The sequence below is a fragment of the Pseudomonas entomophila genome (assembly GCF_029478665.1).
In the GTDB taxonomy this organism is placed as follows: domain Bacteria; phylum Pseudomonadota; class Gammaproteobacteria; order Pseudomonadales; family Pseudomonadaceae; genus Aquipseudomonas; species Aquipseudomonas entomophila_F.
Window position 1 is genome coordinate 114,259 of the sequence record NZ_JARPQB010000004.1, and the last position, 57,503, is coordinate 171,761.

50 protein-coding genes, 6 tRNA genes and 1 pseudogene (1 of these 57 running past the window's edge) are annotated in these 57,503 nt (G+C 63.5%); 18 read left to right on the forward strand and 39 right to left on the reverse strand.

The genetic code is table 11. From position 1 onward, the window contains the following. The 10 genes and pseudogenes from P5705_RS03170 to flgB all read right to left on the reverse strand — a co-directional run. Positions 1-1,658, reverse strand: the 5' end (the start) of a protein-coding gene (locus P5705_RS03170) for a beta strand repeat-containing protein (protein ID WP_277459533.1). 2,143 nt of this gene lie to the left of the window's left edge; only the first 1,658 of its 3,801 coding nucleotides appear in the window; its start codon is at positions 1,656-1,658; its stop codon lies off the left edge, out of view. Between the two features lie 448 nt (positions 1,659-2,106). Next, positions 2,107-2,244, reverse strand: a pseudogene (locus tag P5705_RS03175) (hypothetical protein); the annotation flags it as partial. Further along, entirely contained in the window at positions 2,214-3,440 is a 1,227-nt protein-coding gene (locus P5705_RS03180; protein WP_277459534.1) for a calcium-binding protein, read from the reverse strand. The gene P5705_RS03180 and the pseudogene P5705_RS03175, both read right to left, overlap by 31 nt. 63 nt (positions 3,441-3,503) lie before the next feature. Further along, positions 3,504-4,817 (reverse strand): HlyD family type I secretion periplasmic adaptor subunit, encoded by a 1,314-nt coding sequence (locus P5705_RS03185; protein ID WP_277459535.1) that lies wholly within the window; start codon positions 4,815-4,817, stop codon positions 3,504-3,506. Next, positions 4,814-6,526 (reverse strand): type I secretion system permease/ATPase, encoded by a 1,713-nt coding sequence (locus tag P5705_RS03190; RefSeq protein WP_277459536.1) that lies wholly within the window; start codon positions 6,524-6,526, stop codon positions 4,814-4,816. Before P5705_RS03190 ends, P5705_RS03185 begins: the two co-directional genes overlap by 4 nt. Positions 6,527-6,646: 120 nt before the next feature. Next, complete coding sequence (locus P5705_RS03195) at positions 6,647-6,832, reverse strand: hypothetical protein (RefSeq protein ID WP_277459537.1); 186 nt, start codon at positions 6,830-6,832, stop codon at positions 6,647-6,649. Positions 6,833-6,916: 84 nt separating this feature from the next. Continuing rightward, on the reverse strand, positions 6,917-8,308 hold the full coding sequence (flgE, locus tag P5705_RS03200) for a flagellar hook protein FlgE (RefSeq protein ID WP_277459538.1): 1,392 nt from the start codon (positions 8,306-8,308) through the stop codon (positions 6,917-6,919). Between the two features lie 30 nt (positions 8,309-8,338). After that, positions 8,339-9,043: a flagellar hook assembly protein FlgD gene (gene flgD / locus P5705_RS03205; protein WP_277459539.1), complete on the reverse strand. Its 705-nt coding sequence runs from the start codon at positions 9,041-9,043 to the stop codon at positions 8,339-8,341. A gap of 15 nt (positions 9,044-9,058) precedes the next feature. Beyond that, entirely contained in the window at positions 9,059-9,502 is a 444-nt protein-coding gene (gene flgC / locus P5705_RS03210) for a flagellar basal body rod protein FlgC (RefSeq protein WP_248920932.1), read from the reverse strand. 2 nt (positions 9,503-9,504) lie between these two features. Further along, positions 9,505-9,912, reverse strand: a complete 408-nt coding sequence (gene flgB, locus P5705_RS03215; protein ID WP_011534934.1) for a flagellar basal body rod protein FlgB — start codon at positions 9,910-9,912, stop codon at positions 9,505-9,507. A gap of 354 nt (positions 9,913-10,266) precedes the next feature. Between flgB and P5705_RS03220 the strand changes: the two genes are divergently transcribed. Next, a complete protein-coding gene (locus P5705_RS03220; protein WP_277459540.1) occupies positions 10,267-12,861 on the forward strand; it encodes an autotransporter outer membrane beta-barrel domain-containing protein in 2,595 nt (864 codons plus the stop codon). A 172-nt stretch (positions 12,862-13,033) separates the two neighbouring features. Here the strand turns inward: P5705_RS03220 and cheR are convergent, their stop codons facing one another. Together cheR and P5705_RS03230 are read right to left on the reverse strand one after the other, a co-directional pair. After that, positions 13,034-13,861 (reverse strand): protein-glutamate O-methyltransferase CheR, encoded by an 828-nt coding sequence (gene cheR / locus P5705_RS03225; RefSeq protein ID WP_011534936.1) that lies wholly within the window; start codon positions 13,859-13,861, stop codon positions 13,034-13,036. A gap of 51 nt (positions 13,862-13,912) precedes the next feature. Continuing rightward, a complete protein-coding gene (locus P5705_RS03230) occupies positions 13,913-14,842 on the reverse strand; it encodes a chemotaxis protein CheV (RefSeq protein WP_277459541.1) in 930 nt (309 codons plus the stop codon). Positions 14,843-14,905: 63 nt separating this feature from the next. On the opposite strand from P5705_RS03230, the gene flgA reads away from it, so the two are divergent. From flgA to P5705_RS03255, 5 genes are all read left to right on the forward strand, one after another. After that, complete coding sequence (gene flgA, locus P5705_RS03235; protein ID WP_277459542.1) at positions 14,906-15,655, forward strand: flagellar basal body P-ring formation chaperone FlgA; 750 nt, start codon at positions 14,906-14,908, stop codon at positions 15,653-15,655. A gap of 177 nt (positions 15,656-15,832) precedes the next feature. Beyond that, positions 15,833-16,147 carry a flagellar biosynthesis anti-sigma factor FlgM gene (gene flgM, locus P5705_RS03240; RefSeq protein WP_277459543.1) on the forward strand — a complete coding sequence of 105 codons (315 nt, stop codon included), beginning with the start codon at positions 15,833-15,835 and terminating at the stop codon, positions 16,145-16,147. A 47-nt stretch (positions 16,148-16,194) separates the two neighbouring features. Beyond that, positions 16,195-16,662, forward strand: coding sequence for a flagella synthesis protein FlgN (locus P5705_RS03245; RefSeq protein ID WP_277459544.1), 468 nt, complete (start codon positions 16,195-16,197; stop codon positions 16,660-16,662). An 80-nt stretch (positions 16,663-16,742) separates the two neighbouring features. Continuing rightward, positions 16,743-17,486 carry a flagellar brake protein gene (locus P5705_RS03250; RefSeq protein WP_277459545.1) on the forward strand — a complete coding sequence of 248 codons (744 nt, stop codon included), beginning with the start codon at positions 16,743-16,745 and terminating at the stop codon, positions 17,484-17,486. Positions 17,487-17,636: 150 nt separating this feature from the next. Beyond that, positions 17,637-18,194: a hypothetical protein gene (locus tag P5705_RS03255; protein WP_277459546.1), complete on the forward strand. Its 558-nt coding sequence runs from the start codon at positions 17,637-17,639 to the stop codon at positions 18,192-18,194. Positions 18,195-18,254: 60 nt separating this feature from the next. On the opposite strand, the gene P5705_RS03260 is transcribed toward P5705_RS03255, so the two are convergent. From P5705_RS03260 to bkdR, 3 genes are all read right to left on the reverse strand, one after another. Beyond that, positions 18,255-19,580 carry an MFS transporter gene (locus P5705_RS03260; RefSeq protein ID WP_277459547.1) on the reverse strand — a complete coding sequence of 442 codons (1,326 nt, stop codon included), beginning with the start codon at positions 19,578-19,580 and terminating at the stop codon, positions 18,255-18,257. 130 nt (positions 19,581-19,710) lie between these two features. After that, on the reverse strand, positions 19,711-20,952 hold the full coding sequence (locus P5705_RS03265) for a glutamine synthetase family protein (protein ID WP_277459637.1): 1,242 nt from the start codon (positions 20,950-20,952) through the stop codon (positions 19,711-19,713). A gap of 227 nt (positions 20,953-21,179) precedes the next feature. Continuing rightward, a complete protein-coding gene (gene bkdR / locus P5705_RS03270) occupies positions 21,180-21,668 on the reverse strand; it encodes a Bkd operon transcriptional regulator BkdR (RefSeq protein WP_011534944.1) in 489 nt (162 codons plus the stop codon). Positions 21,669-21,865: 197 nt separating this feature from the next. Here bkdR and P5705_RS03275 point away from each other — a divergent pair, with 197 nt between their 5' ends. From P5705_RS03275 to P5705_RS03295, 5 genes are all read left to right on the forward strand, one after another. Further along, positions 21,866-23,098: a 3-methyl-2-oxobutanoate dehydrogenase (2-methylpropanoyl-transferring) subunit alpha gene (locus P5705_RS03275; RefSeq protein ID WP_277459548.1), complete on the forward strand. Its 1,233-nt coding sequence runs from the start codon at positions 21,866-21,868 to the stop codon at positions 23,096-23,098. A 1-nt stretch (position 23,099) separates the two neighbouring features. Next, positions 23,100-24,158 (forward strand): alpha-ketoacid dehydrogenase subunit beta, encoded by a 1,059-nt coding sequence (locus tag P5705_RS03280; RefSeq protein ID WP_110738600.1) that lies wholly within the window; start codon positions 23,100-23,102, stop codon positions 24,156-24,158. Further along, positions 24,159-25,427: a dihydrolipoamide acetyltransferase family protein gene (locus P5705_RS03285; RefSeq protein ID WP_277459549.1), complete on the forward strand. Its 1,269-nt coding sequence runs from the start codon at positions 24,159-24,161 to the stop codon at positions 25,425-25,427. It begins immediately after the preceding gene. A 2-nt stretch (positions 25,428-25,429) separates the two neighbouring features. Further along, positions 25,430-26,809, forward strand: a complete 1,380-nt coding sequence (gene lpdA, locus P5705_RS03290; protein WP_277459550.1) for a dihydrolipoyl dehydrogenase — start codon at positions 25,430-25,432, stop codon at positions 26,807-26,809. 247 nt (positions 26,810-27,056) lie between these two features. Then, the gene (locus P5705_RS03295) at positions 27,057-27,626 is read left to right on the forward strand and encodes a hypothetical protein (protein ID WP_277459551.1); all 570 of its coding nucleotides are present in this window, start codon (positions 27,057-27,059) and stop codon (positions 27,624-27,626) included. Between the two features lie 39 nt (positions 27,627-27,665). Here P5705_RS03295 and P5705_RS03300 read toward each other — a convergent pair whose 3' ends face one another. Further along, on the reverse strand, positions 27,666-29,081 hold the full coding sequence (locus P5705_RS03300) for a PLP-dependent aminotransferase family protein (protein ID WP_277459552.1): 1,416 nt from the start codon (positions 29,079-29,081) through the stop codon (positions 27,666-27,668). Between the two features lie 319 nt (positions 29,082-29,400). On the opposite strand from P5705_RS03300, the gene P5705_RS03305 reads away from it, so the two are divergent. The 5 genes from P5705_RS03305 to glyA all read left to right on the forward strand — a co-directional run bounded on the left by P5705_RS03305 (position 29,401) and on the right by glyA (position 34,815). Then, positions 29,401-30,606, forward strand: coding sequence for a benzoate/H(+) symporter BenE family transporter (locus tag P5705_RS03305; RefSeq protein WP_277459553.1), 1,206 nt, complete (start codon positions 29,401-29,403; stop codon positions 30,604-30,606). Next, positions 30,603-31,775: an NAD(P)/FAD-dependent oxidoreductase gene (locus P5705_RS03310; RefSeq protein ID WP_277459555.1), complete on the forward strand. Its 1,173-nt coding sequence runs from the start codon at positions 30,603-30,605 to the stop codon at positions 31,773-31,775. Before P5705_RS03305 ends, P5705_RS03310 begins: the two co-directional genes overlap by 4 nt. A 43-nt stretch (positions 31,776-31,818) precedes the next feature. Next, positions 31,819-32,256 carry a Rid family detoxifying hydrolase gene (locus P5705_RS03315; protein ID WP_277459556.1) on the forward strand — a complete coding sequence of 146 codons (438 nt, stop codon included), beginning with the start codon at positions 31,819-31,821 and terminating at the stop codon, positions 32,254-32,256. A 71-nt stretch (positions 32,257-32,327) separates the two neighbouring features. Continuing rightward, positions 32,328-33,572, forward strand: a complete 1,245-nt coding sequence (gene thrC, locus P5705_RS03320; protein WP_277459557.1) for a threonine synthase — start codon at positions 32,328-32,330, stop codon at positions 33,570-33,572. A gap of 10 nt (positions 33,573-33,582) precedes the next feature. Next, a complete protein-coding gene (gene glyA, locus P5705_RS03325) occupies positions 33,583-34,815 on the forward strand; it encodes a serine hydroxymethyltransferase (RefSeq protein ID WP_277459558.1) in 1,233 nt (410 codons plus the stop codon). An 82-nt stretch (positions 34,816-34,897) separates the two neighbouring features. Here glyA and P5705_RS03330 read toward each other — a convergent pair. Both P5705_RS03330 and phnN read right to left on the reverse strand, forming a co-directional pair. Beyond that, positions 34,898-34,974 (reverse strand) — tRNA-Arg (locus P5705_RS03330). Between the two features lie 74 nt (positions 34,975-35,048). Then, positions 35,049-35,672, reverse strand: a complete 624-nt coding sequence (phnN, locus tag P5705_RS03335; RefSeq protein WP_277459559.1) for a phosphonate metabolism protein/1,5-bisphosphokinase (PRPP-forming) PhnN — start codon at positions 35,670-35,672, stop codon at positions 35,049-35,051. Between the two features lie 346 nt (positions 35,673-36,018). Here phnN and P5705_RS03340 point away from each other — a divergent pair, with 346 nt between their 5' ends. After that, the gene (locus P5705_RS03340; RefSeq protein ID WP_003254499.1) at positions 36,019-36,345 is read left to right on the forward strand and encodes an Arc family DNA-binding protein; all 327 of its coding nucleotides are present in this window, start codon (positions 36,019-36,021) and stop codon (positions 36,343-36,345) included. A 172-nt stretch (positions 36,346-36,517) separates the two neighbouring features. Here P5705_RS03340 and mgtE read toward each other — a convergent pair whose 3' ends face one another. From mgtE to alaS, 9 genes are all read right to left on the reverse strand, one after another. Beyond that, positions 36,518-37,960: a magnesium transporter gene (gene mgtE / locus P5705_RS03345; RefSeq protein ID WP_277459560.1), complete on the reverse strand. Its 1,443-nt coding sequence runs from the start codon at positions 37,958-37,960 to the stop codon at positions 36,518-36,520. A 491-nt stretch (positions 37,961-38,451) separates the two neighbouring features. Beyond that, positions 38,452-38,528 (reverse strand) — tRNA-Arg (locus tag P5705_RS03350). A 70-nt stretch (positions 38,529-38,598) separates the two neighbouring features. After that, positions 38,599-38,675: transfer RNA gene (locus tag P5705_RS03355), tRNA-Arg, on the reverse strand. 70 nt (positions 38,676-38,745) lie between these two features. Further along, positions 38,746-38,822 (reverse strand) — tRNA-Arg (locus tag P5705_RS03360). Between the two features lie 70 nt (positions 38,823-38,892). Beyond that, a tRNA-Arg gene (locus P5705_RS03365) sits at positions 38,893-38,969 on the reverse strand. Between the two features lie 66 nt (positions 38,970-39,035). Next, positions 39,036-39,126 (reverse strand) — tRNA-Ser (locus P5705_RS03370). A 72-nt stretch (positions 39,127-39,198) separates the two neighbouring features. Then, positions 39,199-39,387, reverse strand: coding sequence for a carbon storage regulator CsrA (gene csrA, locus P5705_RS03375; RefSeq protein WP_003254503.1), 189 nt, complete (start codon positions 39,385-39,387; stop codon positions 39,199-39,201). 168 nt (positions 39,388-39,555) lie between these two features. Next, the gene (locus P5705_RS03380) at positions 39,556-40,791 is read right to left on the reverse strand and encodes an aspartate kinase (RefSeq protein ID WP_011534958.1); all 1,236 of its coding nucleotides are present in this window, start codon (positions 40,789-40,791) and stop codon (positions 39,556-39,558) included. A gap of 83 nt (positions 40,792-40,874) precedes the next feature. Beyond that, positions 40,875-43,499 (reverse strand): alanine--tRNA ligase, encoded by a 2,625-nt coding sequence (gene alaS / locus P5705_RS03385; protein ID WP_277459561.1) that lies wholly within the window; start codon positions 43,497-43,499, stop codon positions 40,875-40,877. 239 nt (positions 43,500-43,738) lie between these two features. Between alaS and P5705_RS03390 the strand changes: the two genes are divergently transcribed. Then, complete coding sequence (locus tag P5705_RS03390) at positions 43,739-44,914, forward strand: M91 family zinc metallopeptidase (protein WP_277459562.1); 1,176 nt, start codon at positions 43,739-43,741, stop codon at positions 44,912-44,914. A 15-nt stretch (positions 44,915-44,929) separates the two neighbouring features. Here P5705_RS03390 and astE read toward each other — a convergent pair whose 3' ends face one another. From astE to P5705_RS03450, 12 genes are all read right to left on the reverse strand, one after another. Further along, on the reverse strand, positions 44,930-45,937 hold the full coding sequence (astE, locus tag P5705_RS03395) for a succinylglutamate desuccinylase (protein WP_277459563.1): 1,008 nt from the start codon (positions 45,935-45,937) through the stop codon (positions 44,930-44,932). Between the two features lie 10 nt (positions 45,938-45,947). Beyond that, the gene (locus P5705_RS03400; RefSeq protein WP_011534960.1) at positions 45,948-46,238 is read right to left on the reverse strand and encodes a hypothetical protein; all 291 of its coding nucleotides are present in this window, start codon (positions 46,236-46,238) and stop codon (positions 45,948-45,950) included. Positions 46,239-46,253: 15 nt separating this feature from the next. Further along, on the reverse strand, positions 46,254-47,603 hold the full coding sequence (gene astB, locus P5705_RS03405; protein WP_277459564.1) for an N-succinylarginine dihydrolase: 1,350 nt from the start codon (positions 47,601-47,603) through the stop codon (positions 46,254-46,256). Between the two features lie 23 nt (positions 47,604-47,626). Further along, a complete protein-coding gene (gene astD, locus P5705_RS03410) occupies positions 47,627-49,090 on the reverse strand; it encodes a succinylglutamate-semialdehyde dehydrogenase (protein WP_277459565.1) in 1,464 nt (487 codons plus the stop codon). Next, entirely contained in the window at positions 49,091-50,119 is a 1,029-nt protein-coding gene (astA, locus tag P5705_RS03415) for an arginine N-succinyltransferase (protein ID WP_240064333.1), read from the reverse strand. A gap of 55 nt (positions 50,120-50,174) precedes the next feature. Next, positions 50,175-51,194 (reverse strand): arginine/ornithine succinyltransferase subunit alpha, encoded by a 1,020-nt coding sequence (aruF, locus tag P5705_RS03420; protein ID WP_277459566.1) that lies wholly within the window; start codon positions 51,192-51,194, stop codon positions 50,175-50,177. 141 nt (positions 51,195-51,335) lie between these two features. Then, positions 51,336-52,556 (reverse strand): aspartate aminotransferase family protein, encoded by a 1,221-nt coding sequence (locus P5705_RS03425; protein WP_277459567.1) that lies wholly within the window; start codon positions 52,554-52,556, stop codon positions 51,336-51,338. Between the two features lie 461 nt (positions 52,557-53,017). Further along, positions 53,018-53,998 carry a transcriptional regulator ArgR gene (gene argR / locus P5705_RS03430; protein WP_277459568.1) on the reverse strand — a complete coding sequence of 327 codons (981 nt, stop codon included), beginning with the start codon at positions 53,996-53,998 and terminating at the stop codon, positions 53,018-53,020. 103 nt (positions 53,999-54,101) lie between these two features. Continuing rightward, complete coding sequence (locus P5705_RS03435) at positions 54,102-54,866, reverse strand: ABC transporter ATP-binding protein (protein ID WP_011534967.1); 765 nt, start codon at positions 54,864-54,866, stop codon at positions 54,102-54,104. Between the two features lie 22 nt (positions 54,867-54,888). Next, positions 54,889-55,587: an ABC transporter permease gene (locus P5705_RS03440; protein ID WP_277459570.1), complete on the reverse strand. Its 699-nt coding sequence runs from the start codon at positions 55,585-55,587 to the stop codon at positions 54,889-54,891. Further along, on the reverse strand, positions 55,584-56,273 hold the full coding sequence (locus P5705_RS03445) for an ABC transporter permease (protein ID WP_277459571.1): 690 nt from the start codon (positions 56,271-56,273) through the stop codon (positions 55,584-55,586). The genes P5705_RS03440 and P5705_RS03445 overlap by 4 nt, the downstream gene beginning before the upstream one ends. Positions 56,274-56,363: 90 nt before the next feature. Beyond that, positions 56,364-57,149 carry an ABC transporter substrate-binding protein gene (locus tag P5705_RS03450; protein WP_277459572.1) on the reverse strand — a complete coding sequence of 262 codons (786 nt, stop codon included), beginning with the start codon at positions 57,147-57,149 and terminating at the stop codon, positions 56,364-56,366. Between the last annotated feature and the right edge of the window lie 354 nt (positions 57,150-57,503).

Here is a 57,503-nt window from a genome sequence, read left to right on the forward strand (position 1 = left end):
ACACCGGTACCGCGCCCGGCATTGTCGACCGTGATGGCAATGGCCTGGCCGGAGCCCGAGTAATCCAGCGTGTCAGCACCGCCGCCACCCTCGAAGGTGTGAGCAGTGGCGTCACTGATGAAGGTGTCGGCAGCGGCCGAGCCACGGAACACCTCGATCCCCTCGAAGGTGTCCCCCGTGGCGATCCCAGTGTGCTGGCCGGTCTTGAAATCGAGGGTGATGCCTGTGCTGCTATCGGCATAGGACACCGTGTCGACACCCGCCCCACCGATGAAGCGATCGCCACCGGCGCCACCGAACAGCAAGTCGTTGCCCACGCCACCGGTGATCACGTTGGCGCTGGCATTGCCGTAGCCGGTGAAGCTGCCACTGCCGATGTAGGTCAGCGCCTCGACCTCGTTGGTCAGGCGATAGTTGGCCAAGGTCGTGCGCACCTCATCGTAGCCACCGCCGACCTGTTCGAGCACGCTCGCATTGCCATGCACGATGTACACATCATCACCGGCGCCACCTTGCAGGTAGGACGAGGTCGACGTAGTGAAGGTGTCGTTCTGCGACGACCCCATCACCGTGGTGATGCCGGTGAACACATCACCCTGGGCGTCACCGCCCACGCCCGTGCCGCGATTGGTGTTGTCGATGGTGATGTTGACCGCCTGCGCGGAGCCCGAATAGTCCAGCACATCGGCGCCGCCGCCACCTTCGAAGGTGTGCGCCGTGGCATCGCTGACGAAACGGTCGGCCACGGCCGTGCCACGGAACACCTCGATGCCCTCGAAGGTGTCACCCGCCGCGAACCCGGTGTGCACGCCAGTCTTGAAGTCGAGGGTGATGCCCGTGCTGCTGTCGGCATAGGACACGGTGTCGACACCCGCGCCACCGACGAAGCGGTCGCCACCGTCGCCACCGAGCAGCAGGTCGTTGCCGGCACCGCCAGTGATCACGTTGGCGCTGGCATTGCCGTAGCCGGTGAAGTTGCCGGTACCAACGAAAGTCAGCGCCTCGACTTCATTGGTCAGGCGATAGTTGGCCAGCGTGGTGCGCACTTCGTCATAGCCGTTACCGGCCAGCTCGTACACGCCGGCGCCGCCATGCACGTAGTAGACATCGTCGCCCGCGCCACCCTGCAGGGTGAGCGAAGCCGTCGAGGTCAGGGTGTCATTCTGCGCCGACCCGATCACCGTGGTGATGCCGGTGAACACGTCGCCCTGGGCATCGCCGCCCACGCCCGTGCCACGGCCGAGGTTGTCGATGGTGATGTTGACCGCCTGCGCGGAGCCCGAATAGTCCAGCACATCGACGCCGCCGCCACCTTCGAAGGTGTGCGCCGTGGCATCGCTGACGAAACGGTCGCCCACGGCCGTGCCACGGAACACCTCGATGCCCTCGAAGGTGTCACCCGCCGCAATCCCGGTGTGCTGGCCGGTCTTGAAGTCGAGGGTGATGCCCGTACTGCTGTCGGCATAGGAGACGGTATCGACTCCCGCGCCACCGACGAAGCGGTCGCCACCGGCACCGCCGAACAGCAGGTCGTTGCCGGCGCCACCGGTGATCACGTTGGCGCTGGCATTGCCGTAGCCGGTGAAGTTGCCGGTACCAACGAAAGTCAGCGCCTCGACTTCGTTGGTCAGGCGATAGGTGGCCAGGTTGGTGCGCACTTCGTCGTAGCCACCACCGGCCAGCTCGTACGCGGCCGCGCCGCCCGCCACCCTGCAGGGTGAGCGAGGCCGTCGAGGTCAGGGTGTCGTTCTGCGCCGACCCGATCACCGTGGTGATGCCGGTGAACACGTCTCCCTGGGCATCGCCGCCCACGCCCGTGCCACGGCCGAGGTTGTCGATGGTGATGTTGACCGCCTGCGCGGAGCCCGAATAGTCCAGCACATCGACGCCGCCGCCACCTTCGAAGGTGTGCGCCGTGGCATCGCTGACGAAACGGTCGCCCACGGCCGTGCCACGGAACACCTCGATGCCCTCGAAGGTGTCACCCGCCGCAATCCCGGTGTGCTGGCCGGTCTTGAAGTCGAGGGTGATGCCCGTGCTGCTGTCGGCATAGGACACGGTGTCGACACCCGCGCCACCGACGAAGCGGTCGCCACCGGCACCGCCGAACAGCAGGTCGTTGCCGGCACCGCCGGTGATCACGTTGGCGCTGGCATTGCCGTAGCCGGTGAAGTTGCCGGTACCAATGAAAGTCAGCGCCTCGACTTCGTTGGTCAGGCGATAGGTGGCCAGGTTGGTGCGCACNCACCGGCCAGCTCGTACGCGGCCGCGCCGCCATAGATGTAGTACACATCGTCGCCCGCGCCACCCTGCAGGGTGAGCGAGGCCGTCGAGGTGAACGTGTCGTTGAGCGCCGAACCGATCACCATGGAGATACCGGTGAACACGTCGCCCTGGGCATCGCCGCCCACGCCCGTGCCACGGCCGAGGTTGTCGATGGTGATGTTGACCGCCTGCGCGGAGCCCGAGTAGTCCAGCACATCGACGCCGCCGCCACCCTCGAAGGTGTGCGCCGTGGCATCGCTGACGAAACGGTCGCCCACGGCCGTGCCACGGAACACCTCGATGCCCTCGAAGGTGTCACCCGCCGCAATCCCGGTGTGCTGGCCGGTCTTGAAGTCGAGGGTGATGCCCGTGCTGCTGTCGGCATAGGACACGGTGTCGACACCCGCGCCACCGACGAAGCGGTCGCCACCGGCACCGCCGAACAGCAGGTCGTTGCCGGCGCCACCGGTGATCACGTTGGCGCTGGCATTGCCGTAGCCGGTGAAGTTGCCGGTACCAATGAAAGTCAGCGCCTCGACTTCGTTGGTCAGGCGATAGGTGGCCAGGTTGGTGCGCACTTCGTCGTAGCCACCACCGGCCAGCTCGTACGCGGCCGCGCCGCCATATATGTAGTACACATCGTCACCCGCGCCACCCTGCAGGGTAAGCGAGGCCGACGAGGTGAACGTGTCGTTGAGCACCGAACCCATCACCATGGAGATACCGGTGAACACGTCGCCCTGGGCATCGCCACCCACGCCCGTGCCACGACCGGTGTTGTCGATGGTGATATTGACCGCCTGCGCGGAGCCCGAATAGTCCAGCACATCGACGCCGCCGCCACCTTCGAAGGTGTGCGCCGTGGCATCGCTGACGAAACGGTCGCCCACGGCCGTGCCACGGAAGATCTCGATGCCTTCGAAGGTATCGCCTGCGGCGAACCCGGTATGCGCCCCCGTCTTGAAATCAAGCGTGATGCCGGTGGTCGAGTCGGCGTAGGACACCGTGTCGATGCCCGCGCCACCGATCAGGCGGTCGGCGCCATCCCCACCGAACAGCGTATCGTTGCCCGCGCCACCATCGATCACATCGTTGCCGGCGCGCCCATAGATCTGGTCATCCGCGGCGGTGCCAACCAGGTTGTCGGCCCCTGCGGTTCCTTGAATAACAGCCATCGCAACTCCTTCCTTGCTCCAATGTTGAACGTCCCTGTGCTGACGCCAATCCTTCGATGGCGCTCACCCTTCCCTGAATGCTCGTTGCGCGTGGTCGCCTACTGGCTTGAGCAGATAGGACAGCACGGTGCGACGACCCGTCTGGATCATCGACTCCACCGGCATGCCCGGCACCAGCGTGAGGCCGTCGAGCTTGCGCTGCTCGGCCTTGTCGATATGAATACCGGCGCGGTAGTAGCCGAGCCCGGTCTGCGGGTCGCTCACCAGGTCGGCGGAAAGCCGCACCACCCGCCCCATGACTTCCGGCGTGGTGGCGCGATTGAAGGCACTGAAGCGCAGCAAGGCGTCCTGGCCGAGCATGACCTGGTCGATGTCCTGCGGGCTGACCCGCGCCTCGACCAGCAGCTCGTCATCAATCGGCACGATCTGCATCAGGGTTTCGGCCGGCGAGATCACGCCACCCACGGTATGCACGGCCAGTTGCTGGACGCGCCCGGCACTGGGCGCCAGCACATCGACGCGCTTGAGCTGGTCGGCGGCGGCAACCTCGCGCTCCACCCACTCCCCTTGCCGGGCCATGAGGTCGCGCAGCTCTTCGGAAACCTGCTCGCGGAAACGCTGATCGACCTGCAGCAACTCCAGCTGAGTCTCGGCAATGCGTGCGCGAGCTTCGGCAATCGAGGCGATCAGTTGGCCGCGCTCACCCTGCAGGCGGGCGATGCCACGTGCCAGGGCATTGACCCGATCGAGGGTCATCAGGCCCTTCTTCTGCAACGTCTTGACCGCCTGGTATTCCTCGTCGATCAGGCGGATCTCCTCCGCCTTGGTACGCTGCTGCAGATCGTGACCGCCGATGGTCTGCTTGAGCTGCTCGATACGCTCGCGCAGTTGCGATTTCTGACCCTCGCGGGACTGCCGGCGATCGGCAAACAATTGCCGCTCGCTGGCCATGACCGCCTGCACTTGTTCATCCGCCTGGCGCGACACCAGGCGCGCAGGCATCTCCACCTGCGCCTTGCCGTCACGCTCGGCCTCCAGCCTGGCCTGGCGCGCCAACGCCTGATCCAGCGCCTTGGCAACGATGGCATGGCTGGCCTCCTGCACGGTGGCGTCCAGGCGCACCAGCACCTCGCCCGCCTGCACCGCCTGCCCCTCGCTTACCAGCAACTGCGCGACCACACCGCCATTGGGGTGCTGCACCTTCTTCACACTGTCCTGCACGGCGACGGTGCCCGGCGCGATGACCGCCCCGGCCAGCTCGGTGACGGCCGACCAAGCCAGAGAACCACCCAGCAGTACCACGACCACTGCGGCGCCCACCCACAGGTGATTGCGCAACGACCCCAGCAGTTGCTTTTCGTTATCGACAGTCTTCATGCCTGCGCCCCTCCCTTCACGGCCACCGGCCGCGCCAGCACCGCGTCCCGTGGGCCAAACGCGGCCTGGGCACCCTGCTCCAGCACCAGCACCTGGTCCATCACCGACAGCAACCCCGAGCGATGGGCGATGGCGATGACCACGCCGCCCCGCGCCTTCACGCCCTGGATCGCCCGGGCCAACGCCCGTTCTCCCTCGGCGTCGAGGTTGGCGTTGGGCTCGTCGAGCACCACCAGGAAGGGATCGCCATACAACGCCCGGGCCAGGCCGACACGTTGGCGCTGCCCAGCGGAAAGATTGGCGCCACCGGCGCCGATCGGCGTGTCGTAGCCTTGCGGCAGTTGCAGGATCATTTCGTGCACACCCGCCTGGCGCGCCGCCGAGACAATGGCCGCAGCGTCGGCATCAGGGTCCAGGCGCGCAATGTTCTGCGCGACAGTCGCCTCGAACAGGTCGACGCTCTGCGGCAGGTAGCCCGTCTGCGCCGCCCGCGTCGCATCCGGCCACAAGGTCAGCGCCGCGCCGTCCAGGCAGACCTGGCCACGCGCCGCCAGCCAGGCGCCCACCAGCGCACGCGCCAGCGACGACTTGCCCGAAGCGCTTGGCCCGACCACCGCCATGGCACTACCCGCGGCCAGCGTGAAGTTGACATTGTTCAACACCAGGCGTTGCCCACCAGGTGGCGCGACGCACAAGCCATCCACCTGCAGTTGATGCCTTGCCATCGGCAGCGCGGTCTTTTCAGTGGGCTCAGGGAAGATCGCCAACACCTCTTGCAGTTGCTGCCAGGCCAGCCGTGCCGACACCAGGCTGCGCCAGGTGCCGATGATCTGCTCGGCCGGCGCCAGCGTGCGGGCGACGATAATCGAAGCAGCGACAATGGCACCGCCACTGAGGTCGCCCTGGATCACCAGCCAGGCCCCCACGCCCAGCGACGCCGACTGCACCAGCTGGCGCAAGGCCTTGGTGATGCCGCCGTAGAAACCACTGACATCGGCGCTGCGCCGCTGCAGGGTGGCGTAGTGCGCCTGCAAGCCCTGCCAGCGCTCGGTGGCGCGCCCGGTCATGCCCATCGCGGCGAGCACTTCGGCACCGCCGTGAGCCTGCTGGCCCAAACGATTGCGCTGGCTCGCAAGCTCCGCAGCATCACGCATGTCCTGGCGGGTACCGCGATCGGTGAGCCAGGTCAGCAGCACCATCAGCACGATCATGCCCAGCGCCACCAACCCCAGGGAGGGATGGATATAGAAGCTGACCGCCAGGTACACCGGCATCCAGGGCAAATCGAAGAATGCCATGAGGCCAGGGCCTGCGATGAAAGCGCGGATCTGCTCCAGCTCATGGGCGGGCTTGAGCGGGTCATGGCGCATGACGATCTTCAGCGGCGCCCCGGCGATGGCCCGGAACACTTGCATGGACAATGCACTGTCGATCGCCGCCGCGACCCGCGACATGACCCGGGCACGGATGATGTCAACCAGCGCGAACACCACGTAGATACCCAGCACCAGCAACCCCAGCGCCACCAGCGTGGGCAGGCTGCGGCTGGGGATGACCCGGTCGTAGACTTCGAGCATGAACAAGGGGCCGACCAACGCCAACAGGTTGATCACACCCGAGAACAGGGCCGCACCGATCAAGCCTTTTTTCAGGGCCACGGACAGCTGTTCCGGCAGCACGCGTGCGCCAGCATCCTTACTGCTTTTCAAGTGTTCCGATCCTTGGAAGAGAAGCGTTGCGAGACACGCAAACGAATGGGGGATGTCGCGGATCATACCCGAAGGAAATGCCGCAATCGATGGCCTCAAGCCATCAATTTTTGCCTTGCGTCAAAGCTCTCGGCAGGCGGCATTGTCGAAGGGGCCGGCAAAGCGTTTCCAGCCATCGCCCGGTGACCATTGCGAGCAGACCAGGCGCCCATCGGCCTGGCTTTCCCAGCGCCACCAGGGCGCCATGGCGGCTTGGGCCTGGAGCAGACAGAACGCCGCGGCGACAGCGACGATCAGTGTTTTCATGAGCCAACCCTCGAAGACGACGAACCCCTTCGCGAGAAAGGGGTTCGTGTGGTTACGCGTAGCGCGGCGACCTGCCAGCGACCATCAGGTCATCTGGATGATGGTCTGCATGATGGTGCTTTCGGTGGAGATGGTCTTGGCGTTGGCCTGGTAGTTGCTCTGCGCCTTGATCAGCTCGACCAGCTCCTGGGTCAGGTTGACGTTGGAGGCTTCCAGCGAGTTGGATTCGACGCTGCCCAGGGTGCCGGTCTTCGGTGCATCGATGCCCGGGATGCCCGAAGCGAACGACTCTTTCCAGCGGGTGCCGCCGATCTGCTGCAGGCCCTGCGGGTTGGCGAAGCTGGCGATGGCGACCTGGCCGATGGCGCGGGACTGCTGGTTGCTGAAGCTGGCGAACATCACGCCGGTGGAGTCGATCGACAGGTTCGACAGGATACCGGTGGCGTAGCCGTCCTGGGACTGCGACATACGCGCTGTCGCGGTGTTGTAGGAGGTGGTGCTGTTCATCGACAGACGCATGCCGTCGGCGTTGCCGACCGCGCCATTCGACGCCCAGTTGCCGGCGGAGTCCTTGGCGGCAGGCACCCAGCCTTTCATGCTGAAGATGTTGTTGGTGACGCTCCAGTCGAACTGGCCAACCGGCGTGGTCGGCACGCCCGTGGCGGCGGTCGTCATGTTCTTCACGCTGCCATCGGGGTTGAAGTTGATGGTGCCGGTCAGCGGAGTGGTACCCGCTGGGGCGGCAGCACCTGGCGTGAAGGGGTTGCGCCCATCGACCAGGGTATACATGGTCCACTGGTTGGTGCCGGTCTTGCGGTAGAACTGCTCCATGACATGCTCGTTACCCTGGCTGTCGTACACCTTGGTCGGGAACGAGTCGGAGTAGGTGCTCCGGTCAGTTGGATCGAACGGCTTGTTCGGCACCATCGCCGGTGGCGTCGCGGTGGCGTCCCATACCTGCAGCGGGATATCGAGGGCCGACGAGTTCAGGTTGATACCCTGATCGATCAGGGTGGTGGACTTGGGCGCCAGCGCCGAGGTGTCGATCTTCAGGTCGGTCAGCACGCCCTTCTGGATCTTGCCGTTGGCATCGGCGGCATAGCCCTGCAGGCGCATGCCGTCGGAGGTGACGACAAAGTTGTCCTTGTTGGTCTGGAACGCACCGGCACGGGAGTAGCTCAGCGAGCCGTTGTCGGACAGGACGAAGAAGCCCTGGCCCTGGATACCCATGTCCAGCACGTTGCCGGTGTTGTTCACGTCACCCTGGCCGAACTGCTGGGATACGTTGGCCAGGCGCACGCCGTTGCCGACCTGGTTCTTGCCCACGCCCAGGCGGTTGGCGCCGGCGTAGACGTCGGCGAACTCGGCGCGCGACGACTTGAAACCGTTGGTGTTGACGTTGGCGATGTTGTTGCCGGTGACGTCCAGTTGCTTGTTGGCTGCGTAAAGACCGCTAAGGCCGATATTGAAAGACATGTGTTCGCTCCTTCTGCCGTTCTAGCGGCCTTAGATTCCGATGGTTTGTACTTTGGAGATGCCCAGCTTGCCGATGCCAGCAAGGTTGAGCATCATCTCGCCGCCGTTCTGGAAGCTGACGCTGTTCACCGTGGCCGGCAGCAGCGTGTACATGGTCGCCGCCTTGCCATCGACCGTGGTGGTGGCGGTAAAGGTGTAGTTGCCCGGGCTGAGCTTCTCGTTCTTGTCGTTGGTACCGTCCCAGATGAAGTCGGCGTTGCCCTTCTTCTGCTCGCCCAACTGGATGGTCTTGACCACGTTGCCATCCTTGTCCTTGATGGTGACCTTGCCATCGGTGATGTTCTGCGGCACGACCACCTGGCCGGTGAAGCTCTTGGTGGTGTCGACCATGGCCTTCTCGCTCTGCACGATCACCGAGCGCCCGACCAGGGACGAGGCCTGCAGCGCCTGGGACGAGCCCATGCCGGTGATGATCGAGCTGACCGAGCTGTTGAGGGTCTGGATACCCTCCAGGCTGCTGAACTGCGCCAGCTGGGCCACGAACTCGCCGTTGTCCTGGGGATCCAGCGGGTTCTGGTGCTGCATCTGGGTGACCAGCAACTGCAGGAACGCATCCTTGCCCAGGGCGTTCTTGTCGGTCTTCTCGGTGGTGGGCTTCTTGGTCGTGCCGTCGCTGACGCCCGAGTTCTTCAGGACATCATTGAGGTTCACGCCAGTAGTGCTTTCGACTGCCATGGTCCGGGTTCCTTATCACTGACCCAGGGTCAGCACTTTCTGCATCATGGTCTTGGCGGTGTTCATCAGCTCGGCGTTGGTCTGGAACGCACGGCTGGCGGAGATCATGTCGGCCATCTCCTCGACCACGTTGACATTGGGGTAGTAGACGTAGCCATCCTTGTTCGCCGCCGGGTGGTTCGGCTCGTAGCGCGCCTCGAGGTTGCTCTGGTCCTCGATGATGCCCTTGACCTGCACACCCTGCCCCGCCTCGCCCTGGTCCTCGAACAGCGACTGGCCGACGCCGCCCTGGGCCTGCTGGAAGGTGGTGGCGAATACCGGGTGGCGGGCACGGTAGGTCTGGTCGATGCTCGACGAGACGGTCTCGGCGTTGGCGATGTTCGAGGCAACGGTGTTCAGGCGCGTGTTCTGCGCGCTCATGCCGCTACCGGCGATATTGAAGACACTGGCAAGGGACATGGTCACTCTCCGCGCAGGGCTGCGACCAGCCCTTTGAATTTACTGTTGAGCAGGGTGAAGCTGGCCTGGAAGCCAACGGCGTTCTCGGCGTAGTTCGACTGCTCCATCTGGGCGTCCACGGTGTTCTGGTCGATCGACGGCTGCATCGGCGTGCGGTACTGCAGCGTGTCATCGGCCATCGCCAGGCCTTCGGCCTCGATGTGACGGCTGTTGGTACGGTCGAGGGCGATACGTCCCTTCTGCTGCTTGTCCGCCTCGGCGGCGAGCACCGACGAGAAGTCCATGTCACGCGCCTTGTAGTTGGGCGTGTCAGCGTTGGCGATGTTGTTGGCCAGCACCTCGGCGCGCTGGGCGCGGAAGCCCAATGCCTTTTCGTGGATGCCGAGCGCTTTGTCGAAGCTGATGCTCATGTCGGGGAAACCTTCGAAGGTTGACCAGAATTTCGTTGGCAAAGCTTTAGCAAGGGTTGTGCCAACCAGCAAACCCCTCATGAATGCTGGCTTCTCGCCCACCACTACCCTCCCAGGCTGCCAGAAAAGCGGCAAAGTGCTTCCGCCTCGCGGCGCGCAAGCGGCAAATAGCAGGCGGCAAAAGCGGCAAACCAAAAAATTGACGTCAAACAAAAGTGTCAATGTGCCACTACCTGGGATAGCATGCGCTCCCCGCGCAGAGGCGTGCTGAAAGCCCCTCCCCGAGAAACGCAAGGTTTCACGCCACGCCTGGATGCGCGCCGCTCTTCAAGACGATTTCCAAGGAACGAAAACGTGCCTGCGCCCACCTTCCGCAAGACCCTGCTGGCCCTGGCCATCACCACCGGCCCGCTGCCAGCCCTGGCTGTACCCGCGCCACAGACCATCACCCTGACGGACGCCGGCTACAGCAGCCAGCACCAGACTTACGGCGACGACCTCAAGTTCACCGGGAGCTTCAGCGACATCGGCCGCACCGCCATCGACCTGGCCAACGCCAAGGTGCTGGGCGACCTGGTCGTCGACAGCGCGATCAACGCCACCAAGGGCAATACCTACAGCCTGACGACCAGGGTCGACGGCATCCGCATTGCCGACAGCGCGCTCGCCGGTTACTTCTATAACCGCGGCATTGTGAAGACCACCAGCGCGGGCGGCTCCGCCCTGAAGATCAGCGCGACCACGCTCGACGGCGACCTGGTCAACGAAGGGCTGCTCCAGGCGGGAGGCGACTTGTCCTACGCGCTGGTCGACGCCCCCAAGTTCGGCATCGACCTGGCCTCTCGCAACGGCGGCCGCACGGTCATCAATGGCGACCTGATCAATGCCAACGGCGCACGCATCGCCAGCAATGGCACGCAATCGCGCGGCATCAACCTCGCCGGCGCGAGCCTCGAAGGCCGGGTCATCAACCATGGCGAAATCCACGTCGTCGGCCCCAGCGCAATTGGCATCGATGCCACCACCGGCAGCGTCCTGGCCGGGGTGACCAACAATGGTCTGCTCTACATCGGCGCGCAGGAGTCGATCGGCATCAATCTCGACGGCACCACCCTGGTCGGCAGCCTTGACAGCCATGTGGTCAACACCGGGAAGATCACCGCCGGCAACATCGCGATCAAGGTCGGTAACGTCGCCTACGACGGCCCGGGCCTGCAGCCGCAGTACAAAGCCAACGGCGACCTGAACATCTTCAACAGCGGCACGATCTGGTCCCAGGTGGCCGTCGACGCCACCACCAGCAACCGCCCGGTGGAGCTGATCATGCGCGAGGGCAGCAACATCCTGGGCGACCTCAATGGCCTGGCCAACATCGAAGTCGAGGGCAATGCCAGCTTTGGCGCGAACTACCCCGACCAAGGCAACATCCGCTTGCGCAATGGCGGCTGGCTCGAGATCGGCAGCGCCGACGAGCCGCCGATCACCTTCAGCCTGAGCAGCCTGCACACCAATCTGGTCGGCAACCTGCGAGTTGCCGACCACTCTTCGCTGGGCATGGAGCTTGGCGACGAGACCAACCCGGCCACGCCCGTGCTCAAGGTCAGCGGCATTGCCGAGTTCGGCCAGGATGCGCGGATCGCGCTGGCACCCGATGACGAAGACTACCTGCCTGCGGGCGGGCGCTACCTGCTGCTCGAAGCTGGGCAGGTGCAGGTGCTCGACGCCAACGGCCAGGCAGTCGACCCCAACGGCAAGCCCAAGGTGGTCAGCACATCGGCACTGCTGAACGTGCGTAGCAGCACCCTGGAAGGCAACAAGGTCTATGTCGAGGTCAACACCAAGTCAGAGGAAGCCATCGACCAGATGGTCCAGGAGCAAGGCGGCGACAGCAACGCCCAACATGCCCTGAACGGGCTGGCCGGCTCCGGCCTGCTGGCGTTCCTGGGCAAGGACGATCCACTGCTGCGAATCGCCTCGCAGGCCGATGAAGCACAGCTGACCCGATTGGCCGAGCAACTGGCACCCGATGTCAGCGACGGCGCCCGCCAGGCCGCCAGTGCCAGCCAGCGCCTGATCACCAACATCACCCTCAACCGCACCAGCGGCCTGCGCGGGGTCGCCTCGGGCGATACGCTCAAGGACACCGGCGTGTGGGTGCAGACCCTGTACAGCGACGCCACCCAGCAACACCGCGACGGCATCGCCGGCTACAACGCCTACAGCCGCGGCATCGCCGTCGGCGCCGATGGCAAGCTCGACGACCAGCTGACCCTGGGCCTGGCGTACAGCTTCATCAATACCGACGTCAACGGCCGCAGCGGCAGCAAGACCGAGGTCGAGGGCCATGCCTTCACCCTGTATGGCGGCTATGAACTGGGCAACTACTTCATCGACGGCAACCTCACCTACGGCTTCAACGACAACGAAGGCAAGCGCGACATCGCCGGTACCCGCGCCAAGTCCGACTACGACAGCAAGCAACTGGGCCTGAACCTGATCGCCGGCTACACCTGGCAGGCCAGCTCGCAATGGCTGGTCGAGCCGCGCCTGGCCGCGCGCTACAACCGCGTCGACATCGATGGCTACAAGGAGAAAGGCTCGTCCGCCGCGCTGAAGCTCGAAGACCAGCGCTACGAAGCCATCGAACTGGGCGCCGGCGTGCGCCTGGCAGGTAGCTACGCCCTCGGCGCCGGCACCCTGGAGCCGCAGTTCAAGCTGATGACCTATCACGACTTCGCCGCCGACAAGGTGCAGAACACCTCGACCTTCCTGGTGGGCGGCACACCGTTCGTGACCAACGGCGCCAGCACCGCGCGCAACAGCTACGAGGCCGGCGTGGGCGCCGACTACAAGCTGGGCGCGGTCACCGTCGGCCTGAACTACGACTACGTCGGCAAGTCGGGCTTCGATGCCGACGTGTTCTCGGCCAAGGTGCGCTACGACTTCTGACCCCATTGATGCACCGCCCCTCCTGTAGGAGCGGCTTCAGCCGCGATCACCCGCGAAGCGGGTGCCAGACACCGCATCGCGGCTAAAGCCGCTCCTACAGGCCAACCACCCGATTGGCCAGCAAAAAAGGCCGGTATCTCGCGATACCGGCCTTTTTTTGCCTCATCCAGCCTTACTTGGCCTGGTAGATGATGCCCGGGCTGCACTGGACCATCTGGTAATGGTCCGGCAACCCGTTGAGCGCCTCGGAGGCCCCAAGGAACAAGTAACCACCGGGCTTCAGCGTGCTGTGAATACGCATCAGGATGTCCTTCTTGACCTGGGCCGAGAAGTAGATCAGCACGTTGCGACAGAACACGATGTCGAACTTGCCCAGCGGCGCGTAGCTGTCGAGCAGGTTGTACGAGCGAAACTCGACGCGGCTGCGGATCGGCGGCTTGATCGCCCAGCGCCCAGGGCCCTTGGTGTCGAAGTAGCGCTGCAGGCGCTCCTGGGACAAGCCACGGGCAATGGCCAGGCTGTCGTACTCGCCGGTCTTGCAGTTGTTGAGCATGGCACCGGACAGGTCGGTGGCGACGATCTGCGCGCCCATCTTCAACTGGCCGAGGTTGGTGCGCTCGAACTCGTCGATCGACATCGAGATCGAGTAAGGCTCCTGCCCCGACGAACAGGCCGCCGACCAGATGCGCAGGCGCTGGCCCGGGTTGTTCTTGATGAACTCCGGGATCACCTTGTTCTTGAGCACCTCGAACGGATAGGTGTCGCGGAACCACAACGTCTCGTTGGTGGTCATGGCATCGACCACCTGTTCACGCAGGCCGCCCCGTGGTTGCGCCTGGATGCGCTGCACCAGTTCACCAAGGGACTTGATGCCCTGCTGCTCCATCAGCTTGTTGAGACGGCTGGAGACCAGGTACTGCTTATTCTCGCCCAGCAGGATGCCACAGGCTTTCTCCAGGAATACCCGGAACTGTTCGAAATCCAAATTACCCGTAGACAATGCTGCCGCCTCTTTCTAAATCGCTAGCGCCGGGGACGGGCCCCGGCCGTTTCAATGGGACGCCTTGATCCGGTCGACCACGCGCTGGGCGAGATCGTCCGGCCTGAACTTGGCCAGGAAGTCATCGGCACCGACCTTCTTGACCATCGCCTGGTTGAACACCCCGGACAACGAAGTATGCAGGCAGATGTGCAGCTTTTGCATGCGCGGATCGCTGCGAATCTCAGCGGTCAGGGTATAGCCGTCCATCTCTGGCATTTCAATATCCGAGATCATCATGAGGAACTCGTCCTCCGGACGCTTGCCCTCGTCCACCAGCTTGCGCAGGTAGTCCAGGGCCTGACGACCGTCGTTGAGCGCCACCACCTCGACCCCGACGGTCTGCAGGCAACGGCTGACCTGCTTGCGCGCCACCGACGAGTCGTCGACGGTCAGCACCCGCAGCATCACCGCCTTGTCCTGCACCTCGGCATCCACCACCCCCGCCGACACCGATTCGGACGAAGGCGCCACTTCCGCCAGCACCTTCTCCACATCGATGATCTCGACCATGCGGTTGTCGACCCGGGTCACCGCGGTGAGGTAGTGATCGCGCCCGGTGCCCTTGGGTGGCGGGTGGATCTCTTCCCAGTTCATGTTGACGATGCGTTCGACCGAGTGCACCAGGAAACCCTGGGTCTTGGTGTTGTACTCGGTGATGATCACGAAACTTTTGCGCGTCTCTTCCTGCAGCCCCGGCAACCCGGTCGCCATCGACAGGTCCAGGATCGGGATGGTCGCCCCGCGAATGTTGGCCACGCCACGCACCACCGGATGGGACCTGGGCAGCAGCGTCAGTTCCGGGCACTGCAGCACCTCCCGGACCTTGAACACATTGATGCCGTAGAGCTGGTCGCCATTGAGGCGGAACAACAGCAGCTCCAGGCGATTCTGCCCCACCAGTTGCGTGCGCTGGTTGACCGAATCCATCACTCCAGCCATGCCAGTCTCCTTCAACGATTGCCTGTTTACCAAGTCGGCACGGGCTTTGCTTTTTTGAGCGTCATGTACACGAAAACGACATTTTTCCGACGACTGACGCACCTGCTGACCGGCTCGCTCGCCGCGATGTGCCTGCTGGCACCCGGCGTTCGCCCGCTGGCGGATGCGTTTACCTTGCCTGAACAGCTTATCGGTGTCACCCAGGGGTTTCTTGAATTCACCGTAGAGGATTATCTGGCGACCACCCAGACCCAGGGCCGTTACGAGATTCAGGTCAACACCCTCGACCCGCGCCTGCGCATGCCGTTGTGCAGCCAGCAACTGGACGCCTCGCTGGAAAGCTCGACGCCGCTGGGGCGGGTCACGGTCAAGGTGCGTTGCGACGGCAGCGCGCCCTGGACGGTATTCGTGCCGGCCCAGGTACGCCTGCTGCGCGAGGTCGTGGTGATGACCCGCCCGCTCAAGCGTGAAAGCGTGATCGACCAGGGCGATGTCGCCCTGCGCGAGCGCGACGTGGGCACCCTGACGCAAGGCTACCTCACCCAGCTTGAACAGGCCGTGGGCATGAAGCTGGTGCGCCCCACCGTGCTCGACCAGGTGCTCACCCAGCAACACATGGAGCAGGCCGACGTGATCCGCAAGGGCGACCAGGTGGTGATCGTCGCACGCAGCGGCGGCCTCAGCGTGCGCATGCCCGGCGAAGCGCTGGACAGAGGCGGCATGGAAGCGCAGATCCGGGTGCGCAACCTGAACTCCAAGCGCGTAGTCAAGGCGCGGGTTACCGGCCCCGGCCAGGTCGAGGTGGCCATGTAGGGGAAAAGGGCGACAGGATGACGACAGAAAGCTGGCGGTGCGTAGGCACTACCCCTAAACTGTGTCGGAAATTGGGTTACGCAAGCCAACTGACCGGCGGTGATGCATTCCTGCCTAAAGTTTCTTTCGGGTTGGCCGAAAACCAGGCATGCGTCCAAATACCCAGAGGTTCTGATCATGGTCATCGACTTCAGTCGTTTGAATAATTCTCCGTCCGTCACGGGCGGCGTGCGCGGCAATGCCGCGGCCGGCCAGGCTGACAAAGCCGGCGCCACGAACGCCGCGCCCAAGCAGGCCAACGCCAGCGGAGAAGCGGTACACCTCAGCCAAGAGGCACAGCAGTTGCAGAAGATCAGCGACAAGCTGCGCGATCAGCCGGCAGTCAACAGCGCCCGCGTGGCCGAGTTGAAGCAGGCTATCGCCGACGGCAGCTACAAGGTCGATGCCGGCCGGGTCGCCAGCAAACTGCTCGATTTCGAAGCCCAGCGCTGACCTCCAGGCGCGCTGACTTCAAGGACGCAACAAGCCAAGAGTTAGCCATGCACGACATCACTCTGCTGCAATTGATCGAAGACGACATCGCACCCACGCAGGAACTGCTCGACCTTCTACAAAAGGAAGCGGTGGCCCTGCATGGCCGGGAAATGGGAATGCTGGAACAGATCCTGGCCCGCAAGCAGTCCTTGATCGTGTTGCTCGAGCAGCAGGGCCTGCGGCGCAACCAGTTGCTCGCCAGCCTCGGCCTCACTGCCGACCGCGCCGGTGTGCAAGCGGTGGCCGCGCAGTCGCCCAACGGCGAGATCATCCTGCAACAACTCGATGTGCTCACCCAGTTGATGGATGCCTGCCAGAAGGTCAACGAGACCAATGGTCGGATCATCCAGGTACAGCAGTACGCCACGGCCAACCAGATCAGAATCCTCATGGGTGGCGATTCTCCGTCGCTCTACGACAGCCGTGGCGCCACTTCGCCGATGGACAGGCCCCAGGCGCTTGGTCAGGTGTGATTAGTTCTATCACGGCACGGAACATACTGGCAAAATGCCGTTACTTGCGTGTGTCGTTTTTGCCTGGAGATTGATAACCCGTGTTCAATGAATCCGATGCTCCCCAGCCGCCAAAGGTGCTCACCACGCCTCTGGAGATTGCGGCCAACCTGCGCCAGCTGCTGGAGAGCCACGACCCGCTGATCATCAGCTTCCACGAGCGCAGCCAGCGGTTCCAGAGCTACGTGGTGCACGTCGACCGGGACAGCAACGCCCTGGCGCTGGACGAGATGATCCCGCGCGACGGCGAAAAATACATCGAGAACGGCGAACCGTTCCGCGTCGAAGGCTTCCATGACGGTGTGCGCATCGCCTGGGAATGCACCACGCCACTGACCATCAGCGCAATCGACGGTCACCGCTGCTACCGCGGCCCGCTGCCTGAAGAAGTCACCTACCACCAGCGCCGCAGCGCCTTCCGCGCCGCCCTGAAGCTGTCGCAACTGGTCGACATCGTCCTCGACGGCACCCACCTCAAGGGCAATGGCGCCTTGCGCGGCAAGCTGCTGGACATCTCCGCCACCGGTTGCAAGCTGCGCTTCGAAGGCAACGTCGAGGACCGCCTGCAACTGGGCCAGGTCTATGAGCGCTTCAAGGCCGGCAACCCGTTGGGCCTGAGTGACACCATGGTCGAGCTGCGCCACCTGCATTTCGAGGAGCGTATCAACACCACGTTCGCCGGTGTGCGCTTCCACAACCTCAATGGCCAGGCACAGCGCAAGATCGAGAGTTTTGTATACCAGCTGCAGCGCGAGGCGCGGCGCTTCGATAAAGACGATTACTGATCGACCGCACAATGCACGAACGCCACCCATCGGGTGGCGTTCGTGCATTGTGCCTATGCTAGAAACGTTTCCAGCGTCCAATGCGCAGACAAACTAAATAATGTGGCCGGTGCTACGCCCAACCTGGGCGCCTCAACAACCGGAGACATCATGATTCGTTCCAATTTCACTGCTGAACTGCATTGCCAGCATGGCCAGGTGGTGGTCGTGGATACAGCCTTTGCAGATCACCTATTCACCAGCGCTGACGAGGACGGCTGGCTAAGCACTGAGAGGGCAAAGCCAACCGGGTTCAAACGCGTCGACTTCAGCTTCCAGTTCATCAAACATGAGGGAGACCGCACTCATTACTTCATTACCTGCGCGCAATCCTGGGACTATGCAGGCGCAAGGCTTGAGCAGAACAAAAATGGCTGGCTGGGGCTGTATGGCACCCATGTGATAGGGCGGATCATTGATGCGATCAACCCCAGCAACCTACTGCGCCCTACGGACTTCTGGAAAATCGAAACGCTTCAGCCATGGGACGGTGATGTGCAGAGCGCGCAGAACATCGAGTTCTATCTGCGTGACAAATACGGCCACAGGGTTTCGCAAGCCCTCCCCTCCAGCGAAACCATCACGCTGAGCCATGATACTTTCCTGAATGCCGGGAAGCATAAAGGTGAAATACTGAAGTTCAAGCTGCGCAATATCCAGCTTGCATGATCCGATGCCGCCAGGCTCTAGCCACCTCCTGGCGAGTACTCACCAGGAGGTAGTCTCCACTCACACCAACCTGTCTGCCTCGGCTTCAGGCTTGACGGCCTGCTCTTCTTCGGTATCTTCCGCCGCTACTGGCGCCTGCATCACATCCTGCACCGTCTGCTCATCGACTCGCGGATCGAGCGCCGCCGACAACGGCGAACCCGCCGCCGGCATGGCCACGTGCCCCAGCGGCGCGTCCTGGACCTGGTGCAACCCAGTGACCGCCTTGGGCCGGATGCGCCAGACCAACACCAGGGCGAAGAACAGGAAGAAGGCATAGAGCATCTGCGGCCCCAGCAGTTTCATCAGCACGCCGGCCGCCAAAGGCCCGATACAGGCCCCCACGCCGTAGGTCACCAGCAGCATGGCCGTGAGCGACACCCTGCGCTCGCTCTCCACATGGTCGTTGGAGAAGGCCACCGCCAGCGGGTACAGGCAAAACTGCAGCAGCGAAATGACGAAACCGATGGCAAACAACAGCTCCAGCGGCACGCCTGGCAGGATCGCCAAGGGCGCCGAGGCGAGCGCCAGGCCAATGGCCGCGCCACGGATCAGCACCGCGCGGTCATAACGGTCGGACAACCAGCCCAACGGCCACTGCACCACCAGCCCGGCAAAGATGCAGCTACCCATGAACAAACCGATCTGCTCGGTGGTCAGTCCCTGGGTGGCTGCATACAACGGAGCCAGGCCGTAGAAGGAGCCGACGATCAGCCCCGATCCCAGCACCGTGGACAGCGATTGCGGCACCCGCTTGATGAAGAATTTCGGTTCCATCGGTGCCGGGCGCAAGGGGGCGGGGTGGATGCGCCGAGTCATCGCCACCGGCACCAGGCACAGGGCGAAACACATGGCCACCAGCATCAGCAGTTCCGGCCCCAGTTGCGGGTGCACGACGAGGATCAGCTGACCGAGCACCAGCCCCAGATACGAGGCGATCATGTAGCCGCTGAACACCGCGCCACGATGCTTGGCATCAGCCTGCTCGTTGAGCCAGCTCTCGATGACCATGTACTGGCACATCATCCCCAGGCCAACGATCATCCGCAACCCAACCCAGGCCGGCAGCCAGTTGGTCAGGCCATGCCCGAGCACCGCCGCACCGACGATGCCGGCACAGGTGGCATAGGCGCGGATATGCCCGACCCGGCCGATCAGCCGGTGCCCCACCTTGCCGCCTACCGCCAGGCCGAAATAGTTGGCCGCCATCAGCGCGCCGACCCACAGGCTGTCGACATGATCCGCGGCCAGGCGCAGCGCCAGGTAAGTGCTGAGCAGGCCCGAGCCGATCAGCATCATCAGGGCGGCGAAGTACAGCGACTGAAACGGCTTCCAGATGTTTCGCATACGTCCCTTCAAGCTCCTTGACCAGGTGGCGTTGGGTTGCAGGCAAGCATAAGGGCAAATCCGTCGCGACGCAGGCCCCCGGCGGTGAAAGTGGCTGCCGAGGGCGCAACCAGAGGGGGTCGTGTCGCGCTCAGGCCTGCGCCGCCAGCACGCGACGCTCCCAGGGTGTGATCTCATCGAAGAAGTCGGTGAGCTCCAGGGTCTTGGTGGCGATGTAGCCTTCGATGAACTCGCGTCCGAACAGCTCCCGCGCCAGCTCGCTGCGCTTGAGGCGCTCCAGCGCCGCATGCAAGGTACAGGGCAGGCTCAGGTGCTCCGGCACCTCGAACTCACCCTGGATCGCCGGCGCCGGGGCGATCTGCCGCTCGATGCCATGCAAGCCCGCAGCCAGGCTGGCGGCGATGGCCAGGTAAGGGTTGGCGTCAGCACCCGGCAAACGGTTCTCGACCCGTCGCGCCACCGGCGAACTGGCCGGAATGCGCAACCCGGCCGCACGGTTGTCCTCGGACCAGCAGGCATTGTTGGGCGATGCGTAGGGGTGGCACAGGCGCTGGTAGGCGTTGACGTTGGGCGCGAACAGCACGGTGAAGTCGGCCAGGCACGCCTGCAGGCCGCCGATGAAATGGTGGAAGGTGTCAGTCGCCCTGCCCTGCCCGTCGCTGAACACATTGCGCCCGGTGGCGATGTCCACCAGGCTCTGGTGTATGTGCATCGAACTGCCGGGGGTGTGCGCCAGCGGCTTGGCCATGCACACCACGGTCAGCCCGTGACGCAGCGCCACTTCCTTGAGCAGGTGCTTGAACAGGAAGGTCTGGTCAGCCAGCAACAGCGGGTCGCCGTGCAGCAGGTTGATCTCGAACTGGCTGACACCCATCTCGTGCATGAAGGTGTCACGCGGCAGGCCCAACGCCGCCATGCAGCGATAGACCTCGTTGAAGAAGGGCCGCAGGCCATTGTTGGAACTGACACTGAAGGCCGAGTGGCCCATTTCCCGACGGCCGTCTTTGCCCAGCGGCGGCTGGAACGGTTGGCCGGGGTCGTTGTTCGGCGCGAAGACGAAGAACTCCAGTTCGGTGGCGACCACGGGCGCCAATCCATGTTCGGCGTAACGGGCAATCACCGCCTTGAGCTGGCCCCGGCTGGACAGCCCCGACGGCGTGCCATCGAGTTCCACCGCGTCGCAGATGGCCAAGGCGCGAGGCTCATCGCTCCAGGGCAGGCGATGAATCTGCTCGGGATCAGCCACCAGCGCCAGGTCACCGTCATCACTGCCATAGAACCGCGCCGGTGGATATCCACCCATGATGCACTGCAGCAGCACACCGCGCGCCATCTGCAGGCGGCGGCCTTCAAGAAAGCCCTCGGCGGTCATCACCTTGCCGCGTGGAACGCCATTGAGGTCCGGGGTGACACATTCGATCTCGTCGATGCCCTTCAGGTGCTCTGCCTGGTTGCGCGGGCCTTCGGTCGTCATGACGCTGTCCTTCTTGTTGTTTTCGCATGCCGGGAATGGCGACGAACACAACATAGGCCTGGGGTGTTTAAAATATCAAGCACCTGCCCTTTACCTGTAGGACCCGGCTTGCCGGCGAACCCCCTTCACTGCTCGCGCAAGGTCATACCATTGGCCGGCAGCGGCAACGCGGTCTTGTAACGCACCTGTTTCAAGGCAAAGCTGGAACGAATGTTCGCCACCCCCGGCAACCGCGTCAGGTAATCGAGAAACCGCTCCAGCGCCTGGATGCTCGGCAGCAACACCCGCAGCAGGTAGTCCGGGTCACCCGTCATCAGGTAGCACTCCATCACCTCCGGCCGCTCGGCGATCTCTTCCTCGAAACGGTGCAGCGACTGCTCCACCTGCTTCTCCAGGCTGACATGGATGAACACATTCACATCCAGCCCCAGCACCTCGGGCGCCAGCAACGTCACCTGCTGGCGAATCACCCCCAGCTCCTCCATGGCCTTGACCCGGTTGAAACAGGGCGTGGGCGAGAGATTGACCGAACGCGCCAGCTCCGCGTTGGTGATCCGCGCGTTTTCCTGAAGGCTGTTGAGGATGCCGATATCGGTGCGATCCAGTTTGCGCATGAGACAAATTCACCTGGTTTTTGTGTTTGTACGGAATGTTTATCTGCGCCGCCAAACAAACGCAACGAACTTGAGAGAAAAATTCTCCCGCCGTCCCCCTATGATGTAAAAGACGCTGACTTGCCAGTCACAAGCCGGTACTCAGCGGCGGCCGCTTCAAAGCTCACAAAAACAACATTCGAGCGAGCGTAAAAAGCATGAACGAGTACGCCCCCCTGCGTCTGCATGTGCCCGAGCCTACAGGCCGGCCAGGCTGCCAGACCGATTTCTCCTACCTGCGCCTGAACGACGCGGGTCAAGTCCGTAAACCCCCGATCGATGTCGAACCCGCCGATACCGCCGACCTGTCCGGCAGCCTCGTGCGCGTGCTCGACGAGCACGGCAACGCCGTCGGCCCCTGGGCCGAAGGCATCGCCCCCGAGGTGCTGCGCCAAGGCATGCGCGCCATGCTCAAGACGCGCATCTTCGACAGCCGCATGGTGGTCGCCCAGCGCCAGAAGAAAATGTCCTTCTACATGCAGAGCCTGGGCGAGGAAGCCATCGGCAGCGGCCAGGCCCTGGCCCTGAACCGCAGCGACATGTGCTTCCCCACCTACCGCCAGCAGAGCATCCTGATGGCCCGTGACGTGTCGCTGGTGGAGATGATCTGCCAGCTGCTGTCCAACACCCGTGACCCGCTCAAGGGCCGCCAGCTGCCGATCATGTACTCGGTGCGCGAGGCCGGCTTCTTCACCATCAGCGGCAACCTGGCCACCCAGTTCGTCCAGGCGGTCGGCTGGGCCATGGCCTCGGCGATCAAGGGCGATACGAAAATCGCCTCGGCCTGGATCGGCGACGGCGCCACCGCCGAGTCCGACTTCCACACCGCCCTGACCTTCGCCCACGTCTACCGCGCCCCGGTGATCCTCAACGTGGTCAACAACCAGTGGGCGATCTCCACCTTCCAGGCCATCGCCGGGGGCGAGTCGACCACCTTCGCCGGCCGTGGCGTGGGCTGTGGCATCGCCTCGCTGCGGGTCGACGGCAACGACTTCATCGCGGTCTACGCCGCCTCGCGCTGGGCCGCCGAGCGCGCCCGCCGCGGTCTGGGCCCGACACTGATCGAATGGGTCACCTACCGCGCCGGCCCGCACTCGACGTCGGATGACCCATCGAAGTACCGCCCAGCCGACGACTGGAGCCACTTCCCGCTGGGCGACCCGATCGCGCGCCTGAAGCAGCACCTGATCAAGGCCGGCCACTGGTCCGAGGAAGAGCACCAGGCCGTCAGCGCGGAGCTCGAGGCCGAGGTGATCAAGGCACAGAAGGACGCCGAGCAGTTCGGCACCCTGAGCAATGGCCATATCCCCAGCGCCGCCTCGATGTTCGAGGACGTGTACAAGGAAATGCCCGACCACCTGCGCCGTCAGCGCCAGGAACTGGGGGTCTGAGATGAACGATCACAACAACAGCATCCATCTGGAAAACGCCATGTCCACCACCACCATGACCATGATCCAGGCCCTGCGCTCGGCCATGGATGTCATGCTCGAGCGCGATGACAACGTGGTGGTCTATGGCCAGGACGTTGGCTACTTCGGCGGCGTGTTCCGCTGCACCGAAGGCCTGCAGACCAAGTACGGCAAGTCCCGCGTGTTCGATGCGCCGATCTCCGAAAGCGGTATCGTCGGCACCGCCGTGGGCATGGGCGCCTACGGCCTGCGCCCGGTGGTCGAGATCCAGTTCGCCGACTACTTCTACCCCGCCTCCGACCAGATCGTCTCGGAGATGGCCCGCCTGCGCTATCGCTCGGCCGGCGAGTTCATCTCCCCGCTCACGCTACGCATGCCCTGCGGTGGCGGCATCTACGGCGGCCAGACCCACAGCCAGAGCCCCGAGGCGATGTTCACCCAGGTCTGCGGCCTGCGCACCGTGATGCCCTCCAACCCCTACGACGCCAAGGGCCTGCTGATCGCCTCGATCGAATGCGACGACCCGGTGATCTTCCTCGAGCCCAAGCGCCTGTACAACGGCCCGTTCGACGGCCACCACGACCGCCCGGTAACGCCGTGGTCCAAGCACCCGCACAGCGCCGTGCCCGATGGCTACTACAGCGTGCCGCTGGACAAGGCGGCGATCACCCGCCCCGGCAACGACGTCACCGTGCTGACCTACGGCACCACCGTGTATGTCTCGCAGGTGGCCGCTGAAGAGTCCGGCGTCGACGCCGAGGTCATCGACCTGCGCAGCCTTTGGCCGCTGGACCTGGAGACCATCGTCGCGTCGGTGAAGAAGACCGGCCGCTGCGTGATCGTGCACGAGGCCACCCGCACCTGCGGCTTCGGCGCTGAACTGGTGTCGCTGGTCCAGGAGCACTGCTTCCATCACCTCGAGGCGCCGATCGAGCGCGTCACCGGCTGGGACACCCCCTACCCCCACGCACAGGAATGGGCCTACTTCCCCGGCCCTTCGCGGGTAGGCGCGGCATTGAAACGGGTCATGGAGGTCTGAATGGGCACGCACGTCATCAAGATGCCGGACATTGGCGAAGGCATCGCGCAGGTCGAGTTGGTGGAATGGTTCGTCAAGGTCGGCGATGTGATCGCCGAGGACCAGGTGGTGGCCGATGTCATGACCGACAAGGCCACCGTGGAAATCCCTTCGCCGGTCAGCGGCAAGGTGCTGGCCCTGGGCGGCCAGCCAGGTGAAGTGATGGCGGTCGGCAGCGAGCTGATCCGCATCGAAGTCGAAGGCAGCGGCAACCATGTCGACACGCCTCAAGCCAAGCCGGTCGAGCCGGTACCCGCGCCGGTCAAGGCCGAGGCCAAGCCCGAGGCGCGCCTTGAACCGCAGCCCTCGGCAAGCGCGAATCACACCGCCGCGCCCATCGTGCCGCGCGAGGCCCACGACAAACCGCTGGCCTCCCCTGCCGTGCGCAAGCGCGCCCTGGATGCCGGCATTGAACTGCGCTACGTGCATGGCAGCGGCCCGGCCGGGCGCATCCTGCACGAAGACCTCGACGCCTTCATCAGCAAGCCGCAGAGCAGCGCCGGCCTGGCGCCAGGCGGTTACGGCAAGCGCACCGACAGCGAGCAGGTGCCGGTGATCGGCCTGCGCCGCAAGATCGCCCAGCGCATGCAGGACGCCAAGCGCCGCGTCGCCCACTTCAGCTACGTCGAGGAAATCGACGTCACCAACCTGGAGGCCCTGCGCCAGCAGCTCAACGCCAAGCATGGCGACAGCCGCGGCAAGCTGACCCTGCTGCCGTTCCTGGTCCGCGCGATGGTCGTCGCCCTGCGCGACTTCCCGCAGATCAACGCCACCTACGATGACGAAGCCCAGGTCATCACCCGCCACGGCGCGGTGCATGTGGGCATTGCCACGCAAGGTGACAACGGCCTGATGGTGCCGGTGCTGCGCCACGCCGAAGCCGGCAACCTGTGGAGCAACGCCAGCGAGATCGCCCGCGTCGCCCATGCCGCGCGCAACAACAAGGCCACCCGTGAAGAGCTGTCCGGTTCGACCATCACCCTGACCAGCCTCGGCGCATTGGGTGGCATCGTCAGCACGCCGGTGGTCAACACCCCGGAAGTGGCGATCGTGGGAGTCAACCGCATGGTCGAACGGCCGGTGGTGATCGACGGCCAGATCGTCGTGCGCAAGATGATGAACCTGTCCAGCTCGTTCGACCATCGCGTGGTCGACGGCATGGATGCCGCCCTGTTCATCCAGGCCGTGCGCGGCCTGCTGGAACAACCTGCCTGCCTGTTCGTGGAGTGATCATGCAACCGATTATCAACACCACCCTGCTGATCATCGGCGGCGGCCCCGGCGGCTACGTGGCCGCCATCCGCGCCGGGCAACTGGGCATCCCCACGGTGCTGGTCGAAGGCCAGGCGCTGGGCGGCACCTGCCTGAACATCGGCTGCATCCCCTCCAAGGCGCTGATCCATGTGGCCGAACAGTTCCACCAGGCCAACCGCTTCACCGAACCGTCGCCGCTGGGTATCAGCGTGGCCTCGCCACGCCTGGACATCACCCGCAGCGTTGAGTGGAAGGACGGCATCGTCGACCGCCTCACCAGCGGTGTCGCCGCCCTGTTGAAGAAACACGGTGTGAAGGTGATCCATGGCTGGGCGAAGATCCTCGACGGCAAGAGCGTCGAAGTCGATGGCCAGCGCATCCAGTGCGAACACCTGCTGCTGGCCACAGGTTCCAGCAGCGTCGAACTGCCGATGCTGCCGATCGGCGGGCCGATCATCTCGTCCACCGAGGCCCTGGCCCCCAAGGCACTGCCCCAGCATCTGGTGGTGGTCGGCGGCGGCTACATCGGCCTGGAGCTGGGCATCGCCTACCGCAAGCTCGGCGCCAAGGTCAGCGTGGTGGAGGCGCGCGAGCGCATCCTGCCGACCTACGACGCCGAACTCACCGCGCCGGTGGCAGACTCGATCAAGAAGCTTGGTATTGCGCTGTACCTGGGGCACAGCGTCGAGGGGTATACCGATGGCTGCCTGCTGGCCAGCGATGGCCAGGGCGGGCAACTGCGCCTGGAGGCCGACCAGGTCCTGGTGGCCGTGGGCCGCCGCCCACGCACCAAAGGCTTCGGCCTGGAAGGCCTGGACCTGAAGATGAACGGCGCCGCCATCGCCATCGACGAGCGCTGCCAGACCAGCATGCGCAACGTCTGGGCCATCGGCGACGTGGCCGGCGAACCGATGCTGGCGCACCGGGCCATGGCCCAGGGCGAGATGGTCGCCGAGATCATTGCCGGCAAGACGCGGCGTTTCGAACCCAGCGCCATCGCTGCCGTGTGCTTCACCGATCCGGAAGTGGTGGTGGTCGGCCAGACTCCGGAGCAAGCCAGCCAGCAGGGTGTGGACTGCCTCGTCGCGCAATTCCCCTTCGCCGCCAACGGCCGGGCCATGAGCCTGGAGTCGAAAAGCGGTTTCGTGCGCGTGGTGGCCCGCCGTGACAACCACTTGATCCTGGGTTGGCAAGCTGTGGGCGTGGCAGTTTCGGAGCTGTCCACTGCCTTTGCCCAATCGCTGGAAATGGGCGCGCGCCTGGAAGATATCGCCGGCACCATCCACGCCCACCCAACCCTGGGCGAAGCCGTGCAAGAGGCCGCGCTGCGCGCCCTCGGCCACGCCCTGCACATCTAGACACTGAAGCGGCCCTGGCCGATTTGGCCCGCCGCGCCGTCAGGCGCCGCGGGCATTTTTTTTTCGGCGATCCTGCCCCCATCACCGATGGTTGCCGCTCACGGCAATCCTGTGCCCCTGAAAGGCAAGCCTGTTCCCAGCGGCCGACTGACGGAGCGGCCCAGACGGCCTATTTGACTCACCCGCACGCACTGGCACAGCTTTTGCCACTTTCGGCGTGCAGTTTCGAACAATCCAAGGAGGAGACATGCTGATCACCCCAACCGGGCTGGGCTGGCAGCCCGCCGTGCAACCCCAGAACCGCACCGGCAGCGAACAGGCGCCGGTCGCCTTCATGCCATCGCTTCAGGTCGCGGCAACCGGCAACACCACGGCGCAACAGAACAGCCAAGGCAGTGCCTCGCAGCAGAACGCCGAGGACAACCGCAAGGAAGCCTTCGCCAAGCTCATGGTCATGCTGCAGAACCCGGAGCGTGCCGGGCGTCAGCAGGCCAGTGTCGGCAAGCAGGAGGAATCCACCGCCGTGCAGGACTTCCGCGACTACATGGCCAAGTCGCCAGCGGAGAAGATCAAGGAGAAGTTCCTCCAGGAGATGGGCCTGACGGAGGATGAATACAACGCGCTGCCCCCGGAACAGAAGGCGAGGATCGATGAACAGATCGCCCGACGCATCCAGGACGACGTGAAAGAGAAAGCCCAGGCCAAGCTCGAGCAGCAGGCGCTTCGGGCCCAGGTTACGGGCAACCTGAACGGCGAACTGGCCGCTACCCCACCCCGCGCACGGGATGATGAGAAGCTGAAAACAGCCGAACTCTGAGTGCCCGATCATGGCCCGTCGACAGGCGGGCCACATCGTTCAATAGAAGCGCTTCGGGTCGCCCGACTCGAGCAAGCTGGCCAGCTGTGTCAGGGCAAAGCGCAATTCCTCCTGGCTGGTGGGCGACATCAGCACCACCCTCACCCCTCGCGGATCCCCGCTGCGCTCCACCTGGAACTGGCTGCCGCTCATGACGATCACGCCATTGGCCCGGGCCAACAAGGCGAACTCGTCGCTGCGCCACTGCTCCGGCAGGTTCAGCCAGACGTGGTAGCCATGGGGTTGGCTGCGCAGCACGCCCGCACCGAACACCTCGCTGGCAATCGCCTGGCGTGCGGCCGCTTCTGCCCGGTGCATGCGGATCAACTGGCTGTCGAGGCCTTCGCCGATGACATGGCTGGCGAGCTGCGCAGTCAGCGGAGAAGGCATCCATACCGTGCTGCGCACCATGGACGTCAAGCGCGACAGCAGCTTCGGCGGGCTGTACAGGTAGCCGATGCGCAGGGCTGGCAGCACCGACTTGGACAGGCTGGTGAGGTAGATCGAGCGATCCGGGGCGAAGGTGCTCAGCGGCCGGGTGTCGGCGTCAGTGGCCAGGAACCCGTAGATGTCATCGTCGAGCAGCAGGAAGTCGAACTCCTCGGCCAGCGCGGCGATCTGCGCCCGCCGGGCGTTGGACATGATCGCGGTGGTGGGGTTCTGGCAGGTCGCCACACAGACCAGCATCGCCGGTTTCTCGCGCTGGCAGATCTCGCGCAGGGCCTCGGGGATGATGCCCTGTTCGTCCATGGGAACACCACGCAAGCGCCGGCCAAGCCCATGGGCGACCGAGATGATGCCCGGATAGCACAGTGACTCGCACAGCACCAGGTCGCCGGCTTCGGTCAGGGCGCTGATTGCCACCATCAGGCCGTGCTGGGCGCCACTGGTAATGACCACCTGCTGCCACTGCGCACCCGGCAGCCAGTGTCGCAGCCACTGGGCGCCGGCTTCACGGTGCAGGGGATGGCCGCCATCGGGGGTGTAGTCAAGGGCCTGGTCGAGGTGGCTGGCATTGGCCAGTTCGACCAACGCGTTGCGCAACCAGTACTGCAAGGTCTCGCCGTAGGGCTTGATGATCGACAGGTCGAGTTCTTCGGCTCGTGGCGAACTTGCCGTGGTGAACAAGGGCCGCTGCACGGGCTTGGCGGCGGAACGCTCGTCGGCCTTGTCGCTGATCCGGTCGAGCACGTAGGTGCCACGGCCCACTTCGCCTTGCGCCAGCCCCCGGCGCGAGGCCTCGATGTAGGCACGGCTGATGGTGCCGGGGGTCACATCCAGGGCGGCGGCCAGCTCACGCAGGGTTGGCAGGCGCTCCCCACGCTTGAGCGTCCCGCTGGCAATGTCCCGGGCCAGCGCATCGGCGATGGACAGGTACATTGGCTGGTTGCTTTCGCTGATCTGAGGAACCCACATGAGACGGCTACCGAGTGGTAAATGATTGTATTTTGATCATATCACATGACTTGAGTCGATCCATTAAGCGATTCAAATTGTATCCAACGTGTGTGAAGCGGCTCACAAGAGCACATTTAAAGCCTGCTCAACGCTCAAATTTAGCCAAGCAATTTCAATGAGTTAACGTGATTCAGGGCCAATCCTGTCCGGCGGTTCGGCATTTTGTGTAGCGATTTTCACATTGAACCTATTGAAACAAATCAATGCATCGATATAGAGTCAATCGCATTCGACTCAATCGAATCAATCATCCCTGACCCATCAATCCGGACGCACCATGGACACCATCAGAAAGGACTTTTCACTCTCAGCGCTGGTCGCCGGCCTCATCGCGGTGATCATCTCCTACGCCGGCCCCTTGATCATCGTGTTCCAGGCCGCCCACCAGGCGCAGTTGAGCAACGAGGTCACCGCTTCGTGGATCTGGGCGATTTCCATCGGCAGCGGCCTGACCGGCCTGCTGCTGAGCTGGAAACTGCGGGTACCGGTGATCACCGCCTGGTCGACCCCGGGTGCCGCCCTGCTGGTGTCGATGCTGCCGACCGTGTCCCTGGCACAGGCAGTCGGCGCCTATATCGTCACTTCGCTGCTGATTACCGTGGTCGCGTTGAGCGGCGCCTTCGACCGCCTGATGAACCGCCTGCCCAAGGCCATCGCCGCCGCCATGCTGGCCGGTATCCTGTTCCGCTTCGGCGCCGAGTTGTTCAGCTCGATTCGCGTCCAGCCGCTGCTGGTACTGTCGATGCTGGTGGCCTATCTGGTGTTCAAGCGCCTTTCGCCACGCTACGCGATCCTGTCGGTGCTGATCGTCGGCTGTGCGCTGGCCGCCGGGCTGGGCCAACTGAACACCCAGGCGCTGGTGCTGGAAATGACCGTGCCGGTCTGGACAGCTCCGGAGTGGAACTGGCACGCCATCGTCAACATCGGGCTGCCGCTGGCCCTGGTGTCGCTTACCGGCCAGTCGGTACCCGGGATTGCCGTGCTGCGCACCTCCGGCTACCAGACCCCGGCCCGGCCGATCGTCTCGGTCACCGCCATTGGCTCGTTGCTGATGGCGCCCTTCGCTTGCCATGGCGTCAACCTGGCAGCGATCACCGCGGCCATCTGCACCGGCCGTGAAGCCCACGAAAACCCGGACAAGCGCTATATCGCCGGGATCGCCTGCGGCGCCTTCTACCTGCTGATGGGCACCTTCGGCGCAACCCTGGCCTCGGTGTTCTCCGCGCTGCCCAAGGAGCTGATCGCCGCCCTCGCCGGCCTCGCCCTGTTCGGCGCCATCGCCACCGGCCTCGCCGGTGCAATGGCCGACGAGAAACAGCGCGAACCGGCCCTGATCACCTTCCTGGTCACCGCATCGGGGATGAGCTTCCTCGGCCTCGCCGCCGCCTTCTGGGGGCTGATCTTCGGCCTCGTCGCCCACTTCGCCCTGGGCTATAGCCGCCCGAGCAAGGCCAGCCAACACCAGGAGGCGCGCGCATCATGAGCCAGAGCTTCGATTTCGTTGTCATCGGGGGTGGTATCGCCGGTGTCTCGGTAGCCTACCAACTGGCCGAACATGGCCGTGTCTGCCTGCTCGAACGTGAACGCCAACTGGCCTACCACACCACCGGGCGATCGGCGGCCATCTCCATGGAAAGCTACGGTAATCAGCACATCCGTGCGCTGACCTGCGCTTCCCGAGGTTTCTTCGAGGCACCACCGGCCGGACTGGCGAGCACACCGTTGTGGTCACCTCGCGGCGCACTGATCGTCGCCACCCACGAGCGCGAGGCGCAGTTGCGCCATCGCTTCGAGGCGGTACGCCAGCATGTGCCCGACGCACGCTGGGCGGATGCCGAGCAAGTGATGGCACTGGCACCTTATCTGGCCCCTGGGCGCTGGAGCGCCGGCATCCACGAACCCGGTGCCTTCGACCTCGATGTACACGCCATCCATGGCGCCTACCTGACCGGCCTGCGCCAGCGTGGCGGCGAGGTCCGCCGTGACTGCGAGCTGTTCGGTGCCCAGCACCGGGATGGGGTCTGGCGCCTGCTCTGCGCTGATGGCAGCACCTTGCACAGTCGGCTGATCGTCAATGCCGCCGGCAGTTGGGCGGACACCTGCGCCGAACGCTGCGAAGTGCCAGCGATCGGCCTGCAGGCCCTGCGCCGCACCGTGCTGGTCGTCGACCCCCATTGCGAGGTGCACAACACCCCTTACCTGGGCACCCTCGACGAAGACATCTTCATCAAACCCGAGGCCGGCCGCCTGATCGTCTCCCCCTGTGACGAGACGCCCTCCGCGCCCTGCGACGCGCAGCCCGAGGAACTGGACCTGGCCATCACCCTTGATCGCCTGGAACAAGCCACCCAATTGCGCCCCAAGCGCATCGTCAACCGCTGGGCCGGCTTGCGCAATTTCGTCGCCGACCGCACCCCCGTGGTCGGTGCCGACCCGCAACAACCCGCATTTGTCTGGCTCGCCGCCCTCGGCGGCTATGGCATCCAGACCGCACCGGCGCTGTCGCGCCTGTGCTGCCACAGCGCGCTGGGCCTGCCGATGCCGGCAGACCTCGCCGCACGCGGCCTCGACTACGCGCCGTTGTCCCCCGAGCGCTGCCGCACCCCGACCTTCGCCACGCGCCGCGTGACCGAGGTCGCCCAATTGCACTGATCCACCCGCACAAAAACAAATGCCATCACAAGGAGTGAACACCATGCAAAGCACCGCCCACGCCAAGGCCAGCCAAACCCAGCCGTTCCTCACCGACGACAACGTCATCTATACCGACCAGGCGCCCTTCCCCCTGGGCACCTACTCCCAGGCCATCCGCGTCGGCGACACCGTGTACCTCTCAGCGCAGACACCGGTCGAGCCCAGCTCCAACGAAGTACTGGCCAAGGACTTCGAAGGCCAGCTGCGCCAGACCCTGGACAATCTCAAGGCCATGACCGAGGCCAGCGGCGGCAGCCTGGCCAATGTGGTCAAGGTCACCGCCTTCATCACCGACCTCAGCGAGTTCCCCACCCTCAACCGGGTGATGGAAGCCTACTTCAGCAAGCCCTACCCGGCCCGCACCACCGCCGGTGCCAGCGCCCTGGCCCGCGGCACCCTGGTGGCGATCGACGCAATCATGGCACTGCCACCGCGCTGACCTGCGCCTGCGGCGCCGTCATGTTGGCGGCGCCGCCTCCTCCTTCTCATTTTTCTGCGCGAGGACACGCAATGGACCGTCTTTGCAGGCCCTTCGTTTTGCAATGCATCACCTGCGGCACCCGCTACGCACCCTACCAGGTCGAATACTTCTGCCCTCATTGCCGCACCGATGGTGCCCTCGACACCCTCTACGACTACGCCACTGTGCGCCGGGAGTGCGACCGCGACGGGCTGGCCGCCCAGGCCGGGCTGGGCATGTGGCGTTACCGCGCGCTGCTGCCACTGGGCAGCGAGCGCTATGTGCCACGGTTGCTGGTCGGCAGCACCCCGCTGTACGAACGGCCCGGTCTGCTCGAGACCGACTCGCGCATGAAAGTCTGGGTCAAGGACGAATCACGCCAGCCCACCGGCTCGCTGAAGGACCGCGCCAGCGCCCTGGCAGTAGCCCTGGCCCTGGAAAGCGGTGCCAGCACCGTGGCGGTGGCGAGCACTGGCAACGCCGCGTCCGCCCTCGCCGGCATGAGCGCTGAGCGCGGCCTGCGCAATGTGATCTTCATCCCCCGCACCACCCCGCGGGAAAAACTGGCCCAGATGATCGGCTATGGCGCCGAGGTGATCCTGGTCGACGGCGCCTACGACGAAGCCTTCGAACAATGCCGCAACGCCTGCGAAAGCAATGGCTGGTACAACCGCACCACCGGCATCAACTCGTACATGACCGAGGGCAAGAAGACTGTCGCCTTCGAAATTTGCGAGCAACTGGGCTGGCAAGTGCCCGACCTGGTCTTCGTACCGGTCGGCAACGGCTGCATCCTCGGCGCGGTGCACAAAGGCTTCCTGGATCTGCTCAAGCTTGGCTGGATCGAACGCATGCCGAGGCTGATGGGGGTGCAAGCCCGGGACAGCAGCTTCATGTACCGCGCCTGGTCCAGCGGCACCCCCCTCGACCAGGTAGAGAAACGCCCACCGACAAGCCTGGCGAGCAGCATCAACGTCGCCTTCCCCCGCGACCGCCTCAAGGCATTGCGCGCGGTACACGACAGCGAAGGTGCATTCCTCTGTGTCGACGACAGCGCAATCGTCCAGGCCGCCTCTCGCCTGGCGGCACGCACCGGGATCTTCCCCGAGGCCGGCGCCGCCAGTAGTTATGCCGGCCTGCTGCAGTACGCCGAACAACACCCCGGCAGCCGCGAAAGCGCCGTGCTGCTGATTACCGGCAGCGGCCTGAAGGACACCTCGATCTACCTACCCTCCACCCATACCGCCTCCTCTGCGGCTGCCCGGCAGGCGCCGGCAACCGCCATTGCCTCCTGAAGGGAACGCCATGAACCTGGAAACCTGTGACGCCAACATTGCCCGACTGATTTCCCGCGAACGCTTCCGCCAGGAAATCCACATCGAGCTGATCGCCTCGGAAAACTACGTAAGCCGCGCAGTACTCGAGGCCCAAGGCTCGGTGCTGACCAACAAATATGCCGAAGGCTATCCCGGCCGGCGCTACTACGGCGGCTGCCAGGTGGTCGACGAGATCGAGTCGCTGGCCATCGAGCGTGCCTGCGCGCTGTTCGGCGCCGAGTACGCCAACGTCCAACCCCACTCAGGCTCGCAGGCCAACCAGGCGGCGATGCTGGCACTGCTGCAACCGGGAGACACCCTGCTCGGCATGGCCCTGGCCGACGGCGGCCACCTCACCCATGGGGCCAAGGTGAACTTCTCCGGCAAGTGGTTCAACGCCGTGACCTACGGCGTCAACCCCGAGAGCGAAACCCTCGACTACGAACAACTCGAGCGCCTTGCCCGCACGCACCGTCCGAAATTGATCATCGCCGGCGCGTCGGCCTATGCGCGACATATCGACTTTGCTCGCTTCCGCGCCCTGTGTGACGAAGTCGGTGCCTACCTGATGGTCGACATGGCCCACTACGCCGGCCTGGTCGCCGCCGGGCTCTACCCTTCGCCAGTGCCCTACGCCGACATCGTCACCTCCACCACCCACAAGACCCTGCGCGGCCCCCGTGGCGGGTTGATCCTGGCCCGCCAGGCGCATGCCGCCGCGCTCGACAAGGCGATCTTCCCGATGTACCAGGGTGGCCCGCTGATGCATGCGATCGCCGCCAAGGCCGTGGCTTTCCATGAAGCCGATACGGAAGACTTCCGCCGCTATCAGGCACAAGTGATCGAGAATGCCAGGGGCATGGCACAAGTGCTCACCGAGCGTGGCCTGCGTATCGTCTCCGGCGGTACCGACAGCCATATGTTCCTGGTCGACCTGCAACCCCTGGGGCTCAACGGCAAGGCCACCGAGGCACTGCTGGAAAGTGCGCGCATCACCCTCAACAAGAACGCCATCCCCAACGACCCACAGCCGCCGACGATCACCAGCGGCATCCGCATCGGCACCCCGGCGATCACCACCCGAGGCATGGGGCTCGAACAGGCCAGGTTGCTTGCACAACTGATCGCCGACCTGCTGCATGCGCCGGACGACACCGAAGTGCACAGCGAGGTATGCCGTCAGGTGGACCGGCTGTGCGAGGCGTATCCCGTGTATCGCTGAAATCCGACGGCAGCCGACTCCGCGCCGTGGCACAAACGGCCAGGGGTCGGTTGTATCGTTGAAGAGGTATGGATGAATCGGATGGTGTCCCAGGCAGGATTTGAACCTGCAACCTTCCCCTTAGGAGGGGGATGCTCTATCCAATTGAGCTACTGAGACCCTGAAGCCGGCAACGGACGCTGCGCGGCAGAGACGGCGAGCATGTTAACCAGCATGTCGCCATTTGTCATGCCTCAATCGGGCAATTTGCACGTCAGATTTTTCTCAGGCAATTGGCCGAGCGCGCCGTGTTCCTCCAGCAACCTCAGCAACGCGTCGACGGCACTGGATAAAGAAGCCGAATTGTCCAGCACATGGACTGAAGCATCATACGCCTGCATACCCGCGCTGCGTGCCAACCGCTGTTCGATCTCCTCGTGGCTTTCCCGGCCACGGGCCAGGAGCCGCTCACGCAGTACCTGCGGCGAAACAGCCAGCCCCACCGCCAGCAAGTCGGGATAACGCTCACGCGCTTGCACCAGGTAACCCCGCGAGCCATTGACCAACACCGACAGCCCCTGGTCAAGCCAGTCATCCACCTGGATCGGAATGCCATAAGAAAGCCCATTGGCCTGCCACGACAGGGCAAATTCACCGGCCTCGCGCATCGTTTCAAAGCGTTCCGCGCTCACACCGACAGCGGCCTCACCTTTCGCCTCGGCCGAGCGGGTTATGACACGCCGGGCAATTTCTACACCTTGCGTAAGCAGTTGCTCGCGTGCCGCATCGATCAGGGAATCTTTCCCAGAGCCGGACGGTCCTATCAGGAAGATCAAGCGCCCCCTTGAGGGCAGTGTACCGCTTGCGTCATATTGCATAGCCACTATGCTCAATGTGAGGGGAACCCGCGCATTCTAGGCTTTTTCCCTGACCTTTGTTGCCAGTTACCAGATTTTGACGACAAAGGTCTGACACCTTGGCGATTCGATGGATGTAAAACTTTTCAAACCAGTGCTCATTTCTGATAATTGGTACTGGCAAAAAGCCTTTATCCGGATCACTATTTGTCACAGAATTGACGCCAAGGAAACGGCGACCATGAGGCAAGATGAAGACCCAAAATCACATCACGGTTGAACATTTTGTCGTCGCCGCGGTCGTACTTCCACCGTGCGGCCAATTTGAGAACCGCTTCCCCTGAACCAGAACAACCGGTCAATTTATATGCGCCCAATGAAACAGGCTATCTATTCGAGCCGCACCGCTGACAAGTTCGTCGTCCGCCTGCCAGACGGTATGCGTGAGCGCATTGCCGAGGTAGCGCGCAACCACCACCGCAGCATGAACTCCGAAATCATCGCACGCCTGGAGCAGAGCCTTATCCAGGAAGGTGCGCTGGGTGACGAGCTGAGCATGCGCCTGGACAGCCCAGAGCTCAGCCTGCACGAACGCGAACTGCTGCAGCGCTTCCGCCAACTTTCTCATCGCCAGCAAAACGCGCTGGTCGCCCTCATCGCTCACGATGTGGAAATGGCCGCCGACGCGTCCTGACAGCGATCTTCCAGCCGCACACAAAAAAGCCAGCGCAAGCTGGCTTTTTTGTGTGCGGTGCAATCCATGCCCCATTGATTTGGCGCGATCTCTGTAGGAGCGGCTTCAGCCGCGATCACCCGCAAAGCGGGTGGCAGACACCGCGGCACCTGCATCGCGGCTAAAGCCGCCCCTACAGCAGGAACAGCGTCGCCAACCCCAGGAAGATGAAGAACCCACCACTGTCGGTCACGGCGGTGATCATCACGCTCGACCCCATGGCCGGGTCACGCCCCAGACGTGTCAGGGTCATCGGGATCAGCACGCCCATCAAGGCCGCAAGCAGCAGGTTCAGGGTCATGGCGGCCGTCATCACCAAGCCCAGCGACCAACTGCCATACAGCCAGAAGGCCACGATACCGATCACCCCACCCCAGATCAGGCCATTGAGCAGCGAAACCGCGAGCTCCTTGCGCATCAGGCGGCTGGTATTGCCCGGCGAAACCTGGTCGAGCGCCATCGCCCGCACGATCATGGTGATGGTCTGGTTACCCGAGTTGCCGCCGATACCGGCAACGATCGGCATCAACGCCGCCAGTGCCACGAGTTTTTCGATCGAACCCTCGAACAGCCCGATCACCCGCGAGGCCACGAATGCCGTGATCAGGTTGATGGCCAACCAGGCCCAGCGGTTACGCAGCGAACGCCAGACGGACGCGAAGATATCTTCCTCTTCGCGCAGACCCGCCATGTTGAGCACTTCGCTCTCGCTTTCTTCACGGATCAGGTCAACCATCTCGTCGATGGTCAGACGACCGATCAGTCGCTCGCTTTTGTCCACCACCGGAGCGGAAACCAGGTCATAACGCTCGAAAGCCAGGGCGGCGTCGTAGGCATCTTCCTCAGGGTGGAAGACCACAGGGTCATTGGCCATGACCTCCGCGACTTTCTTGTCCGGGTCGTTGACCAGCAGCCGCTTGATCGGCAGCACACCCTTGAGCTTGCCGTCATAATCCACCACGAACAGTTTGTCGGTGTGCCCCGGCAGCTCCTTGAGCCGACGCAAGTAGCGCAGCACCACTTCGAGGCTGACATCTTCGCGGATGGTGACCATCTCGAAGTCCATCAACGCACCGACCTGCTCCTCGTCGTAGCTCAGGGCCGAACGCACGCGCTCGCGCTGCTGGGCATCGAGGCTTTCCATCAGCTCGTGAACGACGTCACGTGGCAGCTCGGGCGCAAGGTCAGCCAGCTCGTCGGCGTCCATCTCCTTGGCGGCGGCCAGCAGCTCGTGATCGTCCATGTCGGCAATCAGGGTCTGGCGAACGGCATCGGATACTTCGAGGAGGATGTCGCCGTCACGGTCGGAGCGCACCAACTGCCAGACCGTCAGGCGATCTTCCAGCGGTAGCGCTTCGAGAATGTAGGCAATGTCGGCGGGGTGCAGGTCATCGAGCTTGCGCTGCAATTCGACGAGGTTCTGGCGGTGGACGAGGTTTTCCACCAGGTCGTGGTGGTGACCTTCCTGACGGTGCGTCAGGTCCTCGACCACCCGCTGGCGCTGCAGCAGTTCGATCACCTGGGCCAGGCGGTCCTGCAGGCTCTCTTGGGCTTTCTTTACTTCGACTTCGGTCATAGGCGAACTCCACTCCCAGCAGCGGAGCACGCCGGGAGAATCAATCGATCAGATCTTTCTGTATGAATCTTGTTAGCGAGTAACTACTGGGTAAGTCCATGGTGGGATTCCACAAGCCCCGGCGGGGCTGACGGGCGCAATCATACACTGTGTAAGCTGTCGGATCGCTTAAATTTTTGGCCAGAACAATCGTTTGCGAGCCAAAGCTGTGACAACGCTCGAAGCCAACAGTGCGACGGTGGGTCGGACGGAAAAAGCACATCGCATTCAGTGCCCCGAACAATTCGCGACTGACCTCGACCTGTAGGAGCCAGCCTTGCTGGCGAACCAGGCGACACGATGGCTGGGCACCGGCTGCGCCGGTGTTCGCCGGCAAGGCCGGCTCCTACGCAGATCGCGAGACCCACTGAAAAGCGTAGATGCACATCAGCGACAATTCAGTGCGCCAGAAAAACAAAAAGCCCGCTCGAATGAGCGGGCTTCTTGATGTATGGCGGACTCAGGAGGATTCGAACCTCCGACCGCTCGGTTCGTAGCCGAGTACTCTATCCAGCTGAGCTATGAGTCCGTGGGGTAGTTTTAGACCAGGTTACCACTGGTGGGTTGAAACAGCCTTGCAAGCAAAGCCACTTCAAAAGTGGCGGACTCAGGAGGATTCGAACCTCCGACCGCTCGGTTCGTAGCCGAGTACTCTATCCAGCTGAGCTATGAGTCCGTGGGGTAGTTTTAGACCAGGTTACCACTGGTGGATTGAAGCAGCCTTGCAAGCAAAGCCATTTCAAAAATGGCGGACTCAGGAGGATTCGAACCTCCGACCGCTCGGTTCGTAGCCGAGTACTCTATCCAGCTGAGCTATGAGTCCGTGGGGTAGTTTTAGACCAGGTTACCACTGGTTGATTGAAGCAGCCTTGTAAGCAAAGCCACTTCAAAAGTGGCGGACTCAGGAGGATTCGAACCTCCGACCGCTCGGTTCGTAGCCGAGTACTCTATCCAGCTGAGCTATGAGTCCGTGTCTTGCTGCGCATTTCAGGTCGCTTAAACATTTACATCCGTTTAAAGCGCCCCGAGCGAATAATGGCGGTGAAGGGGGGATTCGAACCCCCGATACCCTTATGAGGTATACTCCCTTAGCAGGGGAGCGCCTTCGGCCACTCGGCCACCTCACCGCAACACGAGGCGAATATTAAACACACCCTTCCTCGTTTGCAACCCTTTTTTTGAAAAAAACTTCAAAAAAATTAAAGGCTTGGCTCCTCGTCCTTCTCTTTCTTGATCCGCAGGTAGATTTCCTCGCGGTGAACAGCCACTTCTTTAGGCGCGCTAACGCCAATACGCACCTGGTTGCCTTTGACACCCAGGACCGTCACGGTGATCTCACCGTCACCAATGATCAGGCTCTCGGCGCACCGACGAGTCAGAATCAGCATAGTTTTCTCCTCACTTGAATCTTCAGGGACAACAGTCTTTGTTTACAGGGCCTGGCCGGGGACGACGGCGTGGGGCCCGGGACAACTGCCAGCAGCGCCTGGACAGGGACACCACCAGCGGGCAGAAACGCGAAGGGCGCGGCAAGCCGCGCCCCTCCAGGCAGCGCCTTACTCGCCCTGTCGGGCAGGAGCGTCGAGTTCGAACGCCGTGTGCAGCGCGCGAACAGCCAGCTCCAGGTACTTCTCTTCGATCACCACCGAGACCTTGATCTCGGAGGTGGAGATCATCTGGATATTGATGCTCTCCTTGGCCAGGGCCTCGAACATGCGGCTGGCAACGCCCGCGTGGGAGCGCATGCCGACACCGACGATCGACACCTTGGCAATCTTGGTGTCGCCGATCACTTCACGCGCACCGATTTCACGGGCGGTGTTCTCCAGCACGGCCAGCGCCTTCTCGTACTCGTTGCGGTGCACGGTGAAGGTGAAGTCGGTGGTGTTATCGTGCGAGACGTTCTGCACGATCATGTCCACTTCGATGTTCGCGGCGCTGATCGGGCCGAGGATCTTGAAGGCGACGCCCGGCGTGTCCGGGACGCCACGAATGGTCAGCTTGGCCTCATCACGGTTGAAGGCGATACCGGAAATGATCGGCTGTTCCATGGATTCCTCTTCATCGATGGTAATGAGGGTACCCGGACCCTCCTTGAAGCTGTGCAGCACGCGCAGCGGGACGTTGTACTTGCCGGCGAACTCCACCGAGCGGATCTGCAGCACCTTGGAGCCGAGGCTGGCCATTTCCAGCATCTCCTCGAAGGTGATCTTCTCCAGGCGCTGGGCCTGGGGCACGACACGCGGGTCGGTGGTGTAGACACCATCGACATCGGTGTAGATCTGGCATTCGTCGGCCTTCAGGGCCGCCGCCAGCGCCACGCCGGTGGTGTCGGAACCGCCACGGCCGAGGGTGGTGATGTTGCCGTGCTCATCGACGCCCTGGAAACCAGCAACCACCACGACACGCCCGGCCTTGAGGTCGGCGCGGATCTTCTGGTCGTCGATCTGCAGGATACGCGCCTTGTTGTGCGCGCTGTCGGTGAGGATGCGCACCTGGTTGCCGGTGTAGGACACCGCCGGCACGCCGCGCTTCATCAGGGCCATCGACAACAGGGCGATGGTGACCTGCTCGCCGGTCGAGACAATCACGTCCAGCTCGCGCGGCTCCGGCTGATCGGTGATCTGCTTGGCCAGGTCGATCAGGCGATTGGTTTCACCGCTCATGGCCGACAGCACAACCACCAGGTCGGTGCCTTGCTCACGGAATTTCTTGACCTTGTCGGCAACCTGCTCGATCCGCTCGATGGAACCGACAGAGGTACCGCCAAATTTCTGTACGATCAACGCCATTTCAAAGGTGCCTCAGCCCTCAAGGGCCCCAAAAAACAATCCAACATGAAGAGGCCGGTGACTAGACCACCGGCCCCCTCATCTCAAAGTCCCTGCTCGGCGAACGGCACGGCGAGGGCCAGGGCCTGGTCCAGCGCGGCGACGTCGACGCCACCACCCTGGGCCATGTCCGGGCGACCACCACCCTTGCCACCTACCACCGCGGCAGCTTGTTTCATCAGGTCGCCAGCCTTGAGTTGGCCGGAGAGGTCCTTGGTCACGCCAGCCACCAGCACGACCTTGCCCTCATGCTCGCTGCCCAGCAGGATCACTGCGTGGCCGAGCTTGTTCTTCAGTTGATCGACGAGCGCCAGCAGGGCCTTGCCGTCCTGCCCATCCAGGCGGGCGGCGAGAACCTTGGCACCCTTGACCTCAACAGCCGCATTGGAGAGATCGTCCCCGGCGGCGCTGGCGGCCTTGGCCTGCAGCTGCTCGAGCTGCTTTTCCAGCTGGCGGTTGCGCTCAAGCACAGCCGACAGCTTGTCGATCAGGTTGTCGCGATTGCCCTTGACCAGCTGCGCGGCTTCCTTGACCTGCTCTTCGGCAGCGTTCAGGTAGGCCAGCGCGGCGGCGCCGGTGATCGCTTCGATACGGCGCACGCCAGAGGCCACGCCGCCTTCGCTGATGATCTTGAACAGGCTGATGTCGCCGGTGCGCTTGGCATGGATGCCACCGCACAGCTCGACGGAGAAGTCACCGCCCATGCTCAGCACACGCACGGTGTCGCCATACTTCTCACCGAACAACGCCATAGCGCCCTTGGCCTTGGCGGTTTCGATATCGGTCAGCTCGGTCTTCACCTCGGTGTTGCGACGCACTTCGCGGTTGACGATGTCTTCCAGGGCCTTGATCTGCTCTGGCTTGACCGCCTCGAAGTGACTGAAGTCGAAACGCAGGCGCTGGCTGTCGACCAGCGAGCCTTTCTGCTGCACATGCTCGCCCAGCACCTGACGCAGCGCTTCGTGCAGCAGGTGGGTGGCGGAGTGGTTCAGCGAGGTGGCGTGCTGCACGTCTGCATCGACGCGGGCATCAACCGTGGCGCCGACAGTCAGCATGCCGCTGGCGATCACGCCGTGGTGCAGGAATGCGCCACCGGTCTTGGTGGTGTCACGCACATCGAAGCGCGCGGCGCCAGCCTGCAGGTAGCCGGAGTCACCCACCTGGCCGCCGGACTCGGCGTAGAACGGGGTGCGATCAAGAACAACCACGCCCTCCTCGCCTTCTGCCAGTTGCTCGACGGCCTGGCCGCCCTTGTACAGGGCGATGACCTTGCCCTGGCCTTCGGTAGCGTCATAGCCGAGGAAGTCGGTGGCGGTGTCGACCTTGACCAGGCTGTTGTAGTCCATGCCGAAGGCGCTGGCGGAGCGAGCACGCTCACGCTGGGCTTCCATTTCGCGCTCGAAGCCGGCTTCGTCGATGGTCAGCTCGCGCTCGCGGGCGATGTCGGCGGTCAGGTCCATGGGGAAGCCATAGGTGTCGTACAACTTGAACACCACGTCGCCCGGCACGACCTTGCCCTGGAGCTGGGCCAGGTCTTGCTCGAGGATGCGCAGGCCTTGCTCGAGTGTCTTGGCGAACTGCTCTTCTTCAGTCTTGAGTACACGCTCGATGTGCGCCTGCTGGCCTTTCAGCTCAGGGAAGGCTTCGCCCATCTCCGTGACCAGCGCGGCGACGATCTTGTGGAAGAAGCTGCCCTTGGCACCCAGTTTGTTGCCATGACGGCAGGCGCGGCGAATGATGCGACGCAGCACATAGCCACGGCCTTCGTTCGAGGGCAGCACGCCGTCGGCGATCAGGAAGCCGCAGGAACGGATGTGGTCGGCAACCACTTTCAGGGATGGCTGTTCGTCGTTGCTGCAACCGATGGCTTGGGCGGCGGCGGCCAGCAGGCTCTGGAACAGGTCGATCTCGTAGTTCGAGTGCACGTGCTGCATCACCGCACTGATGCGCTCCAGGCCCATGCCGGTGTCCACCGACGGCGCAGGCAGCGGGTGCAGGACGCCGTCGGCGGTGCGGTTGAACTGCATGAAGACGTTGTTCCAGATCTCGATGTAGCGGTCACCGTCTTCTTCCGGCGAGCCGGGTGGGCCGCCCCAGATGTCGGCGCCGTGGTCGTAGAAGATCTCGGTGCATGGGCCACATGGGCCGGTGTCGCCCATGGTCCAGAAATTGTCGGAGGCGTACGGGGCGCCCTTGTTGTCACCGATGCGCACCATGCGCTCGGCCGGCACGCCGACTTCCTGGGTCCAGATGTCGTAGGCTTCGTCGTCGCTGGCATAGACGGTGACCCACAGCTTCTCTTTCGGCAGGTTCAGCCACTTCTCGGAAGTGAGGAAGGTCCAGGCAAAGGTGATGGCGTCGCGCTTGAAATAGTCGCCGAAGCTGAAGTTGCCCAGCATCTCGAAGAAGGTGTGGTGACGGGCGGTGTAGCCGACGTTTTCCAGATCGTTGTGCTTGCCACCGGCACGCACGCACTTCTGGCTGCTCACGGCGCGGGTGTAGCCGCGCTTTTCCTGGCCGAGGAAGCAGTCCTTGAACTGGTTCATGCCGGCGTTGGTGAACAACAAGGTCGGGTCATTGCCCGGAATCAGGGAGCTGGAGGCGACACGAGTATGCCCCTGCTCTTCGAAGAAGCGGAGGAAGGCTTCACGGATTTCTGCGCTTTTCATAGGTTCTTCCACGGAAACGGCGGCCACACGTCGAATCGACGAAACGACGGCAAAGGGCGCCATTATATCCAGCCTGAGCGACGGATGCAGTGGGTTTATAAGAGGAAACCATCAATCCGGGATGAAATGACCTTCATTTCCGGTGTCCGTGCCCTCGCGCGGGATAGATTTATGTAGTGTCTGTGCACGCGCCTGCGCTCCGAGAATGGCCACACCATTTAACTGAAGATGGAGCACACATGCCCAGCACTGACAGAATCAAGATCGGCACGGCTGCTGATGCCATTCACACCACCCGCGCCATTCCCTATGAGGACGCGATCCTCAGCGTGGAAACACTGCCATCGCCACCGATCGCGGCCAGCCCGTGCGTATTGATTACGCTCAAGGCGTCCAGCGTCAAGCTGAACATTCATCGCGGTGTGGACGGTGTATCCCTGAGCATGCCGGCCGCCTACTACTTCATTACCCTGGACAAGCGGGAGGACGTGCAGGTGCGCACGGGTGACGGCGATGACACACTAGAGCTCAGCGCGGAAAGCGACAGCGTAATCGCGATACAAACCGGTGCTGGCAACGATGTAATTCACGGCAATACAGGCACAAATGGCAATATTGTCGTCGATGCTGGTGCGGGCAACGACTACATGGAAGTGTCAGGCTCCGGTATCGCAACACTGTACGGCGGCAGCGGTAACGACGTGATGCGGGCCAACACCTCTCAAGCCAGCCTGTTCGCAGGCGAAGGGGATGACATCCTCGAAAGCCACGGCGCCTCGATCATCAGCGCGCCGAGCGGCAGAAACCGCATCACCTGCAAGGTGGGTGGCGACCAGGTCTACAGCAACGCGGATTCCCAGATCATCGCAATCAGTGGTGGCGTCGCCTTTCCCACTGCGGGCGCGCATGCCGGCTACCAGGCGATCAGTATCGATGGCGATATCACCTATCACAACCGCGTGAGCGATCTACTCGCGCTGCTGGCCACAACCAAGGCCGGCAACAGGCTACTGACGAGCCTCGATGTCAGCGGCGCCCAAATCACCATCAAGGAGATCGGTTCGCTGGACAATGCCTACTATGAGCCCTACGACGTCCACCTCGTCCCCTCCGTTCGCGGCATCGCTCAAGCAGGTGACAGGCAACAGGCCGGCAGCATCGGCTTCAACCCCCTCACGCAAAAATCCAACACACCCGCTGCAGTAATCCTGTTTCACGAACTCTGCCACGCCTGGAACCATGCCAATGGCACGGTCTTGCCAGACCATGAAAACCAGGTCACAGGATTACCAACGGCGGATAGCTTCGATTTCGATGGCGATCCCAATACCCCGCCGACCAATACCAACCCCGATCCCTTCAACGAAAACGCTTTGCGCCACGAGCTCGGCCTGCCACGGCGCAATACCTACTGACGGGCCATCGATCACTCACACCAGCTGACGCCCATCATTGGGCACCACCAGAATCCCCGCCCTAAGGCCATTCTTGACCTTGGGGTTGGGGAAAATGATCCGCGCCCCCTCCTCCTCGACCACCCAGCGCGTCTCGGCCAGGTCTTCGGCGAGCAGATAGCCCTTGCTCAACTCGGAGAAGTTTTCGATGTCCGCCGGCAGGTGCAGGTGGAAGCTGTCGCTGTGCTTGATGATCTCGCGCGCGACGCTGAACAGTTTGAGCCCATCCAGGGACTGCTCGGTGTTCGGCTCGGAATCTTCGATCAGCTGGATCAGACGGTTCTCGAGCTTGTCGAGATTGACCTCGTCGTTCTGCCCGAACGGACGAGCTTTGCCCAGCTCCAGAGTGAAGGCTTCGGCATCCAGCTGCTCGTAGGTGAAAGCACTGAAGGTGATCGACGACTTGCTCTGCAGCAATACCGCCTCCATTCCGGCCGCAGCCAGGCGAGCCAACTCGCGGCGGGAGTGCTTGCGACCTTCCTTGTACGGATAAAGCGCGAACTGCTCGATCCTCGACCCGCGAATGGCGGTATGCAGGTCGTAGTGCAGGCGGGTGCGCTCGGGCTTGCTGAAGAATACCCGGGCGAACTGTTCGAGCTCCGCGGCGCGCAATGCCTCGAAGCCACTGGAGAGTTCGTGGCGACCATTGAACAGGCGATTGATGTCCTGCTCGATGAAGCGCTCGCCCTTGCGGATCGCCGCCGGGTTGCCGAACAGGAACAGCACCCGCGCACGGGGCTCGATCTTGCCGTTGGCAATACCGTGCAGCAACCGCTCGAGCAGTTCGATCGGCGCCGTCTCATTGCCATGGATACCCGCCGACAGCAGCAGGTCGCGCTCGCAATCATCCTTTTCGGGCGGGCGCACTTCCAGCGCGCCCTCCCCCAGCCAGCGCAGACGCACGCCCCCGGTGGTCACTTGGGTCTTCTCGGCCGGTTCGTGACCGGTCAGGGTCAGCTCAAGCAGTTTGCCAAGGGCAAGCATAGGCGCTTCCTTAGTGGTGGTGGCCGCAGTCCGGGCCATGGACATGGTCGTCGTCACCGGCAACGTCGGCCGGCTCCATTTCCAGCTGCAGGCTGACCAGGTTGGTGGCCATCGGGCGCAGCAGCAGGTTGGCGTACTCGGTATCGTCTTCCTCGACATCGACGCCAATCAGCAGTTGGCCGCGACCATCCTGCTGGATCCACACTTCCTTGCCTTGCCAGACCACGGCAAAGCGGGTGCAGGAGGTTTCCAGCTGGGTGCCGTCTTCATCTTCCAGGATCAGGCGCAGGGCGTCGGACATTGCAATTTCTCTCTATCAAGGTTGGCGTTGGAACGGATAGACCGAGCCCAGCTTGAGAATCTGGGTCAGCTCATCCAGGGCTGCGCGGCATTCCACCAGCAACTGCGGGTCAGCCAGGTCCGCTTCGCCGAGGCGATCGCGGTAGTGCTTGTCGACCCACTGCACCAGGGTGTCGTACAGCGAGGCGGTCATGATAACGCCTGGATTGACCGCTGCCAGTTCGTTTTCCTTCAATGCCACACGCAGGCGCAGGCAAGCCGGGCCGCCGCCGTTCTGCATGCTCTGCTTGAGGTCGAACACCTTGACCTCCTTGACCGGGCCGCCCTGGCTGGTCAGCTGGCCCAGGTAGGCCCAGACACGCTCGTTGTTGCGGCACTCTTCTGGCACCACCAGCAGCATCGAACCGTCTTCGCGACTGAGCAGCTGGCTGTTGAACAGGTAGGAACGAACTGCGTCCTCCACCGTCACCGCTGCGCGTGGCACGCAGATGCCCTGGAAGTTGCCGCCTTTGCTGGCCAGTTTAGCCTGCAACTGGCCGAGCACCGCGTCGGTCTCGAGGAAGGCGTCCTCGTGGTAGAACAGCACCTCGCCGTTGCCCACCGAGATCACATCGTTGTGGAACACGCCCTGGTCGATCACCGCCGGGTTCTGTTGAGCGTAGACCACACCACCATCGCTCAGCCCGTGCAGGCGAGCGACAGCCTGCGAGGCTTCCAGGGTCTGGCGCGCCGGATATTTCTGCGGCGCGGGATAGCGGCTGTCGAAGGCACTGCGGCCATAGACGAAGAATTCGACGCCGGCCTCGCCGTAGGCGCGGCAGAAGCGGGTGTGGTTGGCCGCGCCTTCGTCACCGAACTGCGCCACGGCTGGCAGCGCTTCATGGTGGGCGAAGACCTTGTCATCGCTGAACATGGCACCGAGCACGCGGCTGGTGGTCGGGTGCTCGATGCTGCGATGGTACTTGCAGTTGAGGTTGGCGGCGGTGAAATGCACACGACCGTCGGCCGTGTCGGCACTCGGGCTGACGGTGGCGGCGTTGGCCACCCACATGCTCGACGCCGAGCAACTGGCAACCAGCAGCGGCATGGCCTCTTTCGCGGCACGCTGGATCACTTCGGCATCGCTGCCGGTGAAACCCAGGCGACGCAACGCAGCGACATCCGGGCGCTCCTGCGGGGCCAGCACGCCCTGCTTGAAGCCCATTTCCATCAGCGCCTTCATCTTCGCCAGACCCTGACGCGCGGCTTCGCGCGGGTTCGACCCCTGCTGGCTGTTGCTCTGCGAGGCCACGTTGCCGTACGACAGGCCGCCGTAGTTGTGGGTCGGCCCCACCAGGCCATCAAAATTCACTTCAAAGGATTTCATCGGCAAGGCTCCGAGACCTGTTGTTATAGGGTGACGCCCGGCGTCAGGGTCGCCGGCAGTGCAAGGCTCGCGGTCTCCAGCGAAGCCACGGGGTAGGCGCAGTAGTCCGCCGCGTAGTAGGCGCTGGCGCGGTGGTTGCCACTGGCGCCGACGCCACCGAACGGCGCGCTGCTGGCGGCACCGGTCAGCTGTTTGTTCCAGTTGACGATGCCGGCGCGGCTGCGCAACCAGAAGTGCTGATAGCGGGCGTTGGAGTCCGACAGCAGGCCGGCGGCCAGGCCGTACTGGGTGTTGTTGGCTTCCTCGATCGCCGCGTCGAAGTCGGCGTAGCGAATCACCTGCAGCAACGGGCCGAAGAATTCTTCGTCAGGGCGCCCAGCCACAGTGGTGACATCGATGATGCCTGGCGTGAGCAAGGCGGCCCCGGCTTGCGGCTGGGTCATTTCCAGCAGCGCCACGGCACCCTGGCTGATCAGCTGGGCCTGGGCGGCCAAAAGCGCTTGGGCAGCTTGCAGCGAGATCACCGAGCCCATGAACGGCGCGGGCTGCTGGTCGAATGCACCGACACTGATGCCGCGGCTGACGTCAACCAGGCGTTGGATGAGCGCATCACCCCACGCGCCCTGCGGCACCAGCAAGCGGCGGGCACAGGTGCAGCGCTGGCCGGCGGAGATGAAGGCCGACTGGATGATGGTGTAGACCGCGGCGTCCAGGTCCTTGACCTCGTCGACCACCAGCGGATTGTTACCGCCCATTTCCAGGGCGAGGATCTTGTCCGGACGACCGGCGAACTGCTGGTGCAGCAGGTTGCCGGTGCGGCTGGAGCCGGTGAAGAACAAGCCATCGATGCCTGGGTTGGCGGCCAACGCCACGCCGGTTTCGCGGGCGCCTTGAACCAGATTGAGCACACCGGCCGGCAGGCCGGCTTCGACCCAGCACTTGACCGTCAGCTCAGCGACCTTTGGTGTCAGCTCGCTAGGTTTGAAAACTACGCAGTTGCCTGCCAGCAGCGCCGGAACAATGTGTCCGTTGGGCAGGTGGCCGGGGAAGTTGTACGGGCCGAACACCGCGACCACGCCATGGGGCTTGTGTCGCAGCACGGCGGTAGCATCCGCCAGCGGGCCGCTCTTCTCGCCAGTGCGCTCACGGTAGCTCTGCACCGAAATCGCGACTTTGTTGACCATGCTGGTCACTTCGGTGGCCGACTCCCACAGAGGCTTGCCGGTTTCTTCGCCGATGCAACGTGCCAGCTCATCGGCGCGGGCCTTGAGCTTGTCGGCAAAGGCCTCCAGCACACTGACACGCGCTTCCAGGCTCAGCGATGCCCAGGCGGGGAACGCCTGGCGGGCAGCCTGAACGGCAGCCTCGACCTGGGCGACATCGGCGCCCTGCCCTGCCCAGATCACCGCCTGGCTGACGGGATTGAGCGATTGCAGGGCTTCGCCCTGGCCGGCCAGCCACTGGCCTGCGATGTAATGCGTGGTCATTTATTGAGCCTCCCGGCCTGCGGACAGCGGTACCGCGCGCACATTGTCGCCAGCCCCCAGGCGCAGGCGCTTGGCGGTCTGCGGGTCGACCACCAGGGTACCGGCCGCCAGACGTGCGGGCGCCGCGGTAATACGGCAGTCTTCGCGCTTGCGGTTATGGATGATGTAGGGGGTGGCGTCGTCGCCCGGCGTGCCCACGGCCAGCACCAGGGTCTCGCTGTCGCGCACGGCGCGGATCTTCGAGGTCTCGCACTCGATGGCCGGGCCTGCGTCGAAGATGTCGACGTAGCCCTGGTAATTGAAGCCTTCGCGCTTGAGCATGGCCAACGCAGGCTCGGTGTCGGTGTGTACGCGGCCGATCACATCACGCGCCGCTTGCGACAGGAAGCAGGTGTACAGCGGGAACCTGGGCATCAGCTCGGCGATGAACGATTTGTTGCCCACGCCGGTGAGGTAGTCGGCCTGGCTGAACTCCATCTTGAAGAAGTGCCGCCCCAGGCTTTCCCAGAACGGCGAACGGCCCTGCTCGTCGGACATGCCGCGCATTTCGGCGATGATCTTGTTGCCGAACAGTTCGGGGAACTCGGCGATGAACAGCATGCGCGCTTTCGACAGCAAACGGCCGTTGAGGCCCGTGCGGTGATCACCGCGCAGGAACAACGAGCACAGCTCGGAATTGCCGGTCAGGTCGTTGGCCAGGAACAGCGTGGGAATCTCGCGGTAGATGTTCAGCTCCTGCGAGGCGCTGACGGTCAGACCGACCCGGTAGTTGTACCAGGGCTCACGCAGGCCGACGGCACCGGCGATGGCACTGATGCCGACCACCAGGCCCTCGTCGTTCTCCAGCACGAACAGGTAGTCGGTGTCACCACGCTCGGCTTCGCCACGGAAGCTTTTCTCGGCCCAGCCGACACGCTGGCCGAGGCGTTCCTCGTTGGCGGGAAGCGTGGTCAGCCCGGTGGTGCCAGTGCTGCGGGCCAACTCGATCAGCGCGGGTAAATCGCTGCTGCGTACAGGACGAACGATCATGCTATCTCCTTGTGCGGCGGTCTGTGCCCGCCGCGAAACTCTCTGTTCCGGCGTCTCAGACCGCGACCAGGCGCACGCTGGCGCCCTCGCCGACACCCAAGGCCTCGGCGGCTTCGCTGTTCAGGCTGACCGGCTTGCCCGGCACCCAGTCCAGCTCCAGCAACACCGCGCGGTAATCCTGCAACTGGCCATTGCACACCAGGTAGGGTCGCCCGCCTTTGATCGGGGCGTCGTCGAGCTTGACCGGCACCACGCGGCTCTGGGCGATGGAGCGAATGCCCGAGGTGCGTGCATGCAAGGTTGGCCCGCCGTCGAAGATGTCGATGTAGTGCTCGGTCTCGAAGCCTTCGCGCATGAGGATGTCGAAGGTGATCTGCGCACGCGGGTGGACCTGGCCCATGGCCTCCTGCGCCGCATCGGGCAGCAGCGGCACGTAGATCGGGTAGTGCGGCATCAGCTCGGCGAGGAAGGTGCGGCTCTTCAAGCCGCACAGGCGTTCGGCGTCGGCATAGTTGAGGTCGAAGAAGTTGCGGCCTATGGCATCCCAGAACGGCGATTCGCCCTGCTCGTCGCTATAGCCGACGATTTCGGTCACCACCGATTCGGCGAAACGCTCGGGGTGGGCGGCCATGAACAGCAGGCGCCCACGGGAGTTCAGCTCGGCGAAGGCACTGCTCACCAGCTCCGGCACCACATAGAAACTGGTCAGCAGGCTGTTGCCGGTCAGGTCGTGGCACAACGACAGGACGTGGATCTTGTTGTGGATCTTCAGCTCGCGCGAGGCGTGCACGAAGGTCTCGTTGCGAAAGCTGTAGAACGGCTCGGAGTAGCCGGCCGAGGCGACAATGGCCGAGCAGCCGACCAGCTTGCCGGTGGCACTGTCCTCGAGCACGAAAAAGTAGCTCTCCTCGCCATTGAAACTGACTTCGGCGGCGAAGGAGGTTTCCGACGCGGCGATCTTGTCGCCCAGGCGGCCGGTATCGTCCGGCAGCGAGGTGACACCAATGGGGCTGTCGGCAGCCATGCGCTGCACTTCGTTCAGATCAGCCATTTGCGCGGGGCGCATCACCAGCATGGTGTCACTCCTTTCGGGAAAGCGGGCCGATCACATCGGCACGGAAAAACGGCGGGCACACGCCACTACCTGCAAGCAGGTGCCCACACTGGAATTCAGGTATCGCCGGCCCCGCTCAGGGCCGACGAGCGAACCGCGGGCTCAGCCCTGGGTCAGTTTGCGCACGGCACGCTCGAAGCGGGCCAGGCCTTCATCGATGTCAGCATCCTCGACCACCAGGCTAGGGGCGAAGCGCACCACATCCGGGCCGGCCTGCAGGACCATCACGCCTTCTTTTTCGGCGGCGTTGAGGATGTCCTTGGCCTTGCCCTTCCAGCTGTCGCTCAGCACGCAACCGATCAGCAGGCCGACGCCACGCACCAGGGTGAACAGGCCGGTCTCCTGGCCGATCTTCTCCAGGCGGGTCTTGAAGCGCTCATGCTTGGCCTTGATACCCGCCAGGGTTTCCGGAGTGTTGACCACGTCCAGCACGGCGCAGGCCACGGCGCAGCCCAAGGGGTTGCCGCCGTAGGTGGTGCCGTGGGTGCCGACTGCCAGGTGCTTGGCGATGTCGGTGGTGGTCAGCATGGCACCGATCGGGAAACCGCCGCCCAGGCTCTTGGCGCTGGTCAGGATGTCCGGCGTCACGCCGTAGTGCTGGTAGGCGTAGAGCGAGCCGGTGCGGCCGACGCCAGTCTGTACTTCGTCGAAGATCAGCAGGGCATTGTGCTCGTCACACAGCTTGCGCGCGCCTTCAAGATAGGCTTTGTCGGCCGGAACCACACCGCTCTCGCCCTGGATGGGTTCGATGACCACCGCGCAGGTCTTGTCCGAGATCTGGGCCTTGAGCGCTTCCAGGTCGTTGTACGGGACGTGGCTGATGCCGGTGATTTTCGGGCCGAAACCGTCGGAGTACTTGGGCTGCCCCCCGACACTGACGGTGAACAGGGTGCGGCCGTGGAAACTGTTCACGGTGGCGATGATTTCGTGCTTTTCAGGGCCGAAGCGGTCGTGGGCGACACGACGGGCCAGCTTGAAGGCAGCCTCGTTCGCTTCCGCACCGGAGTTGCAGAAGAACGCGCGCTCGGCGAAGGTCGCGTCCACCAGCTTGTGCGCCAGGCGCAGGGCCGGTTCGTTGGTGAAGACGTTGGAGACGTGCCAAAGCGTATTGGCCTGCTCGGTCAACGCCTTGACCAGTGCCGGATGGCAGTGACCCAGGGCGTTCACGGCGATGCCGCCGGCGAAGTCGATAAGCTCGCGACCCGACTGGTCCCAGACGCGGGAGCCCTCGCCACGCACGGGAATGAACGCCGCAGGGGAGTAGTTCGGCACCATGACCTGGTCGAAATCGGCACGTTGCACCGGGGCTTGCTCAACGGACATCTGAGTCTCCTGAAGAGGAACGCTGGCCTGGAAGTGGCGAGCGATGAGGGGGATTGTAAGGACTGATCGGCGCCTGTCCTTGCTGCCAGGCGACAACTTGTTACAGCGCCAAACCCAGTTTTGACAAGGTTTTCGGCAATGCGACAAACAGTGTCGCAATAGCGCAGTGTACGGGAGAGAAGAGGCTGGGTGAACGGGCGTTCACACGACAGGGGAAGGCTCGCGGACGCAGGGCGCCACCCGCGCGGCGCATCGCGGATAAATCCGCTCCTGCATCCGTCGCCCTGCCTGCCAACCGAGGGACAGGCGGGGCGACAGCAGCACCAACCGATAAATCGCGCCGATGGCTTATCTACCATGGCCACGTTGCAACGTGTAGGAGCGGATTTATCCGCGATGCGCCGCACCGGCGGCGCTCGATCCAGGCTCCCCCGCAAAACCCCAGGCATGCACCCCGAAGATCAACCGCGCTCGGCCGGCGCCGAACTCAGCTCGAAGGGGCTGCTGCTGCGCCGCTGGTTGCGGTCTTCACGAGGGGTAGCGCCAAAGAAGTTGCGGTACGCACTGGAGAAGTGCGGCCCGGAAGAGAACCCGCACGACAAGCCGATCTGGATGATCGACTTGCTGGTCTGCATCAGCATCTGCCGCGCCTTGTTCAGGCGCAGCTCCAGGTAGTACTGGCTGGGGACACGATTGAGGTACTGCTTGAAGATCCGCTCCAGCTGGCGACGGGACACGCACACATGCTGGGCGATCTCGTCGGTGGTCAGCGGCTCTTCGATGTTGGCCTCCATCAGCAGCACCGCCTGGGTGAGCTTCGGATGACTGGAACCCAGGCGATTCTGCAGCGGGATGCGCTGGCGCTCTCCCCCTTCGCGAATACGCTCGACCACCAGTTCCTCCGACACCGCCCCTGCCAGCTCGGCGCCATGATCGCGCGCCAGCACCGCCAGCAGCAGGTCGGTCACCGCCATGCCGCCACAGGCTGTCAGGCGATCCCGATCCCAGTCGAACAGGTGGCTGGTGGCGATCACCTTGGGGAAGCGTTCGGCGAAATCGTCCTGCCAGCGCCAATGCACCGCCGCCCGGTAACCATCGAGCAAACCCAGCGCCGCCAACGGATACACCCCGGCGGACAGGCCACCGATCATGCAACCACTGCGCGCCAGCTGCTTGAGCGCGCTCGACAGCGCCGAGCCGACGGCGGCTGGCGGCTCGTCAGCCAGCAGGAACAGCTTTTGACACCCTTCCAAACGGCCATTCCAGGGCTCGCCCGGCAGACGCCAGGCGCCCTCCTGCCCCACTTCGGCCTGGAGAAAAGCCAGCTCGTAGACCACATCCGGATGCACCCGCTGGGCCACCTGCAACACCTCTTCAGCCAATGCGAGCGTCAGCGGCCGGGTGCTGGGCCAGATGAGAAATCCGATTCGCTGGGTGGTCATAGGGCGTGGTCCGAAACCTGGGAAGGAGGGGTCGCGCTTGTGGCGCCGGGGCATGCTGCGTGCGTTGCGCAGCATGCCCCAATCTGGTGCAAAAGTGCAGCGTTTACTTCAGGCTGCCGGAGAGGAACTGCTTGAGCCGTTCCGACTGCGGATTGACCAGCACTTCACGTGGGCAACCACGCTCTTCAACCAGGCCCTTGTGCAGGAACACCAGCTGGTTGGAAACCTCGCGGGCAAAGCCCATCTCGTGGGTGACCACGACCATGGTGCGACCTTCCTGTGCCAGCGACTGCATGACCTTGAGCACATCGCCCACCAGCTCCGGGTCCAGCGCTGAAGTGGGCTCGTCGAACAGCATCACCTCAGGCTCCATGGCCAGGGCGCGAGCGATAGCCACGCGCTGCTGCTCGCCGCCGGACATGTGGCCGGGGAAAGCGTCCTTGCGATGCGCCACACCAACCTTGGCCAAGTAGTGCTCGGCCTTTTCCAGCGCTTCCTTCTTGTTCACGCCCAGCACATGCACCGGCGCCTCGATGACGTTCTCCAGCGCGGTCATGTGCGACCACAGGTTGAAGTGCTGGAACACCATGGACAGGCGCGAGCGCATGCGCTGCAACTGCTTCGGGTCGGCGGCCTTGAGCGCGCCGTCCTTGCCCGCCACCAGCTTGAGCTCTTCGTTGTTGAGCAGGATCTTGCCCGCGTGCGGCTGCTCCAGCAGGTTGATGCAGCGCAGGAAGGTGGATTTGCCCGAGCCGCTGGAGCCGATGATGCTGATCACGTCGCCTGCCTTGGCTTCGAGGGAGACGCCCTTGAGCACCTCATGGCTGCCGTAGCGCTTGTGCAGGTCTTGGATTTGGAGTTTGTACATGCTGTCGGATCTCACAGAGCGGTCAGTGCTTGCGCGGCGCCAGGTAGCCGAGCCAGCGGCGTTCGGCCATCTTGAACAGGCGCACGAGGATGAAGGTCAGGCACAGGTAGAACACGCCCGCCGTGATGTAGGCCTCGAAGGGCAGGTAGAACTGGGCGTTGACCGTGCGCGCGGCGCCGGTGATGTCGATCAGGGTGACGATCGACGCCAGGCTGGTGGTCTGCAGCATCATGATCACTTCGTTGCTGTACTGCGGCAGCGCGCGGCGCAGCGCGGAAGGCAACAGGATGCGGCGGTACATCTTCATGCGCGACATGCCGATGGCCTTGGCCGCCTCGATTTCGCCATGGGGCGTGGCCTTGAGGCTGCCTGCGATGATCTCGGCAGTATAGGCGCTGGTGTTGATGGCAAAGGCCAGGCAGGCGCAGAAGGTCGCGCTGGACAGCCATGGCCACAGGAAGCTCTCGCGCACCGCCTCGAACTGGGCCAGGCCGTAGTAGATCAGGAACAGCTGCACCAGCATCGGGGTGCCGCGGATCACGTAGGTGTACAGCCAGGCGCTCATGTTCACCAGCGGCTGTTTCGACACCCGCATCAGGCCCAGCGGAATGGCCGCCAGCAGGCCGAAGAACAGCGACAGCGCCAGCAGCTTGAGGGTGGTCAGCAAGCCGCCGAGGTACAGCGGCATGGCCTCCCAGATCACGTTGTAGTCGAAGATCATAGCTCAACCGCCTTGACGCCCACCGAGTAGCGCTTCTCGAGATACCGCAACGCCAGCAGCGAGACACTGGTCAGCACCAGGTACAACGCCGCCACCGCCAGGAAGAAGGTGAAGGGTTCGCGGGTGGCATCCGCCGCCTGCTTGGCCTTGAACATCATGTCCTGCAGGCCGACCACCGAGATCAGCGCGGTCGCCTTGGTCAACACCAGCCAGTTGTTGGTGAAGCCCGGGATCGCCAGGCGGATCATCTGCGGCACCATGATGCGGAAGAACACCTGCACACCGCTCATGCCGTAGGCCGCGCCCGCCTCGGCCTGCCCCTTGGGGATACCCAGGAAGGCGCCGCGGAAGGTTTCCGACAGGTAGGCACCGAAGATGAAGCCCAAGGTGCCGATACCGGCGACCAGTGGGTTCAGGTCGATGTAGTCGTCATAGCCGAGCAGCGGCGCCACACGGTTCAGGAGGTCCTGGCCGCCATAGAAGATCAGCAGGATCAGCACCAGGTCGGGGATGCCACGGATCACCGTGGAGTACAGGTCACCCAGCCAGGCCAGCCAGCGTACCGGCGACAAGCGCAGCGCCACACCGACAAGGCCGAGGACGATGGCCAGGGCCATCGACGACAAGGCGAGCTGCAGCGTCAGCCACGCCCCGTCGAGGATGACTGCCCCATAGCCTTTCAACATGATTCGGATTCCTCAGGGCTTGGGAATGAAAAATGGTGCAAACCTCAGAGATTCTGCTGTTTGCACCATTGCACGGTGAAACTCGACGGCTTAGTTCGAATCAGGGCCGTAGATGTCGAAATTGAAGTACTTGGCTTCGATCTGCTTGTACTTGCCGTTCTTGCGGATAGCGTCGATGGCCGCATTGATGCGGTCGGCATTTTCCTTGTCGCCCTTGCGCACGGCGATGCCAATACCGTCACCGAAGTACTTGGAGTCGGTGAATGCCGGGCCGACAAAGGCGAAGCCCTTGCCGGCGTCGGTTTTCAGGAAACCGTCTTCCAGCAGGGTGGCATCGGCCACGGTGCCGTCGAGGCGGCCGGCCGCGACGTCCAGGTAGATTTCGTTCTGGGTGCCGTAAGGCACGACGGTGGCGCCTTTCGGTGCCAGGACTTCCTTGGCGAAGCGGTCGTGGATCGAACCGCGCTGCACACCGATCTTCTTGTCCTTCAGCTCAGTCAGGCCTTCGCTGACGGTAGAACCTTCCTTCATGACCAGACGAGCCGGGGTCAGGTAATAGCGTTTGCTGAAGTCGACCGATTTCTTGCGATCGTCAGTGATCGACATGGACGACAGGATGGCGTCGATCTTGCGCACTTTCAGCGCTGGGATCAGGCCGTCGAATTCCTGCTCGACCCAGGTGCACTTGGCTTTCATCTCTTCGCACAGGGCATTGCCGATGTCGTAGTCGAAGCCGGCGATGCTGCCGTCGGGCTGCTTGAAGGCGAACGGTGGGTAGGCGGCTTCGATACCGATCTTCAACGGTTTCTCATCGGCGTGCGATACCAGGGAAAACACGGAAAGCGCCAGGGCGCCAAGCAGTGCGAGCTTCTTCATCAGGTAACTCCATCGGTACGGGGCAATACAAGGCAGTTGTAACGGCTGCCCGATATGCGAATGGGTACAACGCGAGCCGCGCAGGGTTCGACCAAGGTCGCAGACCACGAGCGAGTGAATGGCATTTTAGCGACAGCCCGGTAGTCGATATTTCTTCAAAGCGACAACTAGTTACAGAAGCGCCAGGAACCGCGGCGGGCGATATTGACAGCTCCTGCGGATTATGCAAGAGCAAAAGAAAAATAACCTATACCCCAAGCAATAAGCGGGCCCATTATTGGCAAACCCTTGTAGCTCGGCAAGTGCAGCATGCCGCGATGCACGAAATGCTCGCAGAAACGCCCCACAATCGCA

Excerpts from the sequence above, each read along its gene's own strand:
- phnN (WP_277459559.1), bottom strand. The coding sequence starts at position 35,672 with ATGCAATATGACGCAAGCGGTACACTGCCCTCAAGGGGGCGCTTGATC.
- astD (WP_277459565.1), bottom strand. The coding sequence starts at position 49,090 with ATGACCACGCATTACATCGCAGGCCAGTGGCTGGCCGGCCAGGGCGAA.
- P5705_RS03260 (WP_277459547.1), bottom strand. The coding sequence starts at position 19,580 with ATGCGAAACATCTGGAAGCCGTTTCAGTCGCTGTACTTCGCCGCCCTG.
- flgE (WP_277459538.1), bottom strand. The coding sequence starts at position 8,308 with ATGTCTTTCAATATCGGCCTTAGCGGTCTTTACGCAGCCAACAAGCAA.
- P5705_RS03435 (WP_011534967.1), bottom strand. The coding sequence starts at position 54,866 with ATGTACAAACTCCAAATCCAAGACCTGCACAAGCGCTACGGCAGCCAT.
- P5705_RS03450 (WP_277459572.1), bottom strand. The coding sequence starts at position 57,149 with ATGAAGAAGCTCGCACTGCTTGGCGCCCTGGCGCTTTCCGTGTTTTCC.
- astA (WP_240064333.1), bottom strand. The coding sequence starts at position 50,119 with ATGATCGTTCGTCCTGTACGCAGCAGCGATTTACCCGCGCTGATCGAG.
- P5705_RS03275 (WP_277459548.1), top strand. The coding sequence starts at position 21,866 with ATGAACGAGTACGCCCCCCTGCGTCTGCATGTGCCCGAGCCTACAGGC.
- P5705_RS03245 (WP_277459544.1), top strand. The coding sequence starts at position 16,195 with ATGCACGACATCACTCTGCTGCAATTGATCGAAGACGACATCGCACCC.
- flgD (WP_277459539.1), bottom strand. The coding sequence starts at position 9,043 with ATGGCAGTCGAAAGCACTACTGGCGTGAACCTCAATGATGTCCTGAAG.
- P5705_RS03425 (WP_277459567.1), bottom strand. The coding sequence starts at position 52,556 with ATGTCCGTTGAGCAAGCCCCGGTGCAACGTGCCGATTTCGACCAGGTC.
- P5705_RS03265 (WP_277459637.1), bottom strand. The coding sequence starts at position 20,952 with ATGACCGCCGAGGGCTTTCTTGAAGGCCGCCGCCTGCAGATGGCGCGC.
- flgA (WP_277459542.1), top strand. The coding sequence starts at position 14,906 with ATGTACACGAAAACGACATTTTTCCGACGACTGACGCACCTGCTGACC.
- csrA (WP_003254503.1), bottom strand. The coding sequence starts at position 39,387 with ATGCTGATTCTGACTCGTCGGTGCGCCGAGAGCCTGATCATTGGTGAC.
- bkdR (WP_011534944.1), bottom strand. The coding sequence starts at position 21,668 with ATGCGCAAACTGGATCGCACCGATATCGGCATCCTCAACAGCCTTCAG.
- P5705_RS03440 (WP_277459570.1), bottom strand. The coding sequence starts at position 55,587 with ATGATCTTCGACTACAACGTGATCTGGGAGGCCATGCCGCTGTACCTC.
- thrC (WP_277459557.1), top strand. The coding sequence starts at position 32,328 with ATGGACCGTCTTTGCAGGCCCTTCGTTTTGCAATGCATCACCTGCGGC.
- glyA (WP_277459558.1), top strand. The coding sequence starts at position 33,583 with ATGAACCTGGAAACCTGTGACGCCAACATTGCCCGACTGATTTCCCGC.
- P5705_RS03285 (WP_277459549.1), top strand. The coding sequence starts at position 24,159 with ATGGGCACGCACGTCATCAAGATGCCGGACATTGGCGAAGGCATCGCG.
- P5705_RS03195 (WP_277459537.1), bottom strand. The coding sequence starts at position 6,832 with ATGAAAACACTGATCGTCGCTGTCGCCGCGGCGTTCTGTCTGCTCCAG.
- aruF (WP_277459566.1), bottom strand. The coding sequence starts at position 51,194 with ATGCTGGTGATGCGCCCCGCGCAAATGGCTGATCTGAACGAAGTGCAG.
- lpdA (WP_277459550.1), top strand. The coding sequence starts at position 25,430 with ATGCAACCGATTATCAACACCACCCTGCTGATCATCGGCGGCGGCCCC.
- P5705_RS03280 (WP_110738600.1), top strand. The coding sequence starts at position 23,100 with ATGAACGATCACAACAACAGCATCCATCTGGAAAACGCCATGTCCACC.
- P5705_RS03310 (WP_277459555.1), top strand. The coding sequence starts at position 30,603 with ATGAGCCAGAGCTTCGATTTCGTTGTCATCGGGGGTGGTATCGCCGGT.
- P5705_RS03400 (WP_011534960.1), bottom strand. The coding sequence starts at position 46,238 with ATGTCCGACGCCCTGCGCCTGATCCTGGAAGATGAAGACGGCACCCAG.
- argR (WP_277459568.1), bottom strand. The coding sequence starts at position 53,998 with ATGACCACCCAGCGAATCGGATTTCTCATCTGGCCCAGCACCCGGCCG.
- P5705_RS03185 (WP_277459535.1), bottom strand. The coding sequence starts at position 4,817 with ATGAAGACTGTCGATAACGAAAAGCAACTGCTGGGGTCGTTGCGCAAT.
- P5705_RS03300 (WP_277459552.1), bottom strand. The coding sequence starts at position 29,081 with ATGTGGGTTCCTCAGATCAGCGAAAGCAACCAGCCAATGTACCTGTCC.
- astB (WP_277459564.1), bottom strand. The coding sequence starts at position 47,603 with ATGAAATCCTTTGAAGTGAATTTTGATGGCCTGGTGGGGCCGACCCAC.
- P5705_RS03295 (WP_277459551.1), top strand. The coding sequence starts at position 27,057 with ATGCTGATCACCCCAACCGGGCTGGGCTGGCAGCCCGCCGTGCAACCC.
- alaS (WP_277459561.1), bottom strand. The coding sequence starts at position 43,499 with ATGAAAAGCGCAGAAATCCGTGAAGCCTTCCTCCGCTTCTTCGAAGAG.
- astE (WP_277459563.1), bottom strand. The coding sequence starts at position 45,937 with ATGCTTGCCCTTGGCAAACTGCTTGAGCTGACCCTGACCGGTCACGAA.
- flgC (WP_248920932.1), bottom strand. The coding sequence starts at position 9,502 with ATGTCCCTTGCCAGTGTCTTCAATATCGCCGGTAGCGGCATGAGCGCG.
- flgM (WP_277459543.1), top strand. The coding sequence starts at position 15,833 with ATGGTCATCGACTTCAGTCGTTTGAATAATTCTCCGTCCGTCACGGGC.
- P5705_RS03380 (WP_011534958.1), bottom strand. The coding sequence starts at position 40,791 with ATGGCGTTGATCGTACAGAAATTTGGCGGTACCTCTGTCGGTTCCATC.
- P5705_RS03390 (WP_277459562.1), top strand. The coding sequence starts at position 43,739 with ATGCCCAGCACTGACAGAATCAAGATCGGCACGGCTGCTGATGCCATT.
- P5705_RS03255 (WP_277459546.1), top strand. The coding sequence starts at position 17,637 with ATGATTCGTTCCAATTTCACTGCTGAACTGCATTGCCAGCATGGCCAG.
- P5705_RS03315 (WP_277459556.1), top strand. The coding sequence starts at position 31,819 with ATGCAAAGCACCGCCCACGCCAAGGCCAGCCAAACCCAGCCGTTCCTC.
- flgB (WP_011534934.1), bottom strand. The coding sequence starts at position 9,912 with ATGAGCATCAGCTTCGACAAAGCGCTCGGCATCCACGAAAAGGCATTG.
- P5705_RS03445 (WP_277459571.1), bottom strand. The coding sequence starts at position 56,273 with ATGTTGAAAGGCTATGGGGCAGTCATCCTCGACGGGGCGTGGCTGACG.
- P5705_RS03230 (WP_277459541.1), bottom strand. The coding sequence starts at position 14,842 with ATGGCTGGAGTGATGGATTCGGTCAACCAGCGCACGCAACTGGTGGGG.
- P5705_RS03340 (WP_003254499.1), top strand. The coding sequence starts at position 36,019 with ATGCGCCCAATGAAACAGGCTATCTATTCGAGCCGCACCGCTGACAAG.
- P5705_RS03305 (WP_277459553.1), top strand. The coding sequence starts at position 29,401 with ATGGACACCATCAGAAAGGACTTTTCACTCTCAGCGCTGGTCGCCGGC.
- mgtE (WP_277459560.1), bottom strand. The coding sequence starts at position 37,960 with ATGACCGAAGTCGAAGTAAAGAAAGCCCAAGAGAGCCTGCAGGACCGC.